The organism is Brevibacterium sp. VCM10 (genome assembly GCF_000583215.1).
GTDB lineage: Bacteria > Actinomycetota > Actinomycetes > Actinomycetales > Brevibacteriaceae > Brevibacterium > Brevibacterium linens.
Map to the genome: position 1 here is coordinate 1 of NZ_JAJB01000024.1, position 55,278 is coordinate 55,278.

The following is a 55,278-nucleotide window of genomic DNA, read 5'->3' on the forward strand; positions in this document are numbered from 1 at the left end:
CCGTCAGGTAGTAATTGGGGTCAGGTGGTTGAGCGTTGGGCAGTGTCGACGACGTTCTTGAGCAGCAGGGCTCGAGTCATCGGTCCGACGCCTCCCGGGTTCGGTGAGACCCAGGACGCCACCTCAGCGACCGCCGGGTCCACGTCTCCGACAATCGTCGACTTCCCCGTCTCCGGGTCCGTCTCCCGTGAGACTCCCACGTCGAGGACGATCGCGCCGGGCTTGACCGCCTCCGCCTTCACGATGCGAGCCGCACCGGCGGCCGCGACGATGACATCGGCCTGAGCCAGCAGCTCGTCGAGGTTGCGGGTGCCGGTGTGCGTCAGCGTCACCGTCGCATTGTGCTCACGTCGGGTCAGCAGCGACCCGATCGAACGGCCGACGGTGACCCCGCGGCCGATGACGACGACGTGCTTGCCGGCCAGTTCGATGCCGTTGCGGGTGATCAGCTCGATCACCCCGCGCGGAGTGCACGGCAGCGGGGTCGTGATCTCCGAGTTGACGTTGAGCATGAGACGCCCGAGGTTCGTCGGATGCAGCCCGTCGGCGTCCTTGGCCGGGTCGATCGCCTCGAGGATCGTGTCCGTGTCGATATGGTCCGGCAGCGGCAGCTGCACGATGTAGCCGGTGCACTCGTCATCGTTGTTGAGTTCATCGATGACGGCCAACAGCTCATCCTGGCTCACCGACTCCGGAAGGTCACGGCGGATCGACTGGATCCCGACCTCGGCACAGTCACGGTGCTTGCCCGCGACGTACCACTTCGAACCGGGGTCCTCCCCCACCAGGACGGTGCCGAGGCCCGGGACGATCCCGGACTCGGCCAGGGCCGCCACCGTCTCGGTGAGTTCGGCCTTGATCTGCTTCGCACAGGCTCTGCCGTCGAGGATCTGCGCGCTCATCAGTACTGCTCCAGACCTTCGTAGAGCGGGAAATCGTCACTGAGCTTCTTCACGCGAGCAGCCAGCGCTTCGACGTCGGCGCCGGGCTTGAGCGCTTCGGCGATGACGTCGGCGACCTCGGTGAACTCCGTGTCCCCGAATCCGCGGGTGGCCAGTGCCGGAGTGCCGATGCGCAGTCCGGAGGTGACCATCGGCGGGCGCGGGTCGAACGGCACCGCGTTGCGGTTGACGGTGATGCCGACCGCGTGGAGAAGATCCTCGGCCTGCTGTCCGTCGAGGGCCGAGTTGCGCAGGTCGACGAGCACGAGGTGGACATCGGTGCCGCCGGTGAGCACGGTGGCCCCGGCTTCGGCGACATCGGAGGCCAGCAGACGTTCAGCCAGGATCTGTGCACCGCGGACGGTACGTTCCTGACGTTCCTTGAACTCGGCGGAAGCGGCGAGCTTGAAGGCCACGGCCTTCGCCGCGACGACGTGCATGAGCGGTCCGCCCTGCTGGCCCGGGAAAACAGCGGAGTTGAGCTTCTTCGCGTACTCCTCCTTGCCGAGGATGAAACCGGAGCGAGGTCCGCCGATCGTCTTGTGCACCGTCGAGGACACGACATCGGCGAACGGCACGGGGTTCGGGTGCAGACCGGCGGCGACGAGCCCGGCGAAGTGGGCCATATCGACCCACAGCTTCGCATCGACTTCGTCGGCGATGTCGCGGAAGGCCTGGAAGTCCAGCTGACGAGGATAGGCCGACCAGCCGGCGACGATGACGTCGGGGCGGTGTTCGAGAGCCTTCTCGCGCACCTTGTCCATATCGATGCGGTAGGTGTCGGGGTCGACCTCGTAGGAGGCGACGTCGTAGAGGCGCCCGGAGAAGTTGATCTTCATCCCGTGGGTGAGGTGTCCGCCGTGGGCCAGGGACAGGCCGAGCATCTTGTCACCCTGACGAGCCAGGGCGTGCATGACTGCAGCGTTGGCCGAGGCACCGGAGTGGGGCTGGACGTTCGCGTAGTCGGCTCCGAAGAGGCTCTTGGCGCGGTCGATGGCGAGGTTCTCTGCCACGTCGACGTATTCGCAGCCGCCGTAGTAGCGCTTGCCGGGATAGCCCTCGGCGTACTTGTTCGTCAGCACCGACCCCTGTGCTTCCAGCACGGCGCGGGGGACGAAATTCTCCGAGGCGATCATCTCAAGCGTCGACCGCTGGCGGCCCAGCTCGAGGTCGAGGACTTCGGCGATCTGCGGGTCGATGTCGGCAAGCGAGGCCTGCATCGAGTTTTCGGTCATGAGTACTCTCCTGTGGCATCCGATGATGGGAGCGAAGCAACGCGCACACTGCGGCCGTCACCCGGCACCATGCTAACAGCGACCCCGCCTGCTTCCGGGGCTGCGACCGCCATCCGGATGTCGATGCCGGATGGGTGGAATCCGCATCCACCGATTAGGATCGAGACCATGAGCTGCGAATGGATCCTGAGAGTCACCTGCCCCGATTCGACCGGAATCGTCCATGCCGTGACCGGAGTGCTCGCAGGCCTCGGCGGCAACATCACCGAATCGCAGCAGTTCTCCTCCCCCGATTCGCGTCAGTTCTTCCTGCGCGTCCAATTCTCGACGCCCGCGCAGACCTCGGCTCAGACCGTGGAAGACGGCCTCGCCGAGGTGGCTCCCCGGTTCGCGATGACCGTGAGTCTGCAGCCGGTGGAGAAGAGGACCCGCACACTGATCATGGTGTCCAAGGCCGCGCACTGCCTCAACACTCTGCTGTTCCGGCATTCGGCCGGTCAGCTGCCCATCGACATCGTCGGCGTCGCCGGCAACCATGACGACCTGCGTCCGCTCGCAGAGTTCCACGGCCACGACTTCCACCATATTCCGATCACCCGGGACACGAAGGCCGACGCCGAGGCGAGGCTCTCGGCTCTCGTCGACGACCTCGATGTCGAGCTCATCGTCTTGGCCCGGTACATGCAGATCCTCTCCCCCGACCTCTGCGACCGCCTCGAGGGTCGGGTCATCAACATCCACCATTCGTTCCTGCCCAGCTTCAAGGGCGCGAAACCCTACCATCAGGCCCATGCCCGGGGTGTGAAGATCATCGGGGCGACCGCCCACTACGTCACGAGCGACCTCGACGAGGGTCCGATCATCGAACAGGATGTGGCCCGCGTCGATCACAATCAGGCGATCGCCGATTTCGTCCGGCACGGTCAGGACGTCGAAGCGGCCGTGCTCGCCCGGGCCGTTGCCTGGCATGCGGAGGGTCGGGTGCTCATGGACGGCCACCGCACCGTCGTCTTCGACTGAACCATCACCTCGCCGAGGCGGCGCGACCCTGACCGGGCCTGTCTCGGTGATGGTCGGCGTTCGCCCCGTCGTTTGATGCGGTTCTGACACATCTGCGGGCTTTCCGTGTGCCCGGACCCGAGGCTGGGTTAGCCTCGGACTATGAGTGTGAGTCGCAGCGGTAAATGGCACGTTTCTCACGGCGTTTAGTGGCCGATGAGGAGAGCCTGCCGCGCGGCCTCGACAACCTCGGGTGTCAACTCGTTCAGATTGTTCACAGTCTGCACGCGCTCGATCTGGGTGAGTAAACGGTCGACAAGGCGGAAGTTGCCTGCGGTGATCCGGACGATAGTCGCGATCGCGGTTGCGTGGGCGACGCCACCATCGGTTGCATCGCCTTCAGCAGGAAGTCGTCTGGCCAAGACTGCGGTGAGTTCATCCGCGCTCAGCTGACGATACTCGTGGGCGAAGCCGATACGGCTGTAGAGCTGCGGATAGCGGGCGAGGCGTTTCTCGATGCCCGGCATGCCAATGAGGATGACGCCCATGTGGTGATGGTCGAAGTAGTCACGGACTTGTTCAAAGCCGGTGGCCTTGAGACGATCGGCTTCGTCAATGATCAGCAGCTCGGTGCGTCCACTGGAGCGGGACTCGGTATGAACGTAGGGGTCGACTATGCCGTGCTCGGCGAAGTCGACGGCGAAGGAAATGCGTTGGCATGCTCGGGGCAGGCTCTGGTCTATTTGTTTCGGGGTGGCCATGACCGTGGGGGTGAAGAACGCGGTGCGGGCCTCAAGAACGCGTTCCGGCACAGGGCCGAGGGTGTCGGTGAAAAGGGATTCCCATTGTTCCCAGTCATCGACACCGGAGTAGTGCCGGGCGGAAAGTGTCTTGCCGACCCCAGGTGGTCCCCAGCACAGGCCGATATAGCGATGGTCGGCGAACTCTGCGAAGCGGCGATGCTCATGAGTTGTCTGGAACGGTGGCAAGTCCGGCCGTGGCGGAGCGCTGGAGTTGATCTCCCCGAAATCGCCGAAAAGGAATCGGCTTCCATCATCGTCTTTGCTGAGGAGACTGTGTTTTGGGTCAGTCGGTGGCATAGAGACGCAATCCGTGTCGTGGTGGGGCTTCGTCGACGTCAACTGGTTCCGCTTCGGGTGGTTCAGGCGGGGGGACATAACGGATATCGGTGGGTAGCGCGTCGGCGAGGCTGCGGCGGTGGCGTAACTGTCGCTTGAGGTCACGGCGACGTTGCGACCGGGCAGCCTGCAGCTCTCGTAGCGAGACGGACTCGGCGGCGAGTTCGGGAGCGATCGCGCGGCAGAGGTAGTCATCGTTGAAATAGACGCGGATCTCGCCGACGTCGCGCGGGTCGAACCGGACGGTGACCTGTTCACCGACGTAGGCGGCCAGTACCGGGGAGACATACCGGGTGGAGGCGAACTGGATCCCGTCGCGTTGAACCTTCCTTGTAGTCGCCGCAGTCAGCAGAAGTAGGTCCAAATCCTCCGGTCGCGCCGGGGCGCGCGGGATGAAGCCGGAGGATGCCCAGCGGTGGACGGGCGCGTGGTGGGTTTCCGAATGGGGGCGCTGGTTGTATTCGGTGACGATGAATCTTTCCAGGATCGCGTCGAGTTGCTCAAGACTGAACGCCGGGTCCGTGAGGGGTTCTCCGTTCGTTCCGTGCGGGATATACCCGGGTAGGTGCGGCAAAAGCTCGGTGGTGATGGAGCCATAGAACCGCTCGATCTTTCCTCGCCCCTGCGGAACGCCGATGCGTGAGTGGATGAGCTGGATCTGTGTGTCCAAGCAAACCCGTTCGAGGCGGACAGAGGTGAAGTCCGAGCCGTGATCGGAATAGAGCACATCTGGCAGACCGCAGACCGGCCAGGCAGGATTCGTCTTCTGATTGACCGCTTGGTGTAGTGCCAGCGCTGTCTGTTCGGCTGATGGGGCACCCAGGAAGAGGGTGTAGCCGGTTACGGCGCGGGAGTAATCATCAAGTAGCACCGTCAACCACGGCCGAACCGGCTCGCCAGCTTGGTCGAGTACCACAACGTCCAAGAGCGTGTGATCGGCCTGCCATTGCTCATTCGGGCTCGTTGCGGAGCGGCGGAAAACCAACTCGAACTGGTCCCGGTAGGCGGCATCGCCGTGCTGGGCGAGTGTGCGCAGGCCCGGGTCGATGGCACCAATGATCGCTCGCACACTGGAATAGCTCGGCGCAGTCAGTCCCCGATTGGCAGCGATGCCGCTGACTCGGCGATGAACGAACGCGACTGTGGGCTCGGGGCGGCGAAGCGCCAGAGCTTCGATCATCTCCACAATCTCGGGCAGTATTCGCCTCGTACCGTTGTCAGCTCGCCGGAGGCGTTGCAGGCCATTGGACGTTGGGATAGCGCGATACTTCGCGGCCCAGCGTGACAATGTTCGCACTGGCACGCCTGATTCGGCCGCGATCCGTGTCCAGGGGACACCGTCATCGTGCTGGCGCAGCAGAGCGAGCCTCTCCTCTGGGGTCCTCTGCGCCATGACGGTCACCAGTCCTGGATCAGGTCTCGGGATCGGCGGCAGTCTTCGGCGCGACTGTCACCGCTTCGGGAGGCCGCGGTGGTAGGTGGCGATACAGGCTGGTACGGGTGATCCCGGTTTTGGCCACGATATCGGCGATGGTGTGTCCGGTCGTGCGCAGGTGCTCGGCGTAGGCCAGTTTGTCCGGATCCACCACTGATGGCCGTCCGATGCGTCGGCCCTTCGCGGTCGCTACCGCTCGAGCGTGGGCGGCACGCTCCAGGGTGTATGTGCGTTCCATTTGTCCGAACAACGCCAGTAGCACGACCGATAGCTGCGCCATCGGATCATCCGGGTTCGACGAGTCCACTCTGATCGGGTCGGCGAGGTTGCGCACACCGATGTTGCGTTCGGAGAGGTCATGGATCAGGTTCAGAGTATCGCGCACCGTTCGCCCGAGCCGATCGAGAGTGTGGACGACGATGACGTCACCGTCGCGGGCATATTCCATGACTGCACGCAGTCCGGGGCGGTCGACCGTGGACCCGGACTTTTTGTCCACATAGATCCGTTCGGCCGCGATTCCGGTCTGGGTCAGAGCATCGATCTGTCGATCCAAGTCTTGTTTGACCGTCGAAACCCGCGCGTATCCCAATTCCATGCGCCCAGCGTACCAATATTCGTGTCTGTACGGAATGGATGGGACGTTGATTTGGGCCTTACTTATGGGACGGAAAATCAGGCCCTGGCCCGATCGATGAGGTAGCTCGTCCTCGGTGTCCCACTACCAAGGAACTGGAACGTCGCGATGAAAGCGCAGCCAACGCCAGAGAATTAGACTTGGCACGATGAGCATGAAAGGTATCGTCGAGACGATGGAACGCCGACAGATCGGTTTGTATCTGCTGGCGATTGTTGCCGGTGGTGTGTTCGGTTGGCTGGTTCCCTCCACGTCCGAGACGCTGGAACACTGGATCAACCCGGTCCTTGGATTGCTTCTCTATGCGACGTTTTTGGGAATTCCTTTCGCCGCGATTGGGCGAGCCGTGCGCGACTTACGGTTCATAGGAGCGACGGTCACCTTAAACTTCGTTTTCGTTCCACTCATCGTCTTCGGCCTTTCACGCTTCATCGCGGGCGACCAAGCACTCCTTGTGGGAGTACTCCTAGTGTTACTGACTCCCTGCATCGACTACGTGATTGTATTCTCCAGCCTGGCGGGGGCATCGAGCGATCGCCTGCTCGCAACAGCCCCGATCTTGATGTTGGCCCAGATGGTGACGCTCCCGGCCTACCTACTGATCTTCATCGGACCCGAGGTTATCTCAGCCATCGACCCGAAACCGTTCGTTGAAGCGCTGGTTGTTCTGATCATTATTCCACTTGTCATGGCAGCCATGACACAGAAGCTGGCCGCAAAGAGCAGGGTCGGCAGGGCTGCTATGGCCACAACGGAGAGTTTAATGGTGCCCCTGATGATGAGTACCCTCGCCATCGTTGTCGGATCCCAAATCGTCGGCGTGGGAGAAGAGATCGCCTCCCTATGGGCCGTCGTACCGATCTACGTAGCATTCTTAATCGTCATGGTCCCGGTAGGCCTAGCCACCTCAAAGATCTTCAGGCTTGATACCGGAAGTACGCGGGCGGCTGTTTTCAGCGGTGCCACCCGCAACTCACTGGTCGTGCTGCCGCTGGCATTAGCGCTACCGGAGCCGTTCACTTTGGTGGCCCTCGTGGTGGTCACTCAGACACTAGTAGAGCTTGTCGGAATGGTTGTCTACGTCAAAGTGATTCCGCGTATCGTCAAATAGCACACACCAACGACCCCCTTTAGCGTCGACCAAGAGCCTTGACGAGTGCCCGACTGTCAGTCAGCAGATCTTGTTCTCGGCTGCGTCGGATCGGCGCGTAGTCTTTGATTAGAAGCGCGTCCATGCCTAAGACGCCGAGGAAGGACATACAATGGCAGACTTCACCTGGATTCCCACCAAAGCCCCCTCGATTGAGACCTTCCTTGGCTTCGAGCTACAACCAATCCCGGTCATCCCCGTCCTCGCCGGGATTCTCGCCCTGTTCTACATCATCGGATGGATCCGACTCGCAATCCAGGGACGCCGCTGGCCAGTCTGGCGCGGAGTGTTATTCCTCCTCGGTTGCCTGCTGCTAGCTGCAGTCATGGGGCTGGCCATCGAAGGATACGGGCAAGTCATGTTCTCAGCCTTCATGTTCCAACAGATGACGCTCATGATGGCGGTACCACCACTTCTACTCCTTGGTGCTCCAGGGACCCTTCTTCTACGTTCGTCACCGCGGAATCTACCCGGGCGAATCGTTCTCAAACTCGCAATCTTCGGTCTACGCTCATGGGTAGGCAAGGTCGTTGTCCACCCACTGTTCTCGATTCCTCTATTCCTCGTCCTCTTCTATGGCCTCTACCTCTCAAATGCTGCGAATTTCGTGCTGAGCTCAGGCATTGGTGGCCATATCGGCCTTGAACTCGTCTTCCTCTTCACTGGAATCATCTTCAATGCGACGCTCATTCCGGCAGACCCGCTTCCTGTGCCCGAGTCTCACGTTGTACGGATTTTTCATTCTTTCCTCGAAGCCGGCCTTCACGCGTTCTTCGGTGTCATTGTCATGATGGCAACCCTGCCTTTAGTCGACCGATTCACCCAGATGCCAGCAAGCTGGGGCATCGACGTGATGGAAGACCAGAAGCTTGCGGGCGGTATTGCTTGGGCCTACGGCGAGGGGCCAGCGGTGGCAATTCTCCTCGTCGTACTCATTACTTGGTTCCGTCAGGAGTCGAAGAACAATGCAGTCCGTGATCGCGAAGTCGCACTTCACGGAGACAAAGACCTTGATGCCTACAACGAATACCTCAGGGCACTAAACCGCGGTGAGATCACGATCTGAACACCCAAACGCACTCCCATAATGAGTAAAACTTGGTACAGCTCAGTTCTATTTCCCAGTCAACGCATTCCTGCATCCTTCGCACAGTCAGCATGCACTGTATAGTCAGTGAATGCTGACTATAGCCCTTTGTGTCGCTGTAAAGAACCGACCGGTCTCCTGCCACGCCGTAGTGTCTGACCTCGGTCTCACGCGGGTGAACGTGGCGAACTAGTGAATCTGTGGCCCTGGTCGGTGGTGGCTCATGCCTTTCTTGCCGCTGTTCGACAGTACGGACACAACGTGACACTCCTGGCCACCCACAGAGGCGATCGAAAGCCGTGCACTGGCACCTAAGAGGAGTAGTCACGGATGGCCCCAGACCCAGCACTGGTACTCTAATCCCGTTGTCTACAGGAGGTAGAAATTGGCGCTCACAGTGATCCCGCGACCCACGAACCGGATGTTAACCGTTCTCGCACTGGTGTTGGTAGCTTTCCTGCTGCCTGTCGCACCAGCCTCGGCACACGAAGCCGTGACCGGGACAAACCCCGAAAATGGGCAGAAACTCAGTACCGCCCCCGAGGCCATCGAAATTTCGTTTAGTGATACACCACTGTCGATGGGGTCGAAGATCCAAATCACCGACTCTTCAGGCACGAACTGGGCCAAAGGAGATGTCGAAATCGATGGCGACGCCGCTGTTCAGCCCATCAAGTCCGGGGCGCCTGCCGGAGAATACACAGTGACCTGGCGAGTGGTCTCGTCCGATTCTCACCCGATCGACGGCACATTCTCCTTCACCGCGACGAACGGTGCCAGCACCTCCTCGGCCCCTACCCCCAAACAGACAAAGAACGACTCCTCGGCCCCAGAACCCTCACAAACGGAAACCGCGCAGACTGCTGACGAAGAGGACCTGAAGTTCCCCGCGAGTTTCATCGTCGTTTGGATCCTTCTCTTTGTCGCGGCCGTGCTCGTTATCGTCACGCTCGCCTTGCAACAGAAGCATAAAAGGCAATGAAACATGAACCAGCACTTTGAGCCGCGAGGCCACACTGATGAATAGTGCGACTCCCGGTCGTCGGGCCATGAGCGGACGCTGGCAATCCATAGTGTGGCTTCTGGCTACTCTGGCTGTTGCCGTCGCTGCTGTCATAGCAAGCGCGGCCTTCTCCGGTGCAGCAGCAGAACGTGAGGCGTTGGACCCCGGGGCATTCGTGCGTTGGGCGCTACCAATCGCCTTGACCGTGCATCATCTGGTGTTGGGGGTGGTCGTTGGCTGCCTGATCTTCGCGGCAACACTCGTTCCGCACAAAGACACTGACACGGCAGAAAAGCATTCAACTCCCCATCCGGTATTCACTCGCGTCCGAAGCGTTGCCGTCACCGCATCGTTCGTGTGGCTGGGTTCAGTGGTGGTGGTGACGGTGCTGACCTATGCCAATCTCGTCGGCCAGCCAGTATCGGGTAGCTCGGCCTTCCTAAGTCAGCTGACCTACTTCCTCACTGACCTCATCGTCGGCCAAGCCTGGGGTGCAATCACCGTCATTGCCTTCCTCGTGTGCAACTTAGCCTTCTTCTTTCGCTCCACAACCGGCCTAGCATGCACAGCCCTGCTCGCGCTGACTGCCATCGTCCCCATTTCACTCATCGGTCATGCTGCAGGCAGCGACGACCATTACGCCGGTGTCGGTGCACTGGCTGTGCACTGGCTCGGAGTCCTTGTCTGGGTGGGTGGCGTGGCAGCACTTGCCGTGACCATCCCCGTGCTGGCCTCAACGAGTACCACGCTCGTGACAAAATCGGTGATCGCCCGCTTCTCTGCACTGGCCGGCGTGGCGTTCTTCCTCGTCCTTAGCTCCGGTGTGATCAACGCTGCCCTCCGCCTCGACGCCTGGGACGGGCTGCTGAGCCGCTACGGTCAGCTGATCCTCATCAAGTTCTCGGCAACCCTGCTGCTCGGAGCCATCGGATTCGCCCATCGCCAATGGGCCATGACCCAAGTCCGAAGCAGATCCGGCACACTACTTGCCTGGCGATTGGTCATTGCCGAAGTCCTTATCATGGGCGCAGTCATCGGCGTCACCGCGGCACTGGGACGAACAGCCCCTCCTGTCCCGCTTGAACTCGAGCCAGCGATCACCCCCGCCGAAGTCCTCACCGACTATCCCATGCCACCGGCCCTGACCTGGTACCGGTGGCTCAGCGAATGGCGGTGGGACTGGCTCTGGTTAGCGTTCATCCTCACTGCTGCCGCCGTCTATCTCCTCGGAGTGCGCAAGGCTCGCATGACTGGAGACAAATGGCCACGGAAACGCACCGTCAGCTGGTTCACCGGCATTGTCCTGCTTGTTTATGTCACGTGTGGTGCCCCGACGATCTACGGCATGGTCCTCATCAGCGCCCACACCGTCATGCTCCTGGCCATCGCAGTCCTCATTCCACTTCTCCTGGCGATCGGAGCACCCCTGGACTTGTTGCGCCTGAGCGTGCCCCGGCGTACCGACGGCAGCCGAGGACCGCGGGAATGGATCGAGGCAAGCAACCCGACAGTCAGCACCGTGGTCAGGGATCCGCTGCTCAGCGGTACAGTCTTAATCCTTTCGTTCGCATTGTTTTACTACACTCCGTTGTTGCGACTGGCATTAGATTTCTGGATCGCCCACCAAGTAACCAATCTGTACTTCCTGATCATCGGATTCTGGTTCATGACCACGGTCATCTGCACTCAATCGAAGTCGCGAACTCGTCGCCGGCAGATCCTTACCATTGCTGGAGTCGCAGGTATCTTCCTGCTCTGGGCCAATATGCTCGCATTCGGTGTGAGTCCCGTTCTCGAAGTGGACTGGTTCGCCGGCCTGGCCCGCACATGGGGGCCGGCAATCGCCGTCGATCAGCAGAATGCAGGCACGGCAGTTCTCCTGATCGGGGTTGCGCCTCTGGCAGTAGTGCTCGCCACGTTCATTTCGTACAAATCCCGCTCAACTTCCACCGGTGCTACAGACACCAGCCGGTCCTTACCTGATGCCTCCCGCTGATCAAATGAAGCGGTTTACCATGACGAAACGCAACTACTCCTGCGAAGAACAAACGTCGTAGTCGTTGCCGCACACGGCACCGCACTTGACGCGGCCGATCGTCGAGTGAGACCCTTCAGCCAGGTTCAGATGTGTCTGTGACTGGTAGTCTCAGACCACGGTGGAAAAGCCGCCAATGAGACCCTGCAGTCCGTTGACCCATTGAGTCCATACTCCAGTGATCAGCAGTATTCCGATTCCGATGAGAACGGCCCCTCCGGCACGGGTAATTGCTGCATGGTGATCTTTGACCCACCTCATGCGACCGCCGCCTCTGATGAGCAGCAAAGAGACAAGCAGGAAGGGAATGCCAAGACCCAGGCAATAACTGAGGGTCAATATGGTTCCGCGAAGCAAGGCACCGGATCCTGTCGGCCCGAAACTGGTCGTCAACGCAAGCACTGCCGCTAATGTCGGCCCCATGCACGGGGCCCAACTGAACGCGAACGTTCCGCCGAGAAGCGGTGCTCCCCACAATCCCGCCTGAGGGCGACTCTTGATACGCCACTCCCGCTGGAGAAGACTCAACCCTCCCATGAAAATGATCCCCGCCACGATGACGATCGCACCCATGATGCGATTGATCACGTCCGCCCAGGCGCTGAGAAGTATTCCCGTGAGAGAAAAGACGAGTCCAATTGAGACGAAGACAGCCGAAAAGCCGAGCATGAACAAGAACACACCAATAACCACGCGGAATGTCTTCTGATCTTCGAGTGACTTCCCAGCAAGTCCCGTGACATAGCCAAGATAGCCAGGCACCAGCGGTAACACGCAGGGCGACAGGAACGAGATGATCCCGGCGACCACAGCAATCGGGATTGCCAACAGCATCGGGCCCGAGCTTGCTATCTGTGAGAACTGTTCACCGATTGTTGCCATGGCAATCACGCGTCTGTGGCAAGTACGTCAGTGATGAGGCCATCAAGAGTCGAGCGATCGACGATCCCGACGACACGAGCAGCAGGACGACCCTTGGAATCGAGAACCACCGTCGAAGGCACAGCCTGAGGTGGAAGAAGACCGCTCAACGCCGCTACCGCCTGACCTTCCTTATCGAGCATGGAGGGGTAAGTGATGCCGAATTGTCGAGCAAATGCGTTGGCCGCGGCAGCTTCATCTCGGACATTGATGCCCAGGAAGTGCACTCCCTCCTTGCGGAAGGATTCGTAGCTTTCTTGAAGGTCTGGTGCCTCTTCTCGACATGGTGGGCACGCTGCGTACCATAAGTTCAATATCACTGGGCTGCCCTGCCATTCTTGCAAGTCGAAGGCATCCCCGTTTGTCGTGTTTCCAGCCAGCTGCACGGGTGTTGAGCGCTTCGATTCGGGGATCTGGGTGATGACTCCCGTGCCTGACACATACCCCTGATCATTTGATCCGGAAGTGTCCTCGGCACTTTTGTTGGCGGGTGCGCATCCGGTGATCGCTGCCAGCATGACCGCTAGCACAGCGCTCCCATAAGCCAGACGGGAGAAGGCATGGATTCGGGATCGCTGTGCATACGCGTCTCGCACTGGGGCCTCCTTGAGGTAACAGTTATTCGACGTTATTCTACGGTATGTAGAAACATGGTTCCCGCTACTTCCACCGTCATTCACATGGGCAAGATCGACGGCAATAACCTCCGCGGAAAGGTCAGCAATTAATGTATAGTCATTGTATGCTGACTATAGCTTCTCGTGTAAATGTGATGAACCGATTGGGACGGGCCATGGCAGATGGGACACGGTCACGGATTCTGCTGTCCCTGCTGGATCGGCCTGGCTATCCCGCGCAATTGGCACGTGATCTGGGGCTGTCGCGGACGAACGTGTCGAATCATCTGGCCTGCCTGCGCGGTTGCGGGATCGTCATTGCTGAACCAGAGGGTCGACAGACCCGGTATGAGATTGCAGATCCCCATCTTGCTGCCGCGCTGATGGCGCTGGTTGATGTGACGCTCGCCGTCGACGAACATGAACCCTGCATTGATCCAGCATGCTCCGTCCCCGGGTGCTGCACGCCCCATGACGAGCCCGTAGCGAAGGCCCTGCAGTGAGCCGCGAATGCTGCGGACCCGACGACGCACCCCCAGGCCCAGTCGACGCCGACGAGGTCGCTGAGCACGAGGAGGTGCCACCGTGGTGGCGCGATCGCTCCCTGGCGCTGCCGGTCGCCTCCGGGCTTCTGTGGGCCACTGGCCTGATTCTGCAATGGATCGGTCTGGAGATTCCGGCACTGGTCGTGTTCGCACTTGGCTTAGCAGCCGGCGCGTGGACATTCGTGCCCGGCACGCTGAAGCGTTTGTTCACAGCCACCGGTCGCGGGCGCTTGGGTGTGGGGCTGTTGATGACGATTGCCGCGATCGGTGCTGTCGCGCTCGGCCACATCGGAGAGGCAGCAGCGTTGGCGTTTTTGTTCTCTGTTGCCGAGGCGCTGGAAGACCGGGCAATGGACCGGGCACAGCAGGGGCTGCGTGCCTTGCTCTCACTCATCCCCGACACTGCCCGCATCTCCCGATTGACTGGCGAACAGACGATCCCGGCCGCAGACGTCCGTGAGCTCGACGTTTTGCTTGTCGGTGCTGGGGAGCGAGTCGCCACTGATGGGATTGTGACCTCTGGCCGATCGTGGGTGGATACCTCGGCTATCACGGGAGAATCGATCCCGATCGAGGTCGCCCCTGGAGACAAAATCCTGGCCGGGTCAGTCAATGGCACGGGCACTCTCAGCATCGAGGCCAGTGCCGACGGGCGTGATAACTCGTTGACGAAGATCGTGCATCTGGTCGAGCAGGCACACGCAAACAAAGGTGAGCGTGCCCGCATGGCTGATCGTATCGCTCGGCCCTTGGTGCCGCTCGTGCTGATTGCCGCCGTACTGATCGCCGCATTTGGGTTCGTCGTCGGCGACCCGGGTACCTGGATCGAACGCGCTCTCGTGGTTCTCGTGGCAGCATCACCGTGTGCGTTGGCGATTGCGGTGCCGGTCACGGTGATCTCCGCGATCGGGTCGGCGAGCAAGTTGGGTGTCGTCATCAAGTCTGGTGCCGCGTTCGAAGAGCTTGGCACCATTCGCCGGGTCGCGTTCGACAAGACCGGCACTCTCACTCGCAACGAACCTCGTGTCGTGGCCACCCACACCAGTAACGACCACACGGAGGCAGAAGTTCTCGATCTCGCCGCAGCACTGGAAGCGACGAGTACCCACCCGTTGGCTGAGGCCATCAGCGCCGCCACACCAACCCGCCTGGAGGCCGTTGAGGTCCAAGAACTTCCTGGACACGGTCTCTCTGGAACAGTGGAAGGCCGTAGGGTGCGCGTCGGCAGCCCTCGGTGGATCACCCCTCACGGATTGACCACACAGGCTGCCGAGCTAGCCGATGAGGGCATGAGCATTATCGTCGTCGAAGTCGATGATCAGATCGGTGGAATCATCGGTATCAGAGATGAGTTGCGCCCTGAGGCGACTGAGGCGATTGCGGCTCTGCATGAACAGGGTATCTCGACAGTGATGCTCACCGGTGATAACGCCCGTACTGCCGAGGCGATAGCTACTCAGGCCGGCATCGATGAGATCCATGCCGAGCAATTACCTGAGCACAAGGCCGAGCGTATCCGCGCTTCCACCGCTCAGGTACCGACGGTGATGATCGGGGACGGCATCAACGACGCCCCCGCCTTGGCCTCGGCGACCGTTGGCATCGCAATGGGTGTGAGCGGATCTGCAGCTGCAGTGGAATCAGCCGATGTCGCATTCACCGGCACCGACCTGCGGTTGATCCCCGATGCCCTGGCACATGCCAAGAAGGGCCGAGCGATCATGACTGCCAATGTCGTCTTGGCTTTAGCAATCATTGTGGTCCTCTTTCCGTTGGCCCTGTTCGGTGTTCTCGGCCTCGCGGCCGTCGTGCTGGTGCATGAGGTTGCGGAGGTGGTCGTGATCCTCAACGGCGTCAGGACCGCCCGCCCGAAACGCCGTATCTACCCATCCGATGTCAGGGACGGAAGCACTCCGTCCTCGACTGCCCCAGTGAAAGCGAGCGACCGTTGAGCCGCAGCGTGAAAATCTCCCTAGCAATGATCGGCGTCGCCGCTCTCGTCCTCGTCGGCTTGCTGGTGTTCAATAACGACAGCAACGATCCAGAACCGGAAACTGCTCCCACCAGTGCAGACACTTCCGACTTGCTGGTCCGCGACGATAGCCCCCGCCTGTCTAAGGGTGGCGAAGCAGTGTTCGTGGAATTCCTAGATTTCGAGTGCGAAGGTTGCCTGTCGCTTTATCCGGTCATCGAGGATCTGCGAAAGGAATACGGGGACCGTGTCACTTTCGTCGTGCGGCACATGCCCTTGCACAACAACTCTGTCAATGCTGCCCTGGCCGCCGAGGCGGCCGCCGAGCAGGGCGAGTTCGAGGCCATGTATCAACGCTTGTTCGAAACGGTAGACGAATGGGGCCACCAAGAGACATCGCAACGCGAAAAGTTCTCCGGCTACGCTAAGGAACTCGGCCTGAACATGGAGCAGTTCACCGCAGCCTATGATGATCCGGCTACACTCGAGCGCGTTGAGCAGGGTCAGAAGGACGGGCAGGCCCTCGGGGTCACCGGCACTCCAACGTTCTTCCTCGACGGTGAGAAGCTCCAACCCGAAAGCGTCACTGACCTGGAGGAGGCCTTCGATGCTGCCCTCGAAGACTGAGACTGGCAACAACAGGGAGACACAAGAAACCGCGTTTAAGTCGTCTCGTGGCCTGGGAGCATTGTTCGTCGTCGGCGGGCTCATCGGGTTGATAGCGGCTGTGGTCTTGCTGGTGGAGAAGATGACACTAGCAGCCAATCCGGATTACATCCCCAGCTGCAACGTCAACCCGATCCTTTCCTGCGGGTCGGTAATGGGGACTCCGCAAGCCGCCGCTTTTGGTGTCCCGAACCCGATCATCGGCGTCGCAGGTTTCGCCATCGTCGCAGCTATCGGCACAGGTCTTCTCGCTGGAGGGCGATACACAGCCTGGTATTGGGGCACCATTCAGATCGGTGTAACGTTCGCGGTGGTATTCGTGCATTGGTTGATTTATCAGAGTCTGTACGTCATCGGGGCACTGTGTCCTTACTGCATGGCAGTGTGGGCAGTGACGATCCCCATCTTTTGGTACGCCACTACCCGAAACCTCAGATCCTTGAGCAAGGGACAAAAGTGGATCACTCTGGTCAATGAATACCGGGGAGCGATCCTGACTGGCTGGTTCCTCCTCATCATCGTTCTGATCGCCAACCGCTTCTGGGACTACTGGACCACTCTCGTTTGACCCTCAACGCATCGAGGCGTCACCGCACTAGGTAGTCTCGATACGCAGCGGAGGGACTTGGCCAACAGAGCTGCCATTTTGGTCTGTAAAAGGACCGCCATCTACCTCTGCAACTCACAGACTATGAGAGAGACCAACCTCACACCGGAAGTCGAACTACGTCGTCTGCCGATCCCCCGCGGACCGGTCAACCTGGCCCGACAGGCCGTGCTGCGCATGGCGAACGTCGGGCTCACCGCCGCCTACGGCGCCTACCGGGCACACCCCGCGATCTGGCGTTTCACCGCCCGCCATTACAACCCGCGGCTCGAACCCTTCGCGAAGCTCAATGCATGGATGATCTGCCAGCAGGCCTCCCTCGATGTGCCGGCATACCAGGACTATCTTGCGCGTTCCGGTTTCGAGTTCCGGTGGTGGGACCTCGAGGCCTACACGCCGACGTCGAAGGACGAGTTCGTTCGCCGCTACAGCGAGGAACATCGCTGCTGGGACGGTCGGATCGACCGTGTCGGCACTGTCGTCGACGAATCCTCGGGCTCCTCGGGCACCCCATTCAACTGGATGCGGTCGAAGAAGGAGCTCGACACCGTCCATAAGAACGTCGCCGGCTACGTCACGATGCTCTTCGACCACACGGACCTGTTCTGCATCAACGCCTTCTCGATGGGTGCCTGGGCGACGGGGACGAACACGGGGCTGGCCATGGCCAAGGTGGCGATGGTGAAGAACACCGGCCCGGATCTCGAGAAGATCCTCGACACGATGCAGCATTTCGGACCGAACCATTCCTACCTCATCAGCGCCTATCCCCCGTTCCTCAAGCATCTCGTCGACCGGATGGACTCCGAGCCCGAGAGATGGGCCAACTTTCGGCTCAATGGGTTCGTCGGCGGAGAAGCGATGACGGAAGGTCTGCGCGACTACCTCGAGGCGCGTTTCGAGCGGGTCTATTCCGGGTACGGCGCCAGCGACCTGACGATCGGGATGGCCGGCGAATCCGACCTCTCGGTCGTCATCCGTCGGGCCTTGGCCCACGATCTCGACTTCCGTGCCGATGTGCTCGGCCCCGACGAGTCTCGCGTGCCGATGGTCTTCCAGTACAACCCGTTGGAGACCTATTTGGAGACCACCGACGACGGTGAACTGGTCGCCACGATCAACTCGGCGGCAGTGATGAGTCCACGGCTGCGCTACAACATCGGAGACGAGGCCACGCTCATCGACTTCCCGACCATGGTCGAGCTCACCCGTCGCCATCCGGATCTGGCGCGGGCGTGTTCGGCGGCGTTCGCCGGCAATGGGATGAAGCTGCCGTTCGTGCTGCTGTTCGGACGCGCGGATTCGACGATCTCGTATATGGGCGCCAACATCTACCCCCTCGACATCGAGAACGGGCTCTACCGAGACAATCCCCGGGCCCACCTCATCGAGTCCTTCCGCATCGAACTGCGTGAGATCGCCGGGCACGAACAGCGCCCCGCCCTGCACATCCAGCTGCGGGAAGAGTCCCCGTTCATGGACGGGGCTGCGCGGCAGGACCTGGCTGGGACGATCCGGGCCGGGGTGCTCGGACACCTGGCGTCGGTGTCGAGAGACTTCGCGCAGAGCCTGGAGGAGGACCCGACGACCGCGGAGATCCACGTCGAGATCCACGATCACGCCACAGGCCCGTTCGAAACGGCGAACACGAAGATCAAGAATGTCTATGTCCAACGAACGCAGGAGGGTGACGATGCGATCGAATGATTTCTCCCAGGCTCCCCCACAGGCCCGCGCCGAGGCGTTCTTCCTCGGCGCGAACCGCTACCGCAATCCGCTGGCGATGATGGGCCAGCTGCGGAGGTGGCCGCGGGTGGCCAAGGGGCTGAAGGCCTCAGCCGGCTACCTGTGGCATCGCAGCTACTTCGAGTTTCCCGACCGGATCGGACTGATGGTCGCCTTCGCCACCCGTGACGACCTCCTCGCCTATGCACGCACCCCCGAGCATCGGGAGATCATGAAATGGCTGATCGGCAGCGGCAAGGACTCCCCGGCCCGAGGCGGCTTCATCCGGATCCTCACGGCCGATGAGTGGGGATACACGAATGGTGAGTTCCGAGCCGAGGACGGCCGGTTGGGCATGATCGACGATTTCACGAAACTCAGTTCCGAATGAGACCGCGGCGGGTGCGTTCCCGGGCCGATCTCGCCGAGTTCATCGACCTGGCTCCTCGCCTGGCGCGGGCGCGAGGCGATGAGGACCACTATGTTCCTCTCTTCGCCGCCGATATCCGCGATTGGTTCGCCGGTCGCGGGTGGTTCGACGAACCCGTCGAGCTCTGGCTGTTCGACACCGATCGGGCAGAAGCGGCGGCCCGCGTCATGTGCCACCGGTCGGCAGCATTGGCCGCCGAACTGGGTTCTGCTGACGCAACCGCTGCGCCTCTGTTCTTCGGCGCCGTCGAAGTCGCCGACGAGGAGGCGCTGGACGTGCTGATCGCGTTCCTCGTCGAGCGAGCCGAACAGGTGGGAGCATCACGGATCTTCGGTCCCGTCTCTCCCCTGCCGAACGTCACCGGCGGTCTGCTCACCGACGGCGTCCGCCATCCCGGCTTCTTCGACTCAGCGTGGAATCCCGCCTTCTGCTGGCCGGCATTCGCCGCGGCCGGGTTCGAGACCTGGGGGCCGGCACATACGTGGGAGGTGCCCGTCGGTTCCATTCCCGCAGCCCGTGCGACTGCCGTCACCGCTGACGAATGGCGTCGCCTGAGGCTGCGTCGCCGCCCTGTCTCCCGTCTCGGTCTGCGCCGTTTCGCCGACCGGCTGCTGCCGAGCCTCAACGCCGCCTTCTCCGAACTGCCCTATTACACGTCCATCACACCCGCTCAGCTGCGCTCGCAGATGCAGGGCCTGTCCGCCCTGATGGATCCCGATCTCATCATCGACATCACCGGTGCCGACGATCCTGCCGACGCCCCGCCTCGCTGCTTCGCTCTCGTCATTCCCGACCCGGTGCCGATCCTGCGTCGCCACGGCGGCCGCCTCGGTGTGCGCACCGTCTGCGACCTGCTCCGGCACCGTCGCACGATGAGCGACGCGGTGCTCATCATCCAGGGCACCGACCCTCGCTATCAGGGGTCGGGTCTGCTCAGCCTGGCAATCCGCGAACTCAACTGTGCACTGGTCGCCAAGGGATATCGACGGCTGCGGGTCACGTTCATCGCCGAGGACAATCCCGCCTCGGCGGCGGTCTTCGCCCGTTCCGGGGGCAGGCAGCTGCACCGGCTCGTGTTCGTCGACCGCACCCTGCCTCCGTCCCCGCCCGAGGAGCACCGTTGACACTGACCACTGCCCTCGTCGAGTCGCTCTTCACTGTCGCCGCCTCCGCCCCATCCGCCCACAACACCCAGCCCTGGGTTCCTGAGATCACGAGCTGCACGCCGACGGTCGCCGAGGTGCGGGTCGGGGCCGACCCCGCCCGCGTGCTGCCCCACGGGGACCCGCGCAGTGAGGATCTCCACCTGAGCCTGGGCTGCTGGGTGGAGGCGCTGACGATCGCCGCCGCCGAGGTGGGGCTGCGCACCGAATCGGTCACCGTCCGAGGGCGCGGGCCCACCGTGGACATCCGGGTGCGCTTGGCCACCGGGGAATCCATCGCGGACCCCGCCGAGAAGGATCCCGCGTCGGCGGACGGCAGTGTGTGGCCCGCGTTCGAGACCGCGGACCTGCACCATCGTCAGGTCGACCGAGGCCCCTTGGTCCGGGCCGAGGCCCGATTCGCCGAGGCGGCCGCGATCTGTCGCAGCGCCATGGCCGACACAGCGGTCGACCTGGTGGAGGTCCCCGACCGCGCCTGGCGGGCATGGCTGCGTCGTGCCGCACTGCATTCCTTCGGTGACCGACCGGTGTTCGCCGAGACCCTGCGGTGGCTGCGCTTCGACCCCGCCGACCCGCGCTACCACCGGGACGGACTCACCGCCGAGTGTCTGCGCATCCCGGCGGCAGGTGCTCGAGCCGCTGTCTTCCTCGATCGCCCCTGGCTGCGCTCCTGGATCGTCGGCCTGACATCGGTGGGGCTCAGACCATTCGCACTCGCGGACTCCGCGATGAGGTCGTTCGCGAACTCGGATCGGGGATCACGACGGTCGACCCTGCGCCGTTCATTGCGTGCGGGACTTCGGCGGACCTCTGCGGCAAAGCCCACCTCGTCGGCTCGTCACGACCGACGTCATCCCCATCATCTGGTCCTGTCCGTCCCCGATCGACCGACGCTGTCGGCCGCGGACGAGGTGGGGGTCGGACGGATCCTGCTGCGGATCTGGCTGACACTCGACCGGCACGGGCTGCGCGTCGATGTCCACTCCGAAGTCAAGGACAGTCCGACCGTCCGACGCGAATTGGCGACCTTCCTCCGCGGTCGGCCGATCGCGGCCTTCTCGGCGGGGGCCTCCACCACGCCGGTTCCCCGAGCACCCCGTCTGCCGACTGTCTGACGCTGGCGTCTGTCGAGCCCTGCCGTCGGAGGCAGGTCGAGGTGTATCTTCACACCAGGTAGGCGCACAGGGAATTCACACCTCCGGCCTCTTGTGCTGTAGGGTCGGCTCGGCCTAAAAAAGGAGCTGAGTTCAGATGTCGGAAACCACTTTCCGTACGATCGCGATCGTCCTCTACTTCATCGGCATGCTGGCCATCGGCTGGTTCGCCTACCGCAAGACGAGGAACAACCTCGACGAATATATGCTCGCCGGCCGTGGACTGCGGCCAGGCGTTGCCGCTCTCAGCGCCGGCGCCTCGGATATGTCCGGCTGGCTGCTCATGGGGCTGCCCGGCGCCATCTACGTCTCCGGTCTCATCGAAGCTTGGATCGCCGTCGGCCTCACCGTCGGCGCGTGGATCAATTGGAAGATCGTCGCACCCCGACTGCGCGCGTTCACGGAGAAGGCCGGCGATTCGATCACGATCCCCAGCTTCTTCGAACAGCGCCTGAAGGATCGGACACGACTGCTGCGCATCGTGTGCGGCATCATCATCCTCGTCTTCTTCACCTTCTACGTCTCTTCGGGCATGGTGGCGGCCGGAAAGTTCTTCGAGTCGAGCTTCGGACTCAACTACCTCGGCGGAATGCTCCTCGTCGCCGCGATCACCATGGTCTACACCCTCTTCGGCGGCTTCCTCGGTGCGACTCTCACCGACGTCGCCCAGGGGCTGCTGATGTTCGCCGCTCTCATAGCCGTGCCGATCGTCGCCGTCATCAACGCCGGCGGCCCCTCGACTGTCATCAGCAACGTCACCGAGATCGACCCCGGCCTGCTCAGCCTCGTCGGCTCGGGAGACTTCTGGACCTTCGCCACGATCGCATCCATCGTCTCCGCGCTGGCCTGGGGACTGGGCTACTTCGGACAGCCGCACATCATCGTGCGCTTCATGGCTCTGCGCACTCCTGCCGATGCCGGCGTCGCCCGGCGCATCGGCGTCAGCTGGATGGCGATCTCCGCTCTCGGCGCCATCGCCACCGCAATCGTCGGCATCTCCTACTTCTCCCAGCACGCGGACATGGAGCCCGCCGATGCCGAGACCGTCTTCCTCGACCTCGCGCAGATCCTCTTCCACCCATTCATCGCCGGCCTCGTGCTGGCAGCGGTCCTGGCCGCGATCATGTCGACGATCTCCTCGCAGCTCGTCGTCACGTCATCGGCGCTCATCGAGGACCTCTTCAAGATCGTCGCCCTGCGCACCGGTTCCACACGCACTCTGCAGGACAAGACCTATGTGCTGCTCGGCCGCCTCGGCGTGCTCGTCGTCGCCATCATCGCGGTGGTGCTCGCGATCTCGCCGTCGAACAGCATCCTCGACCTCGTCGCATTCGCATGGGCAGGATTCGGCGCATCCTTCGGCCCGATCGTCCTGCTCACTCTGTTCTGGAAGCGACTGAGCAACTGGGGCGCCCTGTTCGGTCTGCTCTCCGGTGCGGTGGTGGCCTTCGTCTGGGGGCAGGTGAGCACTCCGATGACGGACGCGATCTACGAGATCATTCCCGGCTTCATCGTCAACTTCGTCGTCGCCGTCGTCGTCAGCCGCTTCACCTACAAGCACGATGAGGCCTCTGACATCGAGTTCGACGAGTCCGTGGCGCTCTCCCGAGCCAAGTGAGAGCGAACGTGTGACGGTGAGAGCCGACGCGCGACGGCGCGGGGCGTGAGAGCCGACGCACGCGGGGAAAAGGCCGGGGCATGATCGTGCCCCGGCCTTCTTCGTGCCCCGGCCTGCGTCGTGCCCCGGCCTTCGTCGTATCGACACGTCAGTACGCCCCATGGCCTACCCGCCATCGGTGCACCGAACGGATCGCGCCTCAGATTGCGTACCCGAATGATCGCCTTTCGTTCCAATCATCTGGATCGAGAGCGATGATCGGAACGAAAAGCGATTATTCACGCCGAGGTGGCCGGACAGGTGCTTCCACACTGACCCCGCCGAGGCGGCCTGCACGACCTTGTCGACCGCCGCACCAGCGGTGAATACACGTCGGGCGGGCACCTGTGCAGGTGCCCGCCCGACGTGTCTGACTCACGGCTCGGCAGATCCCGGCCGAGAGTCGGTCGAGGAGTTTACTTCTCCTCGGCAGCCTCGTCAGCGGTCTCGGCATCAGCCTCGACTGCCTCGGCCTCGACAGCGGCGTCCTCAGCGGGCGCCTCGTCGACGACCTCGGCCTCAACCGGTGCCTCTTCAGCCGGAGCGGCAGCGGCGGTGGCCTGTTCGGCTTCCTTCACGGTCGCCTGCTTCGGCGAGTAGGGCTCGAGGACCAGTTCGATGACGGCCATCGGGGCATTGTCGCCGGGGCGAGGACCGATCTTGGTGATTCGGGTGTATCCGCCGGGACGCTCGGCCATCGTTTCGGCGATCGAGGTGAAGAGCTCGTGCACGATCGACTTGTCGGAGATCTGGCCGAGCACGCGACGACGTGCGGCCAGGTCACCCTTCTTGGCGTTCGTGATCATGCGCTCGGCAACCGGACGCAGGCGCTTGGCCTTGGTCACGGTCGTCTTGATCTGCTTGTGCTCGAACAGCTGGGCTGCCAGGTTGTTGAGCATCATGCGCTCGTGTGTGGGCGATCCGCCGAGGCGGGGACCCTTGGTTGGGGTTGGCATTGTCAGTTACTCCTAGGTCTTAATCAGTACTGTTCGTCTTCGACGTAGGACTGGTCCTCATCAACGAGTCCGGCTTCGAAGCCGGCAGGACTGTCCTTGAGGCTCAGGCCGAGCTCGTTGAGCTTCGCCTTGACCTCGTCGATCGACTTCGAACCGAAGTTGCGGATATCCATCAGATCGGCTTCGCTGCGAGCAACGAGCTCACCGACGGTGTGGATGCCTTCGCGCTTGAGGCAGTTGTAGGAGCGCACGGTCAGGTCGAGGTCTTCGATCGCCAGCGCCAGGTCGGCGGCCAGTGCCGCGTCCACAGGCGAGGGTCCGATCTCGATGCCTTCAGCTTCGACGTTGAGCTCTCGAGCCAGGCCGAAGAGTTCGACCAGGGTCTTGCCCGCAGATGCGATGGCATCGCGCGGGGTCATCGAGGGCTTGGTTTCGACGTCGAGGACCAGTCGGTCGAAGTCGGTGCGCTGTTCGACACGCGTGGCTTCGACCTTGTAGGTGACCTTGAGAACCGGGGAGTAGATCGAATCGACCGGGATCCGGCCGATCTCTGCATCCGCGTTCTTGTTCTGAGCGCTCGAAACGTATCCGCGTCCACGTTCGATGGTCAGTTCCATGTCCAGACGCCCCTCACCATTCAGCGTGGCGATGTGCAGGTCCGGATTGTGGATCTCGACCCCGGCGGGAGCAGAGACATCGGCAGCGGTCACGGTGCCGGGTCCCTGCTTGCGCAGGTAGGCGACGACCGGTTCGTCGAATTCGGACGATACGACCAGGGACTTCAGGTTGAGGATGAACTCGGTGACATCCTCCTTGACTCCCGGTACGGTGCTGAACTCGTGGAGCACTCCGTCGATCCGGATGGACGTGACGGCGGCACCAGGGATCGAGGACAGCAGGGTCCGGCGAAGCGAGTTGCCGAGGGTGTAGCCGAATCCGGGCTCGAGCGGTTCGATGGCGAACCGTGAGCGGTTATCGGAGACGACTTCTTCCGTGAGCGTTGGGCGCTGTGCAATGAGCACGTGGGCTTCCTTTCAGCGAACATCCGCTATATGACGTTCGCACTGCACGTCATGGCTCTGCGGCCATGAAGAACGGTTCGGGTTATCTGGGAATCCGTTCTGCGACCGATGTCGGACAAGTGCCCGTCATCCGTTGCAGTTCCACGGAAGGATCAGCCGCGGCGGCGCTTGGGGGGACGGCAGCCGTTGAACGGAACGGGGGTGACATCCTGGATGGTTCCCAGTTCCAGGCCGGCGGCCTGCAGCGAACGGATGGCCGTCTCGCGGCCCGAGCCCGGTCCCTTGACGAACACGTCGACCTTCTTCAGGCCGTGTTCCTGCGCCCGGCGAGCAGCCGATTCAGCAGCCATCTGAGCGGCGTACGGGGTCGACTTGCGCGAACCCTTGAAGCCGATCTCACCTGAGGAGGCCCAGGAGATGACAGCACCGGTCGGATCGGTGATCGACACGATGGTGTTGTTGAAGGTTGATTTGATGTGAGCCTGGCCGGCGACGATATTCTTCTTCAGCTTGCGGCGAGGCTTGCGCACTGTAGCGGCGCGTGACTTGGGAGGCATATGTCCTACTCCTGATCGAGGTGGTTGGCGCTGGCCAACCGGGTGAGCGTGTTACTTCTTCTTACCGGCCACGGTGCGCTTGGGTCCCTTGCGGGTACGCGCATTCGTCTTGGTCCGCTGACCGCGAACCGGCAGACCGCGGCGGTGACGCAGGCCTTCATAGCTTCCGATTTCGACCTTGCGGCGGATATCGGCGGCCACCTCACGACGGAGGTCACCCTCAACCTGGAATGTGCCCTCGATGTAGTCACGCAGCTGGACGAGCTCTGCGTCGCTCAAGTCCTTCACACGGGTATCAGGGCTGATTCCCGTTTCGGTCAGGGTCTGGCGCGCACGGGTGCGGCCCACACCATAGATGTAAGTCAAGGCGACTTCCACACGCTTTTCACGCGGGATGTCGACTCCGGCAAGTCGTGCCATGGGTACTGTCTCCTGTTGTTGTTTCGGAGGTGCTGATGCAGACCTGTCCCTGGTCTCCCAAGGTCTCCGGCCCCCGACCGGAGGTATCGTCCTGTGTCCGTTCCGCCGAAGCTCTCACTTCTCGCGAGTCCGAACGCAGATGGCGAGGTCTGCGCGGGTGTGGTGCTGCTGAAGCCCCTCTCGGAGGAGCCTCGATCTGCTCAGAACGAGCTGCTCAGCCCTGGCGCTGCTTGTGGCGCGGGTTGGAGCAGATGACGATGACCCGACCGTGACGGCGGGTAATCTGGCAGTTCTCGCAGATCTTCTTGACGCTGGGCTTAACCTTCATCGTTTTTCCTTCTTTCGGTCCCTGCCCGGCAGGACAGGACGCGAATGATCGAAGATCCTTACTTGTAGCGGTAAACGATTCGTCCGCGCGAGAGATCGTATGGAGACAGCTCCACGACGACCCGGTCCTCGGGAAGGATGCGGATATAGTGCTGACGCATCTTTCCGGAGATATGTGCGAGCACCTTGTGCCCGTTGCTCAGCTCGACCCGAAACGATGCGTTCGGCAGAGCCTCGACAACGGTGCCCTCGATCTCAATGACCCCTTCTTTTTTGGCCATATCGTTCGCTAACCTCGTATTCCCGCGAAACCTTCGCGTTCGACGTAATCGTGTATCACCGACTCAGTGCCGGTGACCCCTCGGCCTGCCGTCCTCGTCACCACATGAAAAGATGTGGATGGCAGAAGCCGCCCACAACTGAAAAAGGGTGAGTTGAATGAGAACAGACCAATCATCAACCCTACACTACGGGGAAAGATTCTTCCACACGGTGTTCGCTTCTGGGCGTGAACTCCCTTACAATTCCATCCTCGCCGAGGCGGCCGACCGCTCACGTGACAGCTGAGGTCGAATGCACCCGACGTTCACCGTCGCGACTGCTAGCGTGAGAACCGCCCCGACGCAGTCCCCGAAGAGGAGTACACAGATGTCCGATTTCGATGCCATCACCGAGGAGTCCCTGGTCACGAAGGGCGGGCGCAAGTGGTCGTCCTTCCCCGGTTCCATCGGAGCCTTCATCGCCGAGATGGACTTCGGGGTCGCTCCTGCAGTGCGTCAGTCGCTGCAGACCATCGATGACCGCGACCTCTACGGCTACGCTCCCGCCGATCTCGTCGCCGATCTGAAGACAGCGACCTCGAGCTTCTGCTCCGAGCACTACGGCTGGCGCATCCCCGTCGGCCACATCGAACCGGCCAGTGATGTGCTGGCAGCGTTCCTCGGCGTGCTCACCCACCTCACCCCGCCCGACACCCCGATCGTGCTGCCGACACCGGCCTACATGCCCTTCTTCGACGTCGCGCGGGTGACCGGCCGCGAACTCATCGAAGTTCCGATGCTGCGGTCGGAATCCGGCTGGTCCCTCGATCTCGACGCCATCGCCTCCGCCCTGACGCCCGGTGCGACATTCGTTCTGTGCAATCCGCACAATCCGATCGGCAAGGTCTACACCGAGGCCGAGCTGTCGGCACTCGCGGACGTCGTCGAGGACGCGGGAGCCCGGGTGTTCTCCGACGAGATCCATGCTCCCGTCGTCTATGCCCCCGCACGGCACATCCCGTATGCCGCCCTCACCGAGGCGACCGCCGCGCACACCGCGACCGCGACGGCCGCGTCGAAGGCCTTCAACATCCCCGGCCTCAAATGCGCTCAGCTCATCCTCACCTCTTCTGCCGACCGTGATGTCTGGGCCGAGAAGGGGCAGTTCGTCTCCGGTGCCGCCTCGAACCCGGGAATCCTGGCGACGACCGCCGCATACACCCGTTCGAGCGACTGGCTGAGCGAGGTCAACGGCTACCTCAAGGCAAACCGCGATCATTTCACCGATCTCGTCGGCTCGCTGCTGCCGGGGGCCGCCTACATCGAACCCGAAGGCACGTATCTGGCGTGGTTGGATCTGCGCGGCTACGGCCTGGAGTCGGGTCTGTCCGCTCTTATCCGTTCCCGCGCCGAGGTGGCCGTGACCGAGGGTCGCCTGTGCGGTGAGGTCGGGGCCGGGCATATCCGGTTCAACTTCGCCCTCCCCCGTCCTCTGCTCACCGAGGCGGTCGAGAGGATCGCCCGGATCCTCTGAGCCCCGTCCCGAGGCACGTTGTTCTACGGCGGCTCAGTGCTCGGGCAGCCATTCGATGAGGTCGAAAGAGGAGCTGGCTCCCGCACACTCGCGGATCTGCTGATCGAAGCGCAGATAGTACTCGAGATTGCACTGCTGCATCAGAGCGCGGAACCGCACGGCCGGCTGAGTGCCGTCGACGAGGGCTTCGGGCAGCAGCGGGTGGGTCATCACGGCACGGGCGATGTCAAAGTACAGATCGAAGAAGCCTCTCAAGCTCAGCTCCGGGCATCCGGTTCCCGGCGCTGATCCGCCCGAGGTCAGTGCGTTCATGCGCTGCTCCAACTCAGGCAGCTGGGCGAGAGCGGCGTCGAGTTCGAAGGCCCGAGTCGTCATCCTGCGAGCCGCGGCCGTGGAGTCGGGTGTCAGCTCTCCCGCCTCGGACCAGCTGGGACCCGACATCTCGGGCAGCCGCGCCGACAGCTGAGCGGACCGGTCTGCGAAGCCGATGAGGATTCCCGGCCTCAGCTGCCTGTATCCCAGGCTCCGGGCAATGTACTGCAGTCGGTCCCGCAGACCGCGCGAGGACTCCGGAACGGAATACACAACCGTGTGGAAGCGACCCTCGTAGTCCGGAAAGACATGGTCGCCTGCGATGTCGCCGAAGTCCGAGAGGACGTGTTCGCTCAGGCGATAGACGGAGACCCGCCCGAAACGCTCACTGCTGATGATGCCTCGTTGGACCATTCGCACGAGCTGATTGTGCACGCTCGAGGAAGAATACCCGTGCTCACCCAGCACACTGACGATGACGGGCCCCGGCAGTCCACTCGCCTGCAGACACCCGAAAGCGGAGATCACATCGAAGGCGATACGTGTCATCCGATAGCGATCGCCCACATCTGTCCGACGTTTCGGGACATCGTGGACACTCGTCATGGCCAGATCCTACCGTGAAAACACAAGGATCGGTGCCGACAAGGACCGAGATCGCAGCGAAGCGACGAGGAGCCACGACATGGATGACGAGAAGCACTCAATCGATCAGCGCGCGTACCAGATGTCCCGCACATCGGGACTGCTGGCGGGGGCCATCACGGCCTTCATCGCCTTCTGCGCGTTCCAGATTTTCGGGTTCACCATCGCCGAGACCGCAACATGGATGTTCGCGCTCGGGCTGATGGCGGCGTCCGGAACCTTCGTCGCCGTCTACTTCGTCGGCAGGTCGACCCTGAGGAGGCAGATGGCGGCCACCTGAGTTCGGGCTCGGGCCCCCTCCCCCACGGATCTCCCCTCAGATGCCGTTCGGAGGCACGGGAGTGATTCCGAACGGTGCCAATCCGGCCGCTCCACCGTCGGCGGCCGTGAGTACCCAGACTCCCCCATCGTGGCGAGCCACGCTGTGTTCCCAGTGGCTCGCCCGTGAGCCGTCTGCCGTGACGACCGTCCAGTCATCGGCAAGGGTGCGCGTATCCGCGCCGCCGGTGGTGAGCATCGGTTCGATCGCCAGGCACATTCCGGGCTTGATCTTCGGGCCGTTCGAGCGCGCACGATAGTTGAGCACCTCGGGAGCCATGTGCATGGAGGTGCCGATCCCGTGTCCGGTGAATTCCTCGACGAGACCCAGGTGGGGGAAAGACTCGGAGACGAAGTCATCGATGGCGTCTCCGATGTCGCTGACCTTCGTGCCCGTTGCGAACGCCGCGATGCCTGCCCACATGGCCGCCTCGGTGGCGGTCGAGAGCTCACGGTCGGCGGCCGTGCCCGCTTCATCGCCGCCGACGATCATCGTCAGCGCGGAGTCCCCGTGGAAGCCGTCGACAATCGCACCGCCGTCGATCGAGACGATGTCGCCGGCGTGGAGGACCCGAGATCCCGGGATGCCGTGGACGATCTCCTCGTTCACGGAGATGCACACGACCGCAGGAAATCCCTGATAGCCCTTGAAGTTCGACCGTGCCCCGGCGGAGTCGATGACCGCCTCGGCGGCGGCGTCCACCTCGGCCGTGGTGGCCCCGGGAACGGCCGCGGACCGGGCCGCTGACAGCACTTGTCGTGTCAGCTGCCCGGCCCGATGCATGAGCTCAAGCTCCGCGGGAGTCTTCAGCTCGATACGTGGTCCGAAGATCATCGAATGGTCGACAGGATGCGTTCGGTGATGTCTTCGACTTCACCGAGGCCGTCCACCTGGCGCAGAAGTCCGCGGCTGCGGTAGATATCGGTCAGCGGCTGCGTCTGCTCTTCGTACACATCGAGTCGGTGCCGGATGACGTCTTCGCTGTCATCGCTGCGGCCCTCGGTCTGAGCACGAGCGAGCAGGCGGGCGACGACCTCGTCGGTGTCGGCCGTGAGCTCGACGACGTGCTCGATGGCTTTGTCCTCGGCCGCGAGGATCCGATCGAGCTCATCGACCTGGGCACTGGTGCGGGGGTATCCGTCGAGGAGGAACCCATCGGCGGCATCATCCTGTGACAGACGGTCGGCGACCATGGAGTTCGTGACCTCGTCCGGCACGTATTCGCCGGCGTCCATATAGCGTTTGGCCAGCTTGCCCAGCTCGGTCTCACCCTTCACATTCGCCCGGAAGATGTCTCCGGTCGAGATCGCCGGGACGCCGAGCGCCTCGGACAGGCGGGCGGCCTGCGTTCCCTTGCCGGCGCCGGGAGGGCCGATCAGGATGATGCGTGAACTCATAAGGTGTCCTTCCAATGGGATGTCCGCTGAACGTCAGCGTCCGGTCATATCAGCGCAGCAGCCCCTCATAGTGGCGCTGCTGCATCTGCGCGTCGATCTGCTTGACCGTTTCGAGGCCGACGCCCACGACGATCAGCAGGGAGGTGCCGCCGAACGGGAAGTTCTGATTGGCGTTGATGAGCACCAGCGCGATCAGCGGGATGAGGGCGACGAAGGCAAGGTAGAGCGAGCCGGGGAAGTTGATGCGGCTGAGCACGTAGCTCAAGTATTCGGCGGTCGGGCGACCGGCCCGGATACCGGGGATGAAGCCTCCGTACTTCTTCATATTGTCCGCGACCTCTTCCGGATTGAAGGTGATGGCGACGTAGAAGTAGGCGAAGAAGATCGTCAGCAGGGCGTACACGGTGATGTAGATCGGGTGGTCACCGCGGGTGAAGTAAGTGTTGATCCATTCAACCCACGTGGATTCGGGATCGAAGAACTGCGAGACCAGGCTCGGCAGATAGAGCACCGAGGAGGCGAAGATGACGGGGATGACACCGGCCATGTTCACCTTGATCGGAATATAGGTCGAGGTTCCGCCGAACATCCGACGGCCCACCATCCGCTTGGCGTACTGGACGGGAATTCTGCGCTGCGACTGCTCGACGAAGACGACGAGGGCGACGAGCACGAGACCCACGACCATGACGATGAGGAAGATGTCGACGCCCTGTTCGCGGAAGATCGCACCGAGCGAGGATGGGAAGGCTGAGGCGACGGAGGTGAAGATCAGCAGCGACATTCCGTTGCCCACACCGTGTTCGGTGATCTGCTCGCCGAGCCACATGATCAGGCCGGTGCCTGCGGTCAGAGTCAGCACGAGGACTGCGATGCCCCACCAGGTGTCGTTGGCGATGAGGTCCTGGCAGCCTTCGACACTGCCGAACAGCGCACCGGAACGGACGGTCGCCACAAGAGTCGTCGAGTTGAGGATGGCGAGGCCGATGGTCAGGTAGCGAGTGTACTGAGTCAGCTTCGCCTGACCCGAGGCGCCTTCCTTGTGAAGAGCCTCGAAGCGCGGAATGACCACGCGCAGCAGCTGGACGATGATACTCGCGGTGATGTAAGGCATGATGCCCAGGGCGAAGATCGACAACTGCAGCAGCGCGCCGCCGCTGAAGAGGTTGATCATGGCGAATCCGCCCTCATTGAGCTGAGGCGAAGCCACGCATTCCTGCACCTTGGTGTAGTCGATGCCAGGCGAGGGAATGAACGAGCCGAGTCGGAAGATGACAAGAATGCCCAGGGTGAAGAGGAGTTTCTTCCTCAAGTCGGGCGTTCTGAAAGCCCTCCGGATTGCGCCGATCAAGCGTCCTCCTCGTTGGGGGATGAAAAGTCAGAGTCGTGGTCGCGACCTGGCGATTGAGACAAATACCTGCAAAAGACTACCAGGGTATGCCCTCCAAGCCGAAACCGGCGAAGCCCGTTGCGGCCTGAGTTTCAGGCGGTGTCCGAGAGGTCTCGGGGGCTCGGTTCGAGGTGGCATCGTCATGGACTCTCACCGGTGTGCTCGCGTCGGAGCGATGCTCGCCGCCGTGACAGTTGCGGGCATGCAGAAGGGGACGGCCACCGAAGTGGCCGCCCCCTTGCCGGCGTAGAGACCGGGATACCGTCCGAGACGAACGGATCAGGCCTCGTTGGCGCTTCCGCCTGCAGCCTTGATCTTCTCGGCTGCGGAGCCGGAGAACTTGTCTGCAGTGATGTTCAGGGCCACGGTGATCTCACCGGTGCCGAGAACCTTGACGGGCTGCTTTGCGCGCACAGCGCCCTTCTCCACGAGGTCGGCGACGGTGACGTCTCCGCCCTCGGGGAACAGGCTGGACAGCTTGTCGAGGTTGACAACCTGGAACTCCACCTTGGCGGGGTTCTTGAATCCACGCAGTTTGGGCAGACGCATGTGCATCGGAGTCTGGCCGCCCTCGAAGCCGTGCGGAACCTGGTAGCGGGCCTTCGTGCCCTTGGTTCCGCGTCCGGCGGTCTTGCCCTTCGAAGCCTCACCACGACCGACGCGGGTCTTGGCGGTCTTGGCTCCCGGGGCAGGGCGCAGATCGTGCAGCTTCAGCGAGTCGTTGTTCGACATATCAATCGACCTCTTCCACAGTCACGATGTGGCGGACAGCGTTGATCATTCCCCGGATCTCGGGGCGATCTTCCTGCACCACAACGTCGTTGGTCCGCTTGAGACCGAGCGAACGCAGCGTGTCGCGCTGGCTCTGACGGTATCCGATTGCGGACTTGCGCTGAGTAATCTTGAGCTTTGCCATCAGGACTTCGCCCCACTTTCAGCGGCTGCTCGCAGCAGTGCGTGCGGAGCAACCTCGTCGACGGGCAGGCCGCGTCGAGCCGCAACCTCTTCCGGACGCTCGAGGCCCTTCAGCGCGGCGATTGCGGCGTGCACGATGTTGATCGCGTTCGCCGAGCCCAGCGACTTGGACAGGACGTCCTGGACGCCTGCCGCATCGAGGACCGCACGGACGGGTCCACCGGCGATGACTCCGGTACCCGGAGCGGCCGGACGCAGCAGGACGACGCCTGCAGCTTCCTCGCCCTGGATCGGGTGCGGAATGGTCTTCTGGATGCGGGGAACGCGGAAGAAGTTCTTCTTCGCTTCCTCAACACCCTTGGCGATGGCGGCAGGAACTTCCTTCGCCTTGCCGTAGCCCATGCCGACCATGCCGTCGCCGTCGCCGACCACGACGAGAGCCGTGAAGGAGAACCGACGTCCGCCCTTGACGACCTTCGACACGCGGTTGATCGTGATGACGTGTTCGATGAACTGGTTCTTGTCTTCACGGTCGTTGCGACCGCCGCGTCCGCGACCTTCGCCGCGTCCGCGACCCTGACCGCCCTGTCCGCCCTGGCCGCGGCCACGGGAAGAACGGTCACCGCTGTTGTCGGTGCGGGTCTCAGCAGCTGCCTGCTGTTCCTTGTTCTCTTCAGTGCTCATAGGGCCAATCCTCCTTCACGGGCACCTTCGGCGATTGCCTGCACACGGCCGTGGTAGGCATTGCCTCCACGGTCGAAGACGACGGATTCGATTCCGGCGTCCTTGGCACGCTGAGCAACCAGCTCGCCCACCTTGCGGGCCTTGCCGGTCTTGTCGCCTTCGAATGTCCGCAGGTCGGCTTCCATGGTGGAGGCCGAAACCAGGGTCTTGCCGACGGTGTCGTCGATGACCTGGACGAAGACGTGGCGCGTGGAGCGAGTCACTGAGAGGCGAGGGCGCTCGGTCGTGCCGCTGACATGCTTGCGCAGTCGAGCGTGACGACGCTTGCGAGCAGCTGCCCTGCCTTTGCCGTAGCTTTCCTTCTTGCCAAAGGCCATCTTTACTTACCAGCCTTTCCGACCTTGCGACGGACGATTTCGCCGGCGTAGCGCACGCCCTTGCCCTTGTAAGGCTCGGGCTTACGCAGCTTCCGGATGTTCGCAGCCGTCTCACCGACGAGCTGCTTGTCGATTCCGTGGACAGCGACCTTGGTCTGGCCGTCGACGCTGAAGGAGATTCCCTCCGGCGGTTCGACGACGATCGGGTGGCTGTAGCCGAGGGCGAACTCGAGGTTCGATCCCTTGGCCAGGACACGGTAACCGGTTCCGACGATCTCGAGGGCCTTGGAGTAGCCATCGGTCACACCGACGATCATGTTGTTGATGAGCGTACGGGACAGTCCGTGCAGCGAACGCGATTCGCGTTCCTCGTCCGGACGGGCCACTGTGATGACACCGTCTTCGAGCGAGACCGTGATGGGCTCGGCGATGGTGACGGACAGCTCGCCCTTAGGTCCCTTGACGGCGACATCCTGGCCGTCGACCTTGACCTCGACGCCGCTGGGAACGGAGATCGGGTTCTTGCCAATACGTGACATGTTCTTCTCTCCTTCCTTTACCAGACGTAGGCGAGGACTTCCCCACCCACACCCTTCTTGGCGGCCTGACGGTCCGTCAGGAGGCCTGACGAGGTCGACAGGATGGCGATGCCGAGGCCGCCGAGAACCTTGGGCAGGTTCGTGGACTTCGCGTAGACGCGCAGTCCCGGCTTCGACACACGGCGCAGGCCGGCGATCGAACGTTCCCGGTTGGGTCCGAACTTCAGGTCCAGGAGCAGCGTCTTGCCGACTTCGGCGTCTTCGACGCTCCAGCCGGTGATGTAGCCCTCGGTCTTGAGGATCTCGGCGATGTTCGACTTGAGCTTCGAGAACGGCATGCTGACGTCCTCGTGATAAGCCGAGTTGGCGTTGCGCAGACGCGTAAGCATGTCTGCGACTGGATCAGTCATTGTCATTTGGGCACGTGCCCTTCCTCGTTACGGTTTCCGCCCACATGCTGTGCTTGGACCTGCAACGTAGCGATTATTTTTGCTTGAACGGGAACCCGAGGTGACGCAGCAGTGCACGTCCCTCATCGTCGGTTGCCGCGGTGGTGACGACGGTGATGTCCATACCGCGGACACGGTCGATCCGGTCCTGGTCGATCTCGTGGAACATGGACTGTTCCGTGAGACCGAAGGTGTAGTTGCCGTGTCCGTCGAACTGACGATCCGAGAGTCCGCGGAAGTCGCGGATACGCGGCAGTGCCAGAGTGATGACGCGGTCGATGAACTCCCACATCCGAGCTCCACGCATGGTCACGTGGGCGCCGATGGGCTGACCTTCGCGCAGCTTGAACTGTGCGATGGACTTGCGGGCACGGGTCACGACGGGCTTCTGACCGGTGATCAGAGTCAGGTCGTTGATCGCGCCTTCGATCATCTTGGAATCGCGTGCTGCGTCACCCACACCCATGTTCACGACGACCTTGGTCAGTCCGGGAACCTGCATGGGGTTGGCGTAGTTGAACTCTTCCTGCAGCTTCGCAACGATCTCTTCGCGGTAAATCTGCTTGAGACGCGGTGCGGGACGGCTGGTGGTTGTTTCCGTCATCAGATCTCCTCCCCGGTGCGACGCGAGAAGCGAACCCGAACGGTCTTGGTGCGACCGTCGCGCTCGACGCTCTCCTCGCGGTATCCGACGCGGGTGGGCTTGTTGTCCTTGGGGTCAACGAGCGCCACGTTGGACACGTGGATGGGGGCTTCGTGGGTCTCACGGCCACCAGCGGTGCCGCCGGCCTGAGTCTGCGTAGCCTTCTTGTGCTTGATCACGCGGTTGACGCCCTCAACGAGGACGCGGTTGCGTTCGGGGTAGACGGCAAGGACCTTGCCCTGCTTGCCACGATCGCCACCACGGGACTGCCGAGCGCCGGCGATGACCTGGACGAGGTCGCCCTTCTTGATATTGAGCTTGTTCGCCATGCTCACAACACCTCCGGTGCCAGGGAGACGATCTTCATGAACTTCTTGTCGCGGAGTTCGCGTCCCACGGGTCCGAAGATACGGGTGCCGCGCGGTTCCTCATCGTTCTTGAGGATGACGGCTGCATTCTCATCGAACTTGATGTACGAACCGTCGGGACGACGACGTTCCTTGGCAGTGCGAACGATGACGGCCTTGACGACGTCACCCTTCTTCACGTTTCCGCCCGGGATCGCATCCTTGACGGTTGCCACGATGGTGTCACCGATCGAGGCGTAGCGCCGACCGGAGCCACCCAGGATCCTGATTGCCAGGATCTGCTTGGCGCCAGTGTTGTCGGCGACTTTGAGTCGCGACTCTTGCTGAATCACTATTTTCTCCTGTCGTCGCGCTGGTTCTCACGCCTTGAGCGTGAGCCTTGCGGAACGGATTCATTGACATTTCACCCCGTTCCCGGTAGCCGCCCGCGGCCTGCAGGAGGCCGCGGGCGGGACCGGGTGGGTGGGGTGGCGTTGACTACTTGGCGCGTTCGACGATTTCGACGAGCCGCCAACGCTTCGCGGCCGAAAGGGGCCGCGTCTCGGCCACGAGGACGAGGTCGCCGATGCCGGCGGTGTTCTCTTCGTCGTGAACCTTGTACTTGACCGACTTGCGCATGACCTTGCCGTAGAGGCGGTGCTTCATGCGCTCCTCAACCTCGACGACGATGGTCTTGTCCATCTTGTCGGATACGACGTAACCACGTGCGGTCTTGCGGGAGTTGCGTTCCGCAGCAGTGGCCTCGGTATTCGTGGTCTCCGCCATCACTTGCTCTCTTCCTTGGCATCAGCGGGGTTCGGACGGATGTCCAGCTCCCGTTCGTTGAGCACGGTGTAGATACGAGCGATGTCGCGACGCACGGCCTTGAGGCGACCGTGGCTCTCCAGCTGACCGGTGGCCGACTGGAAACGCAGGTTGAACAGCTCGGCCTTGGCCTTCTTGAGCTCTTCCTGCAGACGCTCGTTGTCGTAACCGTCAAGCGCGTCGATGGAAAGGTTCTTCGAACCGATAGCCATTCTCACTCACCACCTTCGCGGGCCACGATACGGGCCTTCAGCGGAAGTTTGTGGATCGCCAGGCGCAGGGCCTCGCGAGCAACTTCCTCGGACACACCGCCGAGTTCGAACATGACTCGACCGGGTTTGACATTGGCGATCCACCACTCCGGCGAACCCTTACCGGAACCCATGCGGGTCTCGGCAGGCTTCTTCGTCAGCGGGTGATCAGGGTAGATGTTGATCCACACCTTGCCGCCGCGCTTGATGTAGCGGGTCATGGCAATACGTGCGGCCTCGATCTGACGGTTGGTGACATAAGCCGGCTCGAGAGCCTGGATGCCGTAGTCACCGAAGGACACCGTCGTGCCTCCCTTGGCGGCGCCGCCCCGGTTGGGGTGGTGCTGCTTGCGGAATTTCACTCGACGAGGGATCAGCATTTCTCAGCCCTCCGATCCGGCCTCAGCCGCGGGGGCTTCGGCACTGTTCTCAGTATTACGGGCCTGGTCGCCTCGGCGCGGTGCGCCTTCCTGACCACGTCCGCGGCCTCCACGACCGCGCCCACGGCCACGCGGGCCACGAGCAGCAGGAGCCTTGGCCTGCTCGGCGGCAAGCTCCTTGTCGGTCATGTCGCCCTTGTAGATCCACACCTTGACGCCGATGCGTCCGAAAGTGGTGTGGGCTTCGTGAACGCCGAAGTCGATGTTCGCGCGCAGGGTGTGCAGCGGCACACGACCTTCACGGTAGAACTCGGACCGGCTCATCTCAGCACCGCCGAGGCGGCCGGAGCACTGCACGCGGATGCCCTTGGCACCTGCGCGCTGCGCGCTCTGGATCGCCTTGCGCATCGCACGGCGGAAGGCCACGCGGCTGGCCAGCTGTTCGGCAACGCCCTGAGCGACGAGCTGTGCGTCGACCTCGGGGTTCTTCACTTCAAGGATATTGAGCTGAATCTGCTTGCCGGTGAGCTTTTCGAGCTGACCGCGGATGCGGTCCGCTTCGGCTCCGCGACGGCCGATGACGATGCCCGGACGTGCGGTGTGGATGTCGACGCGAACACGGTCACGCGTGCGCTCGATGTTGACCTTCGAGATGCCGGCCCGCTCGAGACCGGTGTTCAGAATCTGGCGGATCTTGACATCTTCGAGCACGTAGTCGCGGTAGCGCTGCCCCGGCTTGGTCGAGTCAGCGAACCACTTCGACTTGTGATCCGTAGTGATTCCGAGTCGGAATCCATTCGGATTGATCTTCTGGCCCATTAGCGGTTCCCCTTCCGGCTCTTGCGCTGAGGCAGGTCGTCACCGCTGGCCAGGACCACTGTCACGTGGCTGGTGCGCTTCTCGATGCGAAAAGCGCGGCCCTGGGCACGCGGACGGAACCGCTTCATGGTCGGCCCCTCATCCACGAAGGCTTCGGAGATGACCAGTTCGTTCTCGTCGAACGCAACGCCTTCCTCGTCGGCCCGGACACGCGCATTGGCGATGCCGGAGGCCACGAGCTTGTAAATCGGATCTGATGCCGACTGTTCTGCAAACTTCAACACTGCAAGTGCTTCGGTCGCCTGCTGACCACGAATGAGGTCGATGACGCGCCGAGCCTTGCGAGGCGTAACGCGCAGGTAACGCGCCTTAGCCTTGGCTTCCATCGCTTCCTTCTCTCTTCTCTAGGATCGAAAGAGTGCCCCGCCTCAGCGGCGGCGCCCCTTGCGATCGTCCTTTTCGTGGCCACGGAACGTCCGTGTCGGTGCGAACTCGCCGAGCTTGTGTCCGACCATCGACTCAGTGATGAAGACGGGGACATGCTTGCGTCCGTCATGTACTGCGATGGTGTGTCCCAGGAAGTCCGGGATGATCATCGAGCGACGAGACCAGGTTTTGATGACATTTTTGGTGTTCTTCTCGTTCTGACGAGCCACCTTCTGGAAGAGGTGTTCGTCGACGAAAGGACCCTTTTTGAGGCTACGAGGCATAAGTCAGTACTCCAATCAGCGCTTCTTGCCGGTCCGGCGACGGCGCACGATGTACTTGTCGCTCTCTTTGTTCGGCCGGCGTGTGCGGCCCTCCAACTGACCCCACGGGCTGACTGGGTGACGACCACCCGAAGTACGGCCCTCGCCACCACCATGCGGGTGGTCGATCGGGTTCATCACGACACCGCGGACGGTCGGGCGCTTGCCCTTCCAACGCATGCGGCCTGCTTTGCCCCAGCTGATGTTCGACTGCTCGGCATTGCCGACCTCGCCGATCGTCGCACGGCAGCGCGCATCGACGTTGCGGATTTCGCCCGAGGGCATCCGCAGCTGTGCGAAACGGCCGTACTTCGCCACGAGCTGCACGGACGAACCGGCAGAACGAGCGATCTTGGCACCGCCGCCGGGACGCATCTCGACTGCGTGCACGACAGTGCCGACCGGGATGTTGCGCAGGGCAAGGTTGTTGCCCGGCTTGATGTCTGCACCCGGACCGGCTTCCACCTGCGCGCCCTGCTTGAGGTTCTGCGGGGCGATGATGTAGCGCTTCTCTCCGTCTGCGTAGTGCAGCAGAGCGATGCGAGCCGTACGGTTCGGGTCATATTCGATGTGTGCGACCTTCGCCGGAACGCCATCTTTGTCATGGCGGCGGAAGTCGATGACACGGTACTGACGTTTGTGACCGCCGCCCTGGTGGCGAGTGGTCACGCGTCCCTGACTGTTGCGGCCGCCGCGCTTGGGCAGCGGGCGCAGAAGCGACTTCTCCGGTGTAGACCGGGTCACTTCGACGAAGTCGGCGACCGACGAGCCACGGCGGCCCGGGGTCGTCGGCTTGTGCTTACGGATTCCCATGAGTCTTGTCCTTCTTTGACGAAGGATCGCTTAGAGCGATCCACCGAAGATGTCGATCGATCCGTCCTTGAGGGCGACAATGGCACGCTTGGTGTCCTTGCGCTTTCCCCAACCGGTGCGGGTGCGGCGGCGCTTGCCCTGACGGTTCAGGGTGTTCACCTTGGCAACCTGCACATCGAAGATCGTTTCAATGGCTTGCTTGATCTCGGTCTTGTTCGAGTCCTGGTCGACGAGGAAGGTGTACTTGCCTTCGTCCATCAGGCTGTAGGTCTTCTCCGAGACGACCGGAGCGACGATGATGTCGCGCGGGTCCTTGAAGTTCAGACTCATGATGCGTCCTCCGATTTGCGGTTTCCGCTCAGGAACGCGGCAAGAGCTGCCTCGGTGAACACGATGTCATCGGCGAGCAGCACATCATAGGTGTTGAGCTGATCGGAGGTGAGCACGTGAACGTGGGGCAGGTTGCGCACGCTCAGGTAGGTGAGCTCGTCGTCACGCTCGAGCACCACGAGAGTGTTCTTGCGCTCGGACAGGCCGGCCAGTGCGGCCTTCGCCTGCTTGGTCGACGGGGCGTCGCCGGTGACCAGGTTCTTCATCACGAAGACCTGATCGAGCCGTGCGCGGTCGGACAGGGCTCCGCGCAGAGCGGCGGCCTTCATCTTCTTCGGGGTCCGCTGCGAGTAGTCGCGCGGGACCGGTCCGTGCACGATTCCGCCGCCGTTGTACTGGGGAGCGCGGATCGAACCCTGACGGGCGTTGCCGGTTCCCTTCTGGCGGTAGGGCTTGCGACCGCCACCGCGAACTTCGGAGCGGGTCTTCGTCTTGTGCGTGCCCTGACGGGCCGCAGCCAGCTGTGCAACGACGACCTGGTGGATCAGGGGCACGTTGGTCGGCACGCCGAAGACCTCGGCGGGCAGATCAACCGAACCGGCCTTGGCACCAGCGGCATCGATGACGTCGACTGTCTTGACATCAGTCATTACGTTCAGGCCTCCTTCACGGCCGAGCGAACGAGGACGACTCCACCCTTGGGGCCGGGAACGGCGCCCTTGATGAGCAGGAAGTTGTTCTCGTTGTCCACGGCGTGGATCGTGAGGTTCTGGGTGGTGTGCTTGACAGCGCCCATACGGCCGGCCATGCGCATACCCTTGAACACGCGACCAGGTGTTGCGGCTCCGCCGATCGAACCTGGCTTGCGGTGGTTGCGGTGCTGACCGTGGGAGGCACCGACACCGGCGAAGCCGTGACGCTTCATGACACCGGCGGTTCCCTTGCCCTTGGTCTTCGCGGTCACATCGACCTTGATTCCGGCTTCGAACGTGTCGACGCCGAGTTCCTGGCCGAGCTCGTAGTCAGCAGCATCTGCAGTGCGCAGTTCGACCAGGTGACGGCGTGGGGTCACACCGGCCTTTTCGAAGTGACCTGCAGTCGGCTTGTTGACCTTGCGAGGATCGATTTCGCCGAATGCGATCTGCACAGCGGGGTAACCATCGGTTTCCTCGTTGCGGACCTGAGTTACGACGTTGTTTCCGGTGGCCACAACGGTCACCGGTACGAGGTTGTTCTGCTCATCCCAGACCTGGGTCATGCCCAGCTTGGTTCCCAGCAGGCCCTTGACCTTGCTGGTGGTCGGGAGAGCGGATGAACGAGTGTTCGCCATTGCTGCCTCCCTTAGAGCTTGATCTCGATGTTGACGTCGTCAGCGAGGTCGAGGCGCATCAGCGAATCGACTGCCTTCGGCGTCGGGTCGACGATGTCGATCAGACGCTTGTGCGTGCGCATCTCGAAATGCTCACGGCTGTCCTTGTACTTGTGCGGCGAACGGATGACGCAGTACACGTTCTTCTCCGTTGGCAACGGCACGGGGCCCACTACAGTCGCGCCAGCGCGAGTGACGGTGTCCACGATCTTGCGTGCGGCACTGTCAATCACAGCGTGGTCGTACGACTTGAGCCGAATGCGGATCTTCTGTCCCGCCATGGCGTCGTCTCTTTCTTTAGTTGCTTCCGGCCATCAACTCGCAGAGGCCCGAAGGCTCACTGCCGTCTGTGCCGGCTGACCATGACCGACCCCCGAGGTCGGGCGTGTCGGCTATTCCTACCGGAGAAATTCTCACTTCTCCGCAGGCGCCGACGGCGCTTCTACTCATTGGCTGCTCGGTCCGAACCCGCATGGTGCAGATTCATCGATCCGATAGTGTTTCGGGCTGTTCGCGGTATCACTACCGCAGTGCAGGGGTCACCGCCCGAAACGCAACTTCACTATCTTGTCATAGAGCACTTGACCCGCGCAATTCCGGGGACCGTGCCTGTGAGGGAACTCTCAAGGATTCCGTGAGGCACTTCTGTTCTCGCCTCGCGCTCCGCGCCCCTCTGCTGCCCATCCACCTGCACCGTCCGATCGAGCCCTGACGAACACCGGCTGGGAATGACGACCATTGCCCGGGCATGCGGAAGGGCCGCAGCTCCGAAGAGCTGCGGCCCCAGCCGATGGTACTCAGTGAGTCAGATCAGGCGTTGATCTTGGTGACTCGACCGGCGCCGACGGTGCGTCCACCCTCGCGGATAGCGAAGCGGAGGCCGTCTTCCATGGCGATCGGCTGGATGAGCTCGACCGACATGTCGGTGTTGTCGCCGGGCATGACCATCTCGGTGCCCTCGGGCAGCGTGATGACGCCGGTGACGTCCGTGGTCCGGAAGTAGAACTGCGGACGGTAGTTCGAGTAGAACGGGTTGTGACGTCCGCCCTCGTCCTTGCTCAGGATGTAGACCTGAGCTTCGAACTTGGTGTGCGGGGTGATCGAACCCGGCTTCACGATGACCTGACCGCGCTCCACGTCTTCGCGCTTGGTGCCGCGCAGCAGCAGACCGACGTTCTCACCTGCACGGGCATCCGGCAGGGTCTTGCGGAACATCTCGATGGCGGTGACGGTCGTCTTGGACGACTTCTCCTTGATGCCGACGATTTCGATTTCGTCGTTCGGCAGGAGGACACCGCGCTCGACACGACCGGTGACGACGGTTCCACGACCGGTGATCGTGAAGACGTCCTCGACAGGCATGAGGAACGGCTTGTCGACGTCGCGCTCCGGCTCCGGAACGTTGTCGTCGACAGCTTCCATGAGATCCTGAACGCTCTTGACCCACTTCTCGTCGCCTTCCAGCGCCTTGAGAGCGGACACCGGAATGACCGGAGCGTTGTCTCCGTCGAAGTCCTGGCTCGAGAGCAGGTCGCGGACCTCGAATTCGACGAGCTCGAGGAGCTCCTCGTCATCGACCATGTCGGACTTGTTCAGAGCCACGACGATGTAGGGAACGCCGACCTGACGCGCGAGCAGCACGTGCTCACGGGTCTGGGGCATCGGTCCGTCGGTAGCGGCGACGACGAGGATCGCACCGTCCATCTGAGCGGCACCGGTGATCATGTTCTTCACGTAGTCGGCGTGACCCGGGGCATCGACGTGAGCGTAGTGACGCTTCTCCGTCTGGTACTCAACGTGCGAGACGTTGATGGTGATGCCGCGCTCCTTCTCCTCAGGTGCATTGTCGACCTGGTCGAAGGCGCGAGCCTCATTGAGATCCGGGTACTGTTCCGCCAGGACCTTGGTGATCGCAGCGGTCAGGGTGGTCTTTCCGTGGTCAACGTGGCCGATGGTGCCGATGTTGACGTGCGGCTTAGTCCGTTCGAAACTAGCCTTTGCCACTGGGTTCCTCCTCGTGGTTGGAATAAGATATGCGGTTCATATCTTAGACCTTGTGTTGGTTATCTTTCATTCCGGAGACCATGTTCTTGATCACCGGGGCGACCGGAATTCGGAGATTACTCTCCGCCGCGCACCTTCTGGATGATCTCCTCGGCAACAGCCTTCGGGACCTCCGCATAGCTGGAGAAAGTCATCGAGTACACCGCACGGCCCTGGGTCTTCGACCGCAGATCACCGATGTAGCCGAACATCTCCGACAGCGGGACCACAGCCTTGACGACCTTCACACCGGAAGCATCGTCCATCGACTGAATCTGTCCACGCCGGGAATTCAGGTCGCCGATGACGTCACCCATGTATTCCTCAGGGGTACGCACCTCGACGTCCATGACCGGTTCGAGAAGAACCGGGTTCGCCCGCTGGACGGCCTCCTTGAAGACCATCGAACCGGCGATCTTGAATGCCATCTCCGAAGAGTCGACATCGTGGTAGGCACCGTCGACCAGAGTGGCCTTGACACCCACCATGGGGTAACCGGCCAGGGCACCGAGCTGCATGGCGTCCTGGATGCCGGCGTCGACGCTCGGAATGTACTCGCGCGGAACGCGTCCGCCCGTGATGGCATTCTCGAACTCGTAAATCGTATCGCCTTCGACCTCGAGAGGCTCGAAGGTGACCTGGACCTTCGCGAACTGTCCCGATCCGCCCGTCTGCTTCTTGTGGGTGTAATCGTACTTCTCGACAGTGCGACGGATGGTCTCACGGTAGGCGACCTGCGGCTTGCCGACGTTCGCCTCGACCTTGAACTCGCGACGCATGCGGTCGACGAGGATGTCGAGGTGCAGCTCGCCCATTCCGCGGATGACGGTCTGGCCGGTCTCGTCGTCAAGCTCGACCTGGTAGGTCGGGTCTTCCTTGACGAACTTCTGGATGGCCGACGACAGCTTCTCCTGGTCGCTCTTCGTCTTCGGCTCGATGGCCACGGAGATCACAGGCTCCGGGAAGGTCATCGACTCGAGAGCGATCGGGTTGGCCGGGTCGCTGAGCGTGTCGCCCGTCGTGGTCTCCTTGAGACCGATGAAGGCGTAGATGTGGCCGGCGAACGCCTCTTCGACAGGGTTCTCCTTGTTGGAGTGCATCTGGAAGAGCTTGCCGACGCGTTCCTTCTTGCCCGACGAGGTGTTGAGCACCTGTTCGCCGGACTTCACATGACCGGAGTACACGCGCACGTAGGTCAGCGATCCGAAGAACGGGTGAGAGGCGACCTTGAAGGCCAGAGCCGAGAACGGCTCGTCCGTCGAAGGCTTGCGGGTCAGTTCCTCTTCGTCGTTGCTCGGGTTGTGCCCGATCATCGGAGGCACGTCGAGCGGTGAGGGGAGGTAGTCGATGACCGCGTCGAGCATGGGCTGCACGCCCTTGTTCTTGTAGGCGGAACCACACATGACCGGGAAGGCCTCGGACTTGATGACGAGTTCGCGGATGCCGGCCTTGATCTCAGCCGTCGTGAGCTCTTCGCCCTCGAGGTACTTCTCCATGAGCTCTTCCGAGTTCTCGGCGACGTCCTCGACGAGCTGTGCACGATACTGAACAGCCTTGTCCTTGAGATCCTCGGGGATCTCGACCTCGGTCATGTCCTGACCCATCTTGGTCTCGTCGGGCCAGATGTAGGCCTTCATCTCGAGCAGATCGACGACACCGGCGAATTCGCTTTCGGCACCGATCGGCAGCTGGATGACCAGCGGCTTCGCGCCGAGGCGCTCCTTGATGGTGTCGACGGTGAAGTAGAAGTCAGCACCGAGCTTGTCCATCTTGTTGACGAAGCACACGCGCGGAACGTCGTACTTGTCGGCCTGACGCCACACGGTCTCCGACTGGGGCTCAACGCCCTCCTTGCCGTCGAACACGGCGACGGCACCATCGAGGACGCGCAGCGAACGCTCGACCTCGACCGTGAAGTCGACGTGACCGGGGGTGTCGATGATGTTGATCTGGTTGTTGTCCCAGTAGCAGGTCGTCGCGGCCGACGTGATCGTGATGCCGCGCTCCTTCTCCTGGTCCATCCAGTCCATGGTGCCGGCGCCGTCGTGGGTCTCGCCCATCTTGTAGTTCACGCCGGTGTAGAAGAGGATGCGTTCAGTCGTAGTTGTCTTACCGGCATCGATGTGGGCCATGATGCCGATATTACGGACCTTGTTCAGGTCGCTGAGCACGTCAAGTGCCACGGTGTCTCTCTCTCAATCGATGATTTGCTCGACTCCCCTGTGCCGCCGGTCGACGGCACTCGCGGACGAGGTCCGCCGACCGGCGCGCAGGGCAGGCGATTACCAGCGGTAGTGGGCGAAGGCCTTGTTGGACTCGGCCATCTTGTGAGTGTCCTCGCGGCGCTTGACTGCTGCGCCGAGGCCGTTGCCGGCGTCGAGGATCTCATTCATGAGCCGTTCGGTCATGGTCTTCTCACGGCGCTGGCGGGAGTATCCCACGAGCCACCGCAGAGCCAGAGTGGTCGAACGAGCCGGACGAACATCAATCGGCACCTGGTAGGTCGCACCGCCGACGCGGCGGGAGCGGACCTCGAGGGACGGACGGATGTTGTCGAGAGCCTTCTTCAGGTTGACAACGGGATCGTTGCCGTTCTTCTCGCGAGTGCCCTCGAGGGCACTGTAGACGATCCGCTCTGCGGTCGAGCGCTTGCCGTCGAGCAGGATCTTGTTGATCAGCTGCGTGACGAGCGGTGAGCTGAAGACCGGGTCAACGACGATCGGTCGCTTGGGTGCAGGACCTTTGCGTGGCATTACTTCTTCTCCCTCTTCGCACCGTACTTGCTGCGGGCCTGCTGGCGACCCTTGACGCCCTGGGTGTCGAGCGAACCGCGGACGATCCGGTAGCGGACACCGGGCAGATCCTTGACGCGGCCACCGCGCACGAGCACGATCGAGTGCTCCTGCAGGTTGTGTCCCTCGCCCGGGATGTAGGCGGTCACCTCGATCTGGCTCGAAAGCTTGACACGAGCGACCTTGCGAAGAGCCGAGTTCGGCTTCTTGGGGGTGGTGGTGTACACACGGGTGCACACTCCACGACGCTGCGGGCTGCCCTTGAGGGCAGGAGCGTCCGATCCTGCTGTATTGACATGCCGTCCCTTGCGGACGAGCTGTTGGATTGTCGGCACTAAGCGTTCTCCATTTGCTTCTCGATAGACCTAATTCCCAATGTCGGCCACGACCGCAGTCGCCTCTGTGAACCGTGGGACATATCCGACCGGACACCGGGTGAAGCTTGGCTCCCGATGCCAGTAACCACACGAGTCATCGACCCCTGCGCCCGGGTGTGTCGCAAGGACACGGAAGCACAGAGATGACATCTCGGCGGCCTGCATCGACGACTTCTCTCAGGGATTCCGAGCCTCACAGAACACTCGGCAGGATCGATCGACGGCGCAGATAACACAATCAGTCGCCCACCAGAATATCTCTCTCAAGCACGTCTGGTCAAAATGGCGATCATCCATCCTACCTCTCCGCACCGGCGAAATCACGCAGCACTCCCCTCGCCCGGTCAACCACACGGCTCACCAGCGTATTCACAGAACTGCGGCGCACTTCTCTGCACTCGGCGGAACATGGTCGCCGCGTGGGCGGATTCACAGCGATTCCGGTCGGCCGCCTCGGCGAGGATCCATCCCCGCTTTCCTTGACTCATTCAAAAGAAGCAGGCATTCTGGTGCTGTGAACGGGACGAAGCATGAACACGACGAAGACGCTGCCGCGGCTCTGCGGCAGACGTCGCTCCGTGTGACGAAACAGCGGGTCGCAGTGCTCGATGCCGTGCGGGACCATCCGCATGCGGACACCGAGACCGTGATCCGTTCCGTCCGCGAATCGCTGCCGGCGGTCTCCCACCAGGCTGTCTATGATTCGCTTCACACTCTTACCGAAGTGGGGCTCGTCCGCTGCATCCAGCCTTCGGGCTCTGTGGCTCGGTACGAGCGTCGCATCGGGGACAACCATCACCATATGGTGTGCCGATCGTGCAGTCTCATCGTCGATGTCGACTGCACTGTCGGACAGGCGCCGTGCCTGACTCCGTCTTACGATGCCGGCTTCATCATCGAACAGGCCGAAGTGACGTTCTGGGGCCTGTGCCCCGACTGCGCGACCGCCGGTGCTCAGCCGACCGGCGACGATCAGTTCTCGGCCGTGTGATTCTCGGCTTCCGTTCACCACCACCCGTCTTCTCCCGAGGACACGACTATGCCCTTTCTGCGAGGGTTGCCCATCCCGTCATCCGAGTCGTCGAATGCGACTCGACTGTGAAAGGAACACGATGACCCAGACGACCACCGGCGGCTGCCCGGTCGCCCACACTTCCACGGAGCCGTCGACGGCGCCGGATTCCGACCAGCTGGTCAACCCCGTCCAGGGTGATGCCAACGCTCAGTGGTGGCCCAACCGCCTCAACCTCAAGATCCTTGCCAAGGGTCAGCCGGCACGTGACCCCATGGATCCCGACTTCGACTACGACGCGGAGTTCAACAGCCTCGACTACTACCAGCTCAAGGCCGACATCGAAGCCCTGCAGAAGGACAACCAGGGCTGGTGGTCCGCCGACTTCGGACACTATGGTCCGTTTATGATCCGCATGGCCTGGCACTCGGCCGGCACCTACCGTGTGCAGGACGGCCGCGGAGGCGGCGGCGAAGGTCAGCAGCGCTTCGCTCCGCTGAACTCCTGGCCCGACAACGTCTCGCTCGACAAGGCCCGCCGCCTGCTGTGGCCGGTGAAGAAGAAGTACGGCAAGAAGATCTCGTGGGCAGACCTCTTCATCCTCGCCGGAAACGTCGCACTCGAGTCGATGGGCTTCAAGACCTTCGGCTTCGCCGGCGGTCGCAAGGACGTCTGGGAACCCGACAACGATGTGTACTGGGGCTCCGAGACCGAGTGGCTGGGCACCGACAAGCGCTATGTGGGCAACCGTGAGCTGCAGAAGCCCCTGGCCGCGACCACCATGGGACTCATCTACGTCAACCCCGAGGGCCCCGAAGGCGAACCCGATCCGGTCAAGGCCGCGATCGACATCCGCGAGACCTTCGGACGGATGGCCATGAACGACGAGGAGACCGTCGCTCTCATCGCCGGTGGACACACCTTCGGCAAGACGCACGGTGCCGGCCCCGAATCGCATAAGGGCGCCGATCCGGAGGCCGCCCCGCTCGAAGAGCAGGGCCTGGGCTGGAAGTCCGACTTCGGCACGGGACAGGGCAACGACTCGATCGGCTCGGGCATCGAGGTCACCTGGACCTACCACCCGACCCGGTGGGACAACGAGTTCTTCCACATCCTCTTCGCCTACGAGTGGGAGGTCTTCGAGAACGAGGGCGGTCACCTGCAGTGGCGTCCCAAGGACGGCGGCGGGGACGACATGGTCCCGATGGCCCAGGGCGACGGACGCCGCGAGCCCCGCATGCTCACCACCGACCTGTCGCTGCGCTTCGATCCCATCTACGAGAAGATCTCGCGCCGCTTCAAGGATGACCAGAAGGCGTTCGAGGATGCTTTCGCCCGCGCCTGGTTCAAACTCACCCACCGCGATATGGGCCCGGCGACCCGTTACCTCGGCCCCGAGGCTCCGACCGAGGAGCTCATCTGGCAGGACCCGGTCCCGGCCGGCACCCCGCTCGATGACGCCGGCCTCGAAGCCGTCAAGGCCGCTGTCCGTGAGTCCGGTCTGACCGTCTCGCAGCTCGTATCGACGACCTGGGCCGCCGCGTCGTCCCACCGCGTCTCGGATATGCGCGGCGGAGTCAACGGCGGTCGTCTGCGCCTCGAACCGCAGCGCAGCTGGGAGGCCAACGAGCCTGCCAAGCTCGCCGAGGTGCTCCCGGTTCTCGAGGGCATCGCCGAGTCCACCGGAGCATCGTTTGCCGATGTGCTGGCGATCGCCGGTGCCGTCGGCATTGAGTCCGCTGCCGCTGCGGCCGGTCACTCGGTTACGGTTCCGGTCTCCACGGGTCGCGGCGACGCCACCCAGGAGCAGACCGATGTCGACTCCTTCGGCTACCTCGAGCCGACCCACGACGGCTTCCGGAACTACCTCACCGAGGGCCTTCCGCTCAAGGCCGAGTACCTCCTGCTCGACAAGGCCAGCCTGCTGGGTCTGACCCCGCCCGAGCTCACGGTCCTCATCGGCGGACTCCGCGTCCTCGGTGTGAACTACGAGGACTCCGAGCTCGGTGTCTTCACCGACCGGCCCGGAGAGCTGACGAACGACTTCTTCGTCAATCTGCTCGAGCTCGGCAACGTCTGGAAGCCCGTCGGACCGTCCGAGACCGCCAATGTCTACGAGTGCTTCTCCCCGGAGGGCGAGAAGCTGTGGACCGGCAGCCGAATCGACCTCCTGTTCGGAGCGAACTCCGAGCTGCGTGCGATCGCCGAGGTCTACGCCTCGGATGACGCGAACGAGAAGTTCGTCGCCGACTTCGTCAAGGCCTGGACGAAGCTCGTCGAAGCCGATCGCTTCGACCTCAAGCGCTGATCCCGCGACGGTCGCCGAGGTGACCGACGCGTCAGCATGACGATGCCCCCACCGATCGGTGGGGGCATCGTCATTGCTGCGCTGATATCAGCAGCGTTCACTCGTCCCGGTTGAGCACGGCGAATCCGGTGAAGATCTGGTCGAAGTGCGTGACGGCTGCGTTCTCGATCGTCGTCTCGTCGGTGCCTGCGGAGGTGGTGTCAGCGCTCGCGTCCGATCCGTCGGAGTCGGAGGCGCTGCCGTCCGAGCTGGATCCATCGGAGCTGGACCCGTCGGAGGAGTCCCCGGAGTCGGTGCTGCCGTTCTGGTTTCCCGGCGTTCCGTTGGACTGTCCGCCGGGCATGCCTCCGCCGTCGGACTGTCCGCCGGGCATGCCTCCGCCGCCGTCCTGAGCACCGCCCTGTTGGCCGCCCATTCCGCCGGGTCCGTTCTGGCCTCCCGGCCCCTGGCTCGTCCCCGACTCGTTCGACGCCATGGCCGTGGACGCACCGATCGCTCCTCCGGCGAGACCGCCGACGACGAAGAGGGCCGATCCGGCGAGCACCGCCGGGACGAGCGGGACTCTCCGCTTCTGCTTCCGCGGTCCTGCGGTGCTGCCGAACTGTGTACTCTGCGCAGACTGTTCGTAGGGGTTCACCCACGGCCGCTGACCCTCCGGGATCCCGGCCTGCGGATCGGATGCCGAGCGCGTGGTCTGCTCGGCCCATCCGTTCGCACTGCCTTGGTCGGTCGGTGGCGACTGCATTGCCCAGCTGGGTCCGGCATGAGGCCCTGCCGTGCCCTGCGCTTCGATCCTGCGAGTGGTGTCCGCGCCGTTCGAGTCCGGCGCTGCATTCTCCGCGTGGTCCCGGTTCTCCTCGTGGTTGCGGTTCTGGTCGGGGCTCTGGTTCTCGGTCATGGAATCTCCTCTGGTTGTCGGTGATACCACTCTCGGCCCCCTCGCTGTAGCCCGTCCCGGTCGTGCCTGTGGCCAGCCTGTGCGATTCGCCTCAGGCGGCAGGCAGGCGCAGCTCGAAGGTCGTACCCGCGTCCGTGCTCGACATCGAGATGCCGCCGCGCATGAGTTCGACGAGTCCGGCGGCGATCGAGAGTCCCAGCCCCGAGGAACCTCCCTTGGCTCCGTCCTGCCGTGTCCGCGAGGGGTCTCCACGCACGAAGCGGTCGAAGACTCGGTCCCGGATCTCGGGCGGAATGCCCTGACCATCGTCGCTGATGCGGATCGCCACGACATCGCTGGGCAACTGGCCGGAGACCGGTTTCCGGGTCGCCAGTGCCTCGACGTGCACGTTGGTGCCGGGCGGCGTGTGCACGCAGGCGTTCGTGAGCACGATCGACACGACCCGGCGGACCTGATCGGCTGCTCCGCGCACCTCGAGGGCCTCCGGGGGGACATCGAGGGAGATCGCATGGTCGGGATTGACCACATGGGCGTCCTCGACGAGTTCGACGAGCAGTGAGGAGACGTCGACGGTGTCCTCTCTCGTCGGCTGGCGGCCGGCTTCGAGCCGAGCGAGGAGAAGGAGATCATCGACGAGGGACGACATCCGCATCGCCCCGGAATCGATCTTGCCCAAGGAGGTGGTCACCTCGGCGGGCAGAGCATCACGGTACGGACGGGTGAGGTCGGCCCAACCGCGGATCGTCGCGATCGGAGTGCGCAGCTCATGGGAGGCGTCGGCGACGAAGCGGCGCATCTGCTCCGTGCCGCGGTAGCGCTCCTCGAGGGCGGATCCGACATGGTCGAGCATCCGGTTGACCGAGGCTCCCACATCGCCGACCTCCGTGCCCGGCACCGCGAGCTCGGCGGGAACCCGCAGGGCGAGCTCGGGTTTGCCGTCGCTCAGCTCGAGGTCGGTGACCTCCCTGGCAGTGCGCGCGACGTCGCGCAGGTCCCGCAGCTGGCGATGGATGATCACGGCCATGAGCGCGGCCGTGGCGATGACGCCGAAGAGGACGACGAACGCGGTCGTCCACGCCGTGCGCTCGAGCGCGGAATCGACGTTGCCTTGCGGGACGCCGTAGACAGTGGTGGTTCCGTCGTCGTCGAAGGCCACGACCCGGTAGGCGCCGAACCCGGGCACCCGCACGGACTCATGGGCGGACGAGGCGCCGTCGGGTTCGACCTCGAGCAGGGCGTCGATCGCTTCTGCGGACAGCGCGCGCGGACGGGTCAGTCCCGCCTCGGCGATGAGTCCCTCTCCCCCGTCACCGGAATCGACGACGACGAGAGCTCCGTCGCCGACCCCCGGCTGGAAGAGATAGCGCAGAGCCGAATCGACCGCCGCCGCCGAGTCGTCGCCCCCACCGGAGGTGCCCGTGTTGCCGCTCGCCCCGGGGCCCGCGCCGGGGCCGTCTCCCGAACGTGCATGCGAGGTCATCGACGTCAGTTGTGCGTCGAGGTCGGTCATCAGCGAACCACGCACGCTCAGCCAGGAGGCGGTGCCGATTCCGGCGCCGACGAGGAGGAGGACGAGTCCGGCGAGGACGATGAGCCTCGTCTGCAGCCGCCACCGGCGCAGCGTCACTGTTCCGCCCGCATGATGTAGCCGGCCCCGCGCTTGGTGTGGAAGAGGTTCGGCAGGTCGGGGAACGGGGTGTCGATCTTCTTCCGCAGGTAGGAGACGTAGAGTTCGACGATGTTGCCGTTGCCGCCGAAGTCGTAGTCCCACACGCGATCGAGGATCTGGGCCTTCGACAGCACCACCCGCGGGTTGCGCATGAACAGCAGCAGCACCTCGTATTCGCGTGCCGTCAGCTCGATCGGATGACCGGCGCGGGTGACCTCGTGGGAGCGTTCGTCGAGTTCGAGGTCACCCACGCGCAGCACATCATCCTCATCGACCGGACCGTTCGAGACCCCCCGGCGCAGGCGCACCTCGATCCGGGCGATGACCTCGTCGAGGTTGAACGGCTTCGTCACGTAGTCGTCCCCGCCCAGCCGCAGACCCGTCAGCCGGTCGTCGACCTCGTCTCTGGCGGAGAGGAAGACAACCGGAGTGTCGATGCTCTCGGCTCGGATCTTCTCGATCACGGCGAACCCGTCGAGGTCGGGCAGCATGACGTCGAGGACGATCGCGTCGAAGCGTTCGCTCCTGGCCAGCGCCACAGCCTCGCGGCCCGTGCCGACTCCCTCGGCTTCCCAGCCTCTGACGTGGCAGGCCATGACGAGGAGCTCGGAGAGATTCGCTTCGTCGTCGACGATGAGGATGCGCGCCGGTGGATTCGCTGTCGGGTTCATAGCTCGATTATCCCCTCAACCCGCACTGAGATCGTAGAGCGAAACGGAGTCGACGGTCGTCGCCTCGTAATTCGCCTCGACCCAGTCCGCGATCTGGGATGAGGCAGAGTCCGAGCCCCCGCCGGGACCTTGCCCGCCGGAGCCCGATGCGATGTAGTAGTGGATTGTGCCGTCGGCCACGAGCTGTTTGAACTCGGCGAGGGTCGGCGACGGATCGGTGCCGTTGAACCCGCCGATCGCCATCACCGGCTCTTCGAGCGCGAGCTGGTATCCCGCCGCCTGGTTCGCCCCCGTCGTCGCCGCCACCCACGTGTAGTCCGCGGCATCCTGTTCGAGCAGCTGAGTGAGTTCGTCCGAAGGGTCGGAGGCGCCCAGCAGACCGCCCATTCCGCCTCCGCCGCCGGCGCCGCCTCTGCCGGTGCCGCCCCTGCCGGCTTCGGAATTGCCTGCCCCGCCGGGCGTACCATCCGTGCCGCCGCCCGGCCCGGCTCCTCCGCCGGGCATTCCGCCACCGCCGGGTCCACCGCCCAGACCTGCGCTCGTGCCGGCGATCGTGACGATCGATCCCTGCGTCGTCCCGGCGATCGTGCGCACGGCCAGGTGAGCCGGAATCGCGGCGCTGCCGAGGACGGCCAGCGCGACGAGCACCGAGGCGAGCGCCGTGCCGAACCGCCGGTGCGCGGTGACGATGAGAACCAGAGCGCCGAGGATCGAGACGATGAGCACGCACCAGCGCAGGATGCTCGGAATCCCGGTCATCTGCGAGCTGATGATGAACTGCCACGCCCCGGTCAGGGCCCAAGCCACTGCCAGCAGCAGACGCGGGAGGAATCCGTCGCGAGCGAGCAGCACGGCGACGGCGAGGCCGATGACGGCGGCGATCGCGGGAATGAGCGCGACCGTGTAGTACTCGTGGACGATCCCGTTCATATTCGACAGCACGAGCCACGTGACGATCAGCCACGCACCCCACATGAGCAGTCCCGCACCGAGGCTGCCCGTGCCGATTGCGCCGGACGCGCTCACCGCACGGCCGGTTCCCTGGTCACCGTCCGTGACGGTGGGAACACGGCGACGGCGGGCCACCTCGGCGAGGGTGAGGAGAACGATCGTCACGACCAGGAGGAACAAGGCGGTGGGCAGGAACCACGACGCCTGCTGGCCGAAGCTGCCGGTGAAGAGGCGGGTGATTCCCGTTTCGCCCCATCCGCCGCCCTGACCGCCGCCTCCTCCGCCGACGGACCCGGTCTCGTTGCCGGTCAGCCGTCCGAAGCCGTTGTAGCCGAAGGTGAGTTCGAGGAAGGAGTTCGACTGGGAGCCGCCGACGTAGGGGCGGGAGCCGGCGGGGGTGAGTTCGACGAGGGCGATCCACCAGCCGGCGCTGACGATCATCGACCCGAGCGGGACGAGCAGCCACAGCAGGCGACGGGGCCAGGAGGTGCGGGCGAAGAGCACCCAGGCCACAGCGAGCCCGGGGACGATGAGAAGGACCTGGAACTGTTTGGTCAGGAAGCCCAGCCCGAGGCAGACTCCAGCGAGGACAAGCCAGCCGACGATGCGGCGGGCCGAGCGTCGCCGGCGGGCCTCGGTGAGCGTGCGCAGGGCGTGCTGGGTCGCGACGACCGCACCGATCATCAAGGTCACCAGCAGCGCGTCCGGGTTGTTGAACCGGAACATCATCGCCACGACCGGGGAGACGGCGAAGATCGCACCGGCACCCAGCGCGGCGGTCTTCTCAAGCCCCGGACCGACATGGGACCG

At 63.1% G+C, this 55,278-nt stretch carries 63 protein-coding genes (1 of these 63 only partly in view); 18 read left to right on the forward strand and 45 right to left on the reverse strand.

Going from position 1 to position 55,278, the window contains the following annotated elements; genetic code table 11:
* Positions 1-20 precede the first annotated feature (20 nt).
* A complete protein-coding gene (locus AD89_RS0106960) occupies positions 21-902 on the reverse strand; it encodes a bifunctional methylenetetrahydrofolate dehydrogenase/methenyltetrahydrofolate cyclohydrolase (RefSeq protein WP_025777881.1) in 882 nt (293 codons plus the stop codon).
* On the reverse strand, positions 902-2,176 hold the full coding sequence (glyA, locus tag AD89_RS0106965) for a serine hydroxymethyltransferase (protein WP_025777882.1): 1,275 nt from the start codon (positions 2,174-2,176) through the stop codon (positions 902-904). Before glyA ends, AD89_RS0106960 begins: the two co-directional genes overlap by 1 nt.
* Before the next feature lie 168 nt (positions 2,177-2,344).
* Between glyA and purU the strand changes: the two genes are divergently transcribed.
* Positions 2,345-3,196 (forward strand): formyltetrahydrofolate deformylase, encoded by an 852-nt coding sequence (gene purU / locus AD89_RS0106970; protein WP_025777883.1) that lies wholly within the window; start codon positions 2,345-2,347, stop codon positions 3,194-3,196.
* A 185-nt stretch (positions 3,197-3,381) separates the two neighbouring features.
* Here purU and AD89_RS0106975 read toward each other — a convergent pair whose 3' ends face one another.
* From AD89_RS0106975 to AD89_RS0106985, 3 genes are read right to left on the reverse strand one after another with little or no spacing between them, the layout of a single operon-like run.
* Positions 3,382-4,275: an AAA family ATPase gene (locus tag AD89_RS0106975; protein WP_025777884.1), complete on the reverse strand. Its 894-nt coding sequence runs from the start codon at positions 4,273-4,275 to the stop codon at positions 3,382-3,384.
* On the reverse strand, positions 4,262-5,707 hold the full coding sequence (locus tag AD89_RS0106980; protein ID WP_051505134.1) for a Mu transposase C-terminal domain-containing protein: 1,446 nt from the start codon (positions 5,705-5,707) through the stop codon (positions 4,262-4,264). Before AD89_RS0106980 ends, AD89_RS0106975 begins: the two co-directional genes overlap by 14 nt.
* A gap of 19 nt (positions 5,708-5,726) precedes the next feature.
* Positions 5,727-6,347 carry a recombinase family protein gene (locus tag AD89_RS0106985; protein WP_025777886.1) on the reverse strand — a complete coding sequence of 207 codons (621 nt, stop codon included), beginning with the start codon at positions 6,345-6,347 and terminating at the stop codon, positions 5,727-5,729.
* Between the two features lie 193 nt (positions 6,348-6,540).
* On the opposite strand from AD89_RS0106985, the gene AD89_RS0106990 reads away from it, so the two are divergent.
* The 4 genes from AD89_RS0106990 (at position 6,541) to AD89_RS0107005 (ending at position 11,622) form a co-directional block, all read left to right on the forward strand.
* Complete coding sequence (locus tag AD89_RS0106990) at positions 6,541-7,497, forward strand: arsenic resistance protein (RefSeq protein ID WP_035320181.1); 957 nt, start codon at positions 6,541-6,543, stop codon at positions 7,495-7,497.
* 151 nt (positions 7,498-7,648) lie between these two features.
* Positions 7,649-8,602, forward strand: a complete 954-nt coding sequence (locus tag AD89_RS0106995; RefSeq protein ID WP_025777888.1) for a cytochrome c oxidase assembly protein — start codon at positions 7,649-7,651, stop codon at positions 8,600-8,602.
* Positions 8,603-9,008: 406 nt separating this feature from the next.
* Entirely contained in the window at positions 9,009-9,605 is a 597-nt protein-coding gene (locus AD89_RS0107000) for a copper resistance CopC family protein (protein WP_025777889.1), read from the forward strand.
* 67 nt (positions 9,606-9,672) lie between these two features.
* Positions 9,673-11,622 carry a cytochrome c oxidase assembly protein gene (locus AD89_RS0107005; RefSeq protein ID WP_025777890.1) on the forward strand — a complete coding sequence of 650 codons (1,950 nt, stop codon included), beginning with the start codon at positions 9,673-9,675 and terminating at the stop codon, positions 11,620-11,622.
* A gap of 150 nt (positions 11,623-11,772) precedes the next feature.
* Here the strand turns inward: AD89_RS0107005 and AD89_RS0107010 are convergent, their stop codons facing one another.
* The gene (locus AD89_RS0107010) at positions 11,773-12,543 is read right to left on the reverse strand and encodes a cytochrome c biogenesis protein CcdA (protein WP_035320190.1); all 771 of its coding nucleotides are present in this window, start codon (positions 12,541-12,543) and stop codon (positions 11,773-11,775) included.
* Positions 12,544-12,548: 5 nt separating this feature from the next.
* A complete protein-coding gene (locus AD89_RS0107015) occupies positions 12,549-13,100 on the reverse strand; it encodes a TlpA family protein disulfide reductase (RefSeq protein ID WP_051505136.1) in 552 nt (183 codons plus the stop codon).
* A gap of 224 nt (positions 13,101-13,324) precedes the next feature.
* On the opposite strand from AD89_RS0107015, the gene cmtR reads away from it, so the two are divergent.
* From cmtR to putP, 9 genes are all read left to right on the forward strand, one after another.
* The gene (gene cmtR / locus AD89_RS19615) at positions 13,325-13,702 is read left to right on the forward strand and encodes a Cd(II)/Pb(II)-sensing metalloregulatory transcriptional regulator CmtR (protein WP_081770369.1); all 378 of its coding nucleotides are present in this window, start codon (positions 13,325-13,327) and stop codon (positions 13,700-13,702) included.
* Entirely contained in the window at positions 13,699-15,696 is a 1,998-nt protein-coding gene (locus tag AD89_RS0107025; RefSeq protein ID WP_025777894.1) for a heavy metal translocating P-type ATPase, read from the forward strand. Before cmtR ends, AD89_RS0107025 begins: the two co-directional genes overlap by 4 nt.
* A 26-nt stretch (positions 15,697-15,722) precedes the next feature.
* Positions 15,723-16,343, forward strand: coding sequence for a DsbA family protein (locus AD89_RS0107030; RefSeq protein ID WP_081770370.1), 621 nt, complete (start codon positions 15,723-15,725; stop codon positions 16,341-16,343).
* Positions 16,324-16,950, forward strand: coding sequence for a vitamin K epoxide reductase family protein (locus tag AD89_RS0107035; RefSeq protein WP_025777896.1), 627 nt, complete (start codon positions 16,324-16,326; stop codon positions 16,948-16,950). The genes AD89_RS0107030 and AD89_RS0107035 overlap by 20 nt, the downstream gene beginning before the upstream one ends.
* Positions 16,951-17,073: 123 nt before the next feature.
* The gene (locus AD89_RS0107040) at positions 17,074-18,696 is read left to right on the forward strand and encodes a phenylacetate--CoA ligase family protein (protein WP_025777897.1); all 1,623 of its coding nucleotides are present in this window, start codon (positions 17,074-17,076) and stop codon (positions 18,694-18,696) included.
* Complete coding sequence (locus AD89_RS0107045; RefSeq protein ID WP_025777898.1) at positions 18,683-19,105, forward strand: hypothetical protein; 423 nt, start codon at positions 18,683-18,685, stop codon at positions 19,103-19,105. The genes AD89_RS0107040 and AD89_RS0107045 overlap by 14 nt, the downstream gene beginning before the upstream one ends.
* An 11-nt stretch (positions 19,106-19,116) precedes the next feature.
* A complete protein-coding gene (locus tag AD89_RS0107050; protein WP_025777899.1) occupies positions 19,117-20,268 on the forward strand; it encodes a hypothetical protein in 1,152 nt (383 codons plus the stop codon).
* Positions 20,265-21,422 carry a hypothetical protein gene (locus AD89_RS0107055; protein ID WP_025777900.1) on the forward strand — a complete coding sequence of 386 codons (1,158 nt, stop codon included), beginning with the start codon at positions 20,265-20,267 and terminating at the stop codon, positions 21,420-21,422. Before AD89_RS0107050 ends, AD89_RS0107055 begins: the two co-directional genes overlap by 4 nt.
* Before the next feature lie 136 nt (positions 21,423-21,558).
* Complete coding sequence (putP, locus tag AD89_RS0107060; RefSeq protein ID WP_025777901.1) at positions 21,559-23,079, forward strand: sodium/proline symporter PutP; 1,521 nt, start codon at positions 21,559-21,561, stop codon at positions 23,077-23,079.
* Between the two features lie 455 nt (positions 23,080-23,534).
* On the opposite strand, the gene rplQ is transcribed toward putP, so the two are convergent.
* The 6 genes from rplQ to infA all read right to left on the reverse strand — a co-directional run bounded on the left by rplQ (position 23,535) and on the right by infA (position 26,681).
* Positions 23,535-24,074: a 50S ribosomal protein L17 gene (gene rplQ, locus AD89_RS0107065; RefSeq protein WP_025777902.1), complete on the reverse strand. Its 540-nt coding sequence runs from the start codon at positions 24,072-24,074 to the stop codon at positions 23,535-23,537.
* A 23-nt stretch (positions 24,075-24,097) separates the two neighbouring features.
* Positions 24,098-25,096: a DNA-directed RNA polymerase subunit alpha gene (locus AD89_RS0107070; RefSeq protein WP_025777903.1), complete on the reverse strand. Its 999-nt coding sequence runs from the start codon at positions 25,094-25,096 to the stop codon at positions 24,098-24,100.
* Between the two features lie 152 nt (positions 25,097-25,248).
* On the reverse strand, positions 25,249-25,653 hold the full coding sequence (rpsK, locus tag AD89_RS0107075) for a 30S ribosomal protein S11 (protein WP_025777904.1): 405 nt from the start codon (positions 25,651-25,653) through the stop codon (positions 25,249-25,251).
* Positions 25,654-25,704: 51 nt separating this feature from the next.
* The gene (gene rpsM, locus AD89_RS0107080) at positions 25,705-26,073 is read right to left on the reverse strand and encodes a 30S ribosomal protein S13 (RefSeq protein ID WP_025777905.1); all 369 of its coding nucleotides are present in this window, start codon (positions 26,071-26,073) and stop codon (positions 25,705-25,707) included.
* Between the two features lie 214 nt (positions 26,074-26,287).
* Positions 26,288-26,401: a 50S ribosomal protein L36 gene (gene rpmJ / locus AD89_RS0107085; protein ID WP_009884960.1), complete on the reverse strand. Its 114-nt coding sequence runs from the start codon at positions 26,399-26,401 to the stop codon at positions 26,288-26,290.
* A 58-nt stretch (positions 26,402-26,459) separates the two neighbouring features.
* Entirely contained in the window at positions 26,460-26,681 is a 222-nt protein-coding gene (gene infA, locus AD89_RS0107090) for a translation initiation factor IF-1 (protein WP_025777906.1), read from the reverse strand.
* A gap of 367 nt (positions 26,682-27,048) precedes the next feature.
* On the opposite strand from infA, the gene AD89_RS0107095 reads away from it, so the two are divergent.
* Entirely contained in the window at positions 27,049-28,194 is a 1,146-nt protein-coding gene (locus AD89_RS0107095) for a MalY/PatB family protein (RefSeq protein ID WP_025777907.1), read from the forward strand.
* A 33-nt stretch (positions 28,195-28,227) separates the two neighbouring features.
* On the opposite strand, the gene AD89_RS0107100 is transcribed toward AD89_RS0107095, so the two are convergent.
* Entirely contained in the window at positions 28,228-29,112 is an 885-nt protein-coding gene (locus AD89_RS0107100) for a PaaX family transcriptional regulator (RefSeq protein WP_025777908.1), read from the reverse strand.
* A 79-nt stretch (positions 29,113-29,191) separates the two neighbouring features.
* On the opposite strand from AD89_RS0107100, the gene AD89_RS0107105 reads away from it, so the two are divergent.
* Positions 29,192-29,431 carry a hypothetical protein gene (locus AD89_RS0107105; protein WP_025777909.1) on the forward strand — a complete coding sequence of 80 codons (240 nt, stop codon included), beginning with the start codon at positions 29,192-29,194 and terminating at the stop codon, positions 29,429-29,431.
* Positions 29,432-29,467: 36 nt separating this feature from the next.
* On the opposite strand, the gene map is transcribed toward AD89_RS0107105, so the two are convergent.
* The 27 genes from map to rpsL all read right to left on the reverse strand — a co-directional run bounded on the left by map (position 29,468) and on the right by rpsL (position 46,917).
* Positions 29,468-30,304 carry a type I methionyl aminopeptidase gene (map, locus tag AD89_RS0107110; RefSeq protein WP_025777910.1) on the reverse strand — a complete coding sequence of 279 codons (837 nt, stop codon included), beginning with the start codon at positions 30,302-30,304 and terminating at the stop codon, positions 29,468-29,470.
* Positions 30,301-30,867, reverse strand: a complete 567-nt coding sequence (locus AD89_RS0107115; protein ID WP_025777911.1) for an adenylate kinase — start codon at positions 30,865-30,867, stop codon at positions 30,301-30,303. Before AD89_RS0107115 ends, map begins: the two co-directional genes overlap by 4 nt.
* Before the next feature lie 49 nt (positions 30,868-30,916).
* Entirely contained in the window at positions 30,917-32,218 is a 1,302-nt protein-coding gene (gene secY, locus AD89_RS0107120; protein ID WP_025777912.1) for a preprotein translocase subunit SecY, read from the reverse strand.
* A 318-nt stretch (positions 32,219-32,536) separates the two neighbouring features.
* Positions 32,537-32,989 carry a 50S ribosomal protein L15 gene (rplO, locus tag AD89_RS0107125; RefSeq protein WP_025777913.1) on the reverse strand — a complete coding sequence of 151 codons (453 nt, stop codon included), beginning with the start codon at positions 32,987-32,989 and terminating at the stop codon, positions 32,537-32,539.
* A 1-nt stretch (position 32,990) separates the two neighbouring features.
* Positions 32,991-33,173, reverse strand: coding sequence for a 50S ribosomal protein L30 (rpmD, locus tag AD89_RS0107130; protein ID WP_025777914.1), 183 nt, complete (start codon positions 33,171-33,173; stop codon positions 32,991-32,993).
* Positions 33,173-33,856 carry a 30S ribosomal protein S5 gene (rpsE, locus tag AD89_RS0107135; RefSeq protein WP_025777915.1) on the reverse strand — a complete coding sequence of 228 codons (684 nt, stop codon included), beginning with the start codon at positions 33,854-33,856 and terminating at the stop codon, positions 33,173-33,175. The genes rpmD and rpsE overlap by 1 nt, the downstream gene beginning before the upstream one ends.
* Positions 33,853-34,233, reverse strand: coding sequence for a 50S ribosomal protein L18 (rplR, locus tag AD89_RS0107140; protein WP_025777916.1), 381 nt, complete (start codon positions 34,231-34,233; stop codon positions 33,853-33,855). The genes rpsE and rplR overlap by 4 nt, the downstream gene beginning before the upstream one ends.
* 2 nt (positions 34,234-34,235) lie before the next feature.
* On the reverse strand, positions 34,236-34,772 hold the full coding sequence (gene rplF / locus AD89_RS0107145) for a 50S ribosomal protein L6 (RefSeq protein ID WP_025777917.1): 537 nt from the start codon (positions 34,770-34,772) through the stop codon (positions 34,236-34,238).
* 17 nt (positions 34,773-34,789) lie between these two features.
* Positions 34,790-35,188, reverse strand: coding sequence for a 30S ribosomal protein S8 (gene rpsH, locus AD89_RS0107150; RefSeq protein ID WP_025777918.1), 399 nt, complete (start codon positions 35,186-35,188; stop codon positions 34,790-34,792).
* 67 nt (positions 35,189-35,255) lie between these two features.
* Positions 35,256-35,825 carry a 50S ribosomal protein L5 gene (gene rplE, locus AD89_RS0107155; protein ID WP_025777919.1) on the reverse strand — a complete coding sequence of 190 codons (570 nt, stop codon included), beginning with the start codon at positions 35,823-35,825 and terminating at the stop codon, positions 35,256-35,258.
* Entirely contained in the window at positions 35,825-36,193 is a 369-nt protein-coding gene (gene rplX, locus AD89_RS0107160; RefSeq protein ID WP_025777920.1) for a 50S ribosomal protein L24, read from the reverse strand. Before rplX ends, rplE begins: the two co-directional genes overlap by 1 nt.
* A 2-nt stretch (positions 36,194-36,195) precedes the next feature.
* The gene (rplN, locus tag AD89_RS0107165) at positions 36,196-36,564 is read right to left on the reverse strand and encodes a 50S ribosomal protein L14 (RefSeq protein ID WP_025777921.1); all 369 of its coding nucleotides are present in this window, start codon (positions 36,562-36,564) and stop codon (positions 36,196-36,198) included.
* A 145-nt stretch (positions 36,565-36,709) separates the two neighbouring features.
* Entirely contained in the window at positions 36,710-36,997 is a 288-nt protein-coding gene (gene rpsQ, locus AD89_RS0107170) for a 30S ribosomal protein S17 (protein ID WP_025777922.1), read from the reverse strand.
* Positions 36,997-37,248 carry a 50S ribosomal protein L29 gene (gene rpmC, locus AD89_RS0107175; protein ID WP_025777923.1) on the reverse strand — a complete coding sequence of 84 codons (252 nt, stop codon included), beginning with the start codon at positions 37,246-37,248 and terminating at the stop codon, positions 36,997-36,999. The genes rpsQ and rpmC overlap by 1 nt, the downstream gene beginning before the upstream one ends.
* A 2-nt stretch (positions 37,249-37,250) precedes the next feature.
* Entirely contained in the window at positions 37,251-37,667 is a 417-nt protein-coding gene (gene rplP, locus AD89_RS0107180; RefSeq protein WP_025777924.1) for a 50S ribosomal protein L16, read from the reverse strand.
* Positions 37,668-37,670: 3 nt separating this feature from the next.
* Positions 37,671-38,486, reverse strand: coding sequence for a 30S ribosomal protein S3 (gene rpsC, locus AD89_RS0107185; RefSeq protein WP_025777925.1), 816 nt, complete (start codon positions 38,484-38,486; stop codon positions 37,671-37,673).
* Positions 38,486-38,872 carry a 50S ribosomal protein L22 gene (rplV, locus tag AD89_RS0107190; protein ID WP_025777926.1) on the reverse strand — a complete coding sequence of 129 codons (387 nt, stop codon included), beginning with the start codon at positions 38,870-38,872 and terminating at the stop codon, positions 38,486-38,488. Before rplV ends, rpsC begins: the two co-directional genes overlap by 1 nt.
* 42 nt (positions 38,873-38,914) lie before the next feature.
* Positions 38,915-39,196 (reverse strand): 30S ribosomal protein S19, encoded by a 282-nt coding sequence (rpsS, locus tag AD89_RS0107195; protein ID WP_025777927.1) that lies wholly within the window; start codon positions 39,194-39,196, stop codon positions 38,915-38,917.
* A gap of 15 nt (positions 39,197-39,211) precedes the next feature.
* Positions 39,212-40,048: a 50S ribosomal protein L2 gene (gene rplB / locus AD89_RS0107200; protein WP_025777928.1), complete on the reverse strand. Its 837-nt coding sequence runs from the start codon at positions 40,046-40,048 to the stop codon at positions 39,212-39,214.
* A gap of 30 nt (positions 40,049-40,078) precedes the next feature.
* Entirely contained in the window at positions 40,079-40,378 is a 300-nt protein-coding gene (gene rplW, locus AD89_RS0107205) for a 50S ribosomal protein L23 (RefSeq protein WP_025777929.1), read from the reverse strand.
* Positions 40,375-41,028 carry a 50S ribosomal protein L4 gene (gene rplD / locus AD89_RS0107210; RefSeq protein ID WP_025777930.1) on the reverse strand — a complete coding sequence of 218 codons (654 nt, stop codon included), beginning with the start codon at positions 41,026-41,028 and terminating at the stop codon, positions 40,375-40,377. The genes rplW and rplD overlap by 4 nt, the downstream gene beginning before the upstream one ends.
* Before the next feature lie 5 nt (positions 41,029-41,033).
* Positions 41,034-41,708, reverse strand: a complete 675-nt coding sequence (rplC, locus tag AD89_RS0107215; protein ID WP_025777931.1) for a 50S ribosomal protein L3 — start codon at positions 41,706-41,708, stop codon at positions 41,034-41,036.
* 11 nt (positions 41,709-41,719) lie between these two features.
* Positions 41,720-42,028 carry a 30S ribosomal protein S10 gene (gene rpsJ, locus AD89_RS0107220; RefSeq protein ID WP_009379191.1) on the reverse strand — a complete coding sequence of 103 codons (309 nt, stop codon included), beginning with the start codon at positions 42,026-42,028 and terminating at the stop codon, positions 41,720-41,722.
* 529 nt (positions 42,029-42,557) lie between these two features.
* Complete coding sequence (tuf, locus tag AD89_RS0107225; protein ID WP_025777932.1) at positions 42,558-43,751, reverse strand: elongation factor Tu; 1,194 nt, start codon at positions 43,749-43,751, stop codon at positions 42,558-42,560.
* A gap of 116 nt (positions 43,752-43,867) precedes the next feature.
* On the reverse strand, positions 43,868-45,973 hold the full coding sequence (gene fusA, locus AD89_RS0107230; protein ID WP_025777933.1) for an elongation factor G: 2,106 nt from the start codon (positions 45,971-45,973) through the stop codon (positions 43,868-43,870).
* 99 nt (positions 45,974-46,072) lie between these two features.
* Positions 46,073-46,543 (reverse strand): 30S ribosomal protein S7, encoded by a 471-nt coding sequence (gene rpsG, locus AD89_RS0107235; RefSeq protein WP_025777934.1) that lies wholly within the window; start codon positions 46,541-46,543, stop codon positions 46,073-46,075.
* Positions 46,543-46,917, reverse strand: a complete 375-nt coding sequence (rpsL, locus tag AD89_RS0107240) for a 30S ribosomal protein S12 (protein WP_025777935.1) — start codon at positions 46,915-46,917, stop codon at positions 46,543-46,545. The genes rpsG and rpsL overlap by 1 nt, the downstream gene beginning before the upstream one ends.
* 556 nt (positions 46,918-47,473) lie before the next feature.
* Here rpsL and AD89_RS0107245 point away from each other — a divergent pair.
* Together AD89_RS0107245 and katG are read left to right on the forward strand one after the other, a co-directional pair.
* On the forward strand, positions 47,474-47,950 hold the full coding sequence (locus AD89_RS0107245) for a Fur family transcriptional regulator (RefSeq protein ID WP_025777936.1): 477 nt from the start codon (positions 47,474-47,476) through the stop codon (positions 47,948-47,950).
* 121 nt (positions 47,951-48,071) lie between these two features.
* Positions 48,072-50,279: a catalase/peroxidase HPI gene (katG, locus tag AD89_RS0107250; RefSeq protein ID WP_025777937.1), complete on the forward strand. Its 2,208-nt coding sequence runs from the start codon at positions 48,072-48,074 to the stop codon at positions 50,277-50,279.
* Between the two features lie 97 nt (positions 50,280-50,376).
* On the opposite strand, the gene AD89_RS19265 is transcribed toward katG, so the two are convergent.
* The 4 genes from AD89_RS19265 to AD89_RS0107270 all read right to left on the reverse strand — a co-directional run.
* Positions 50,377-51,177 carry a hypothetical protein gene (locus AD89_RS19265; protein WP_025777938.1) on the reverse strand — a complete coding sequence of 267 codons (801 nt, stop codon included), beginning with the start codon at positions 51,175-51,177 and terminating at the stop codon, positions 50,377-50,379.
* 91 nt (positions 51,178-51,268) lie between these two features.
* Positions 51,269-52,804: a sensor histidine kinase gene (locus tag AD89_RS0107260; RefSeq protein ID WP_025777939.1), complete on the reverse strand. Its 1,536-nt coding sequence runs from the start codon at positions 52,802-52,804 to the stop codon at positions 51,269-51,271.
* On the reverse strand, positions 52,801-53,517 hold the full coding sequence (locus AD89_RS0107265) for a response regulator transcription factor (RefSeq protein WP_025777940.1): 717 nt from the start codon (positions 53,515-53,517) through the stop codon (positions 52,801-52,803). The genes AD89_RS0107260 and AD89_RS0107265 overlap by 4 nt, the downstream gene beginning before the upstream one ends.
* Before the next feature lie 15 nt (positions 53,518-53,532).
* Positions 53,533-55,278, reverse strand: partial view of an ArnT family glycosyltransferase gene (locus tag AD89_RS0107270; RefSeq protein ID WP_025777941.1) — the 3' portion only. It continues 366 nt past the right edge of the window; the window shows 1,746 of its 2,112 coding nt (coding positions 367-2,112); its start codon lies off the right edge, out of view — the gene reads right to left on this strand; it ends in the stop codon at positions 53,533-53,535.

Excerpts from the sequence above, each read along its gene's own strand:
- AD89_RS0106960 (WP_025777881.1), bottom strand. The coding sequence starts at position 902 with ATGAGCGCGCAGATCCTCGACGGCAGAGCCTGTGCGAAGCAGATCAAG.
- glyA (WP_025777882.1), bottom strand. The coding sequence starts at position 2,176 with ATGACCGAAAACTCGATGCAGGCCTCGCTTGCCGACATCGACCCGCAG.
- purU (WP_025777883.1), top strand. The coding sequence starts at position 2,345 with ATGAGCTGCGAATGGATCCTGAGAGTCACCTGCCCCGATTCGACCGGA.
- AD89_RS0106975 (WP_025777884.1), bottom strand. The coding sequence starts at position 4,275 with ATGCCACCGACTGACCCAAAACACAGTCTCCTCAGCAAAGACGATGAT.
- AD89_RS0106980 (WP_051505134.1), bottom strand. The coding sequence starts at position 5,707 with ATGGCGCAGAGGACCCCAGAGGAGAGGCTCGCTCTGCTGCGCCAGCAC.
- AD89_RS0106985 (WP_025777886.1), bottom strand. The coding sequence starts at position 6,347 with ATGGAATTGGGATACGCGCGGGTTTCGACGGTCAAACAAGACTTGGAT.
- AD89_RS0106990 (WP_035320181.1), top strand. The coding sequence starts at position 6,541 with ATGAAAGGTATCGTCGAGACGATGGAACGCCGACAGATCGGTTTGTAT.
- AD89_RS0106995 (WP_025777888.1), top strand. The coding sequence starts at position 7,649 with ATGGCAGACTTCACCTGGATTCCCACCAAAGCCCCCTCGATTGAGACC.
- AD89_RS0107005 (WP_025777890.1), top strand. The coding sequence starts at position 9,673 with ATGAGCGGACGCTGGCAATCCATAGTGTGGCTTCTGGCTACTCTGGCT.
- AD89_RS0107010 (WP_035320190.1), bottom strand. The coding sequence starts at position 12,543 with ATGGCAACAATCGGTGAACAGTTCTCACAGATAGCAAGCTCGGGCCCG.
- AD89_RS0107015 (WP_051505136.1), bottom strand. The coding sequence starts at position 13,100 with ATGCTGGCAGCGATCACCGGATGCGCACCCGCCAACAAAAGTGCCGAG.
- cmtR (WP_081770369.1), top strand. The coding sequence starts at position 13,325 with ATGCTGACTATAGCTTCTCGTGTAAATGTGATGAACCGATTGGGACGG.
- AD89_RS0107030 (WP_081770370.1), top strand. The coding sequence starts at position 15,723 with ATGATCGGCGTCGCCGCTCTCGTCCTCGTCGGCTTGCTGGTGTTCAAT.
- AD89_RS0107035 (WP_025777896.1), top strand. The coding sequence starts at position 16,324 with ATGCTGCCCTCGAAGACTGAGACTGGCAACAACAGGGAGACACAAGAA.
- AD89_RS0107040 (WP_025777897.1), top strand. The coding sequence starts at position 17,074 with ATGAGAGAGACCAACCTCACACCGGAAGTCGAACTACGTCGTCTGCCG.
- AD89_RS0107045 (WP_025777898.1), top strand. The coding sequence starts at position 18,683 with ATGCGATCGAATGATTTCTCCCAGGCTCCCCCACAGGCCCGCGCCGAG.
- putP (WP_025777901.1), top strand. The coding sequence starts at position 21,559 with ATGTCGGAAACCACTTTCCGTACGATCGCGATCGTCCTCTACTTCATC.
- rplQ (WP_025777902.1), bottom strand. The coding sequence starts at position 24,074 with ATGCCAACCCCAACCAAGGGTCCCCGCCTCGGCGGATCGCCCACACAC.
- rpsK (WP_025777904.1), bottom strand. The coding sequence starts at position 25,653 with ATGCCTCCCAAGTCACGCGCCGCTACAGTGCGCAAGCCTCGCCGCAAG.
- rpsM (WP_025777905.1), bottom strand. The coding sequence starts at position 26,073 with ATGGCACGACTTGCCGGAGTCGACATCCCGCGTGAAAAGCGTGTGGAA.
- rpmJ (WP_009884960.1), bottom strand. The coding sequence starts at position 26,401 with ATGAAGGTTAAGCCCAGCGTCAAGAAGATCTGCGAGAACTGCCAGATT.
- infA (WP_025777906.1), bottom strand. The coding sequence starts at position 26,681 with ATGGCCAAAAAAGAAGGGGTCATTGAGATCGAGGGCACCGTTGTCGAG.
- AD89_RS0107095 (WP_025777907.1), top strand. The coding sequence starts at position 27,049 with ATGTCCGATTTCGATGCCATCACCGAGGAGTCCCTGGTCACGAAGGGC.
- AD89_RS0107100 (WP_025777908.1), bottom strand. The coding sequence starts at position 29,112 with ATGACGAGTGTCCACGATGTCCCGAAACGTCGGACAGATGTGGGCGAT.
- AD89_RS0107105 (WP_025777909.1), top strand. The coding sequence starts at position 29,192 with ATGGATGACGAGAAGCACTCAATCGATCAGCGCGCGTACCAGATGTCC.
- map (WP_025777910.1), bottom strand. The coding sequence starts at position 30,304 with ATGATCTTCGGACCACGTATCGAGCTGAAGACTCCCGCGGAGCTTGAG.
- AD89_RS0107115 (WP_025777911.1), bottom strand. The coding sequence starts at position 30,867 with ATGAGTTCACGCATCATCCTGATCGGCCCTCCCGGCGCCGGCAAGGGA.
- rplO (WP_025777913.1), bottom strand. The coding sequence starts at position 32,989 with ATGTCGAACAACGACTCGCTGAAGCTGCACGATCTGCGCCCTGCCCCG.
- rpmD (WP_025777914.1), bottom strand. The coding sequence starts at position 33,173 with ATGGCAAAGCTCAAGATTACTCAGCGCAAGTCCGCAATCGGATACCGT.
- rpsE (WP_025777915.1), bottom strand. The coding sequence starts at position 33,856 with ATGAGCACTGAAGAGAACAAGGAACAGCAGGCAGCTGCTGAGACCCGC.
- rplR (WP_025777916.1), bottom strand. The coding sequence starts at position 34,233 with ATGGCCTTTGGCAAGAAGGAAAGCTACGGCAAAGGCAGGGCAGCTGCT.
- rplF (WP_025777917.1), bottom strand. The coding sequence starts at position 34,772 with ATGTCACGTATTGGCAAGAACCCGATCTCCGTTCCCAGCGGCGTCGAG.
- rpsH (WP_025777918.1), bottom strand. The coding sequence starts at position 35,188 with ATGACAATGACTGATCCAGTCGCAGACATGCTTACGCGTCTGCGCAAC.
- rplE (WP_025777919.1), bottom strand. The coding sequence starts at position 35,825 with ATGACGGAAACAACCACCAGCCGTCCCGCACCGCGTCTCAAGCAGATT.
- rplX (WP_025777920.1), bottom strand. The coding sequence starts at position 36,193 with ATGGCGAACAAGCTCAATATCAAGAAGGGCGACCTCGTCCAGGTCATC.
- rpsQ (WP_025777922.1), bottom strand. The coding sequence starts at position 36,997 with ATGGCGGAGACCACGAATACCGAGGCCACTGCTGCGGAACGCAACTCC.
- rpmC (WP_025777923.1), bottom strand. The coding sequence starts at position 37,248 with ATGGCTATCGGTTCGAAGAACCTTTCCATCGACGCGCTTGACGGTTAC.
- rplP (WP_025777924.1), bottom strand. The coding sequence starts at position 37,667 with ATGCTGATCCCTCGTCGAGTGAAATTCCGCAAGCAGCACCACCCCAAC.
- rpsC (WP_025777925.1), bottom strand. The coding sequence starts at position 38,486 with ATGGGCCAGAAGATCAATCCGAATGGATTCCGACTCGGAATCACTACG.
- rplV (WP_025777926.1), bottom strand. The coding sequence starts at position 38,872 with ATGGAAGCCAAGGCTAAGGCGCGTTACCTGCGCGTTACGCCTCGCAAG.
- rpsS (WP_025777927.1), bottom strand. The coding sequence starts at position 39,196 with ATGCCTCGTAGCCTCAAAAAGGGTCCTTTCGTCGACGAACACCTCTTC.
- rplB (WP_025777928.1), bottom strand. The coding sequence starts at position 40,048 with ATGGGAATCCGTAAGCACAAGCCGACGACCCCGGGCCGCCGTGGCTCG.
- rplW (WP_025777929.1), bottom strand. The coding sequence starts at position 40,378 with ATGAGTCTGAACTTCAAGGACCCGCGCGACATCATCGTCGCTCCGGTC.
- rplD (WP_025777930.1), bottom strand. The coding sequence starts at position 41,028 with ATGACTGATGTCAAGACAGTCGACGTCATCGATGCCGCTGGTGCCAAG.
- rplC (WP_025777931.1), bottom strand. The coding sequence starts at position 41,708 with ATGGCGAACACTCGTTCATCCGCTCTCCCGACCACCAGCAAGGTCAAG.
- rpsJ (WP_009379191.1), bottom strand. The coding sequence starts at position 42,028 with ATGGCGGGACAGAAGATCCGCATTCGGCTCAAGTCGTACGACCACGCT.
- rpsG (WP_025777934.1), bottom strand. The coding sequence starts at position 46,543 with ATGCCACGCAAAGGTCCTGCACCCAAGCGACCGATCGTCGTTGACCCG.
- katG (WP_025777937.1), top strand. The coding sequence starts at position 48,072 with ATGACCCAGACGACCACCGGCGGCTGCCCGGTCGCCCACACTTCCACG.
- AD89_RS19265 (WP_025777938.1), bottom strand. The coding sequence starts at position 51,177 with ATGACCGAGAACCAGAGCCCCGACCAGAACCGCAACCACGAGGAGAAC.
- AD89_RS0107265 (WP_025777940.1), bottom strand. The coding sequence starts at position 53,517 with ATGAACCCGACAGCGAATCCACCGGCGCGCATCCTCATCGTCGACGAC.